This is a genomic window from Enterobacter wuhouensis (assembly GCF_004331265.1).
Lineage (GTDB): Bacteria > Pseudomonadota > Gammaproteobacteria > Enterobacterales > Enterobacteriaceae > Enterobacter > Enterobacter wuhouensis.
Genome location: NZ_SJOO01000007.1, coordinates 114110 through 170927 on the forward strand (window position 1 = coordinate 114110; position 56818 = coordinate 170927).

General features: G+C 57.1%; 56 protein-coding genes (1 of these 56 only partly in view). 45 read left to right on the top strand and 11 right to left on the bottom strand.

Annotated features, from left to right (window positions below; all coding sequences use genetic code 11):
• Positions 1-133: 133 nt before the first annotated feature.
• The 11 genes from accD to hisP all read left to right on the top strand — a co-directional run bounded on the left by accD (position 134) and on the right by hisP (position 10349).
• Positions 134-1039, top strand: a complete 906-nt coding sequence (gene accD, locus E0L20_RS16225; protein WP_023336427.1) for an acetyl-CoA carboxylase, carboxyltransferase subunit beta — start codon at positions 134-136, stop codon at positions 1037-1039.
• Positions 1040-1109: 70 nt separating this feature from the next.
• Positions 1110-2378, top strand: a complete 1269-nt coding sequence (gene folC / locus E0L20_RS16230) for a bifunctional tetrahydrofolate synthase/dihydrofolate synthase (protein WP_131634842.1) — start codon at positions 1110-1112, stop codon at positions 2376-2378.
• Entirely contained in the window at positions 2368-3051 is a 684-nt protein-coding gene (gene dedD / locus E0L20_RS16235) for a cell division protein DedD (RefSeq protein ID WP_131634843.1), read from the top strand. The genes folC and dedD overlap by 11 nt, the downstream gene beginning before the upstream one ends.
• A gap of 251 nt (positions 3052-3302) precedes the next feature.
• Positions 3303-3791, top strand: a complete 489-nt coding sequence (cvpA, locus tag E0L20_RS16240) for a colicin V production protein (protein WP_000262116.1) — start codon at positions 3303-3305, stop codon at positions 3789-3791.
• A gap of 33 nt (positions 3792-3824) precedes the next feature.
• Positions 3825-5342 carry an amidophosphoribosyltransferase gene (gene purF, locus E0L20_RS16245; protein WP_119937116.1) on the top strand — a complete coding sequence of 506 codons (1518 nt, stop codon included), beginning with the start codon at positions 3825-3827 and terminating at the stop codon, positions 5340-5342.
• An 89-nt stretch (positions 5343-5431) separates the two neighbouring features.
• The gene (locus E0L20_RS16250; protein ID WP_131634845.1) at positions 5432-6001 is read left to right on the top strand and encodes a UbiX family flavin prenyltransferase; all 570 of its coding nucleotides are present in this window, start codon (positions 5432-5434) and stop codon (positions 5999-6001) included.
• Between the two features lie 290 nt (positions 6002-6291).
• A complete protein-coding gene (argT, locus tag E0L20_RS16255) occupies positions 6292-7074 on the top strand; it encodes a lysine/arginine/ornithine ABC transporter substrate-binding protein ArgT (RefSeq protein WP_131634846.1) in 783 nt (260 codons plus the stop codon).
• Positions 7075-7299: 225 nt separating this feature from the next.
• A complete protein-coding gene (gene hisJ / locus E0L20_RS16260) occupies positions 7300-8082 on the top strand; it encodes a histidine ABC transporter substrate-binding protein HisJ (protein WP_131634848.1) in 783 nt (260 codons plus the stop codon).
• Positions 8083-8170: 88 nt separating this feature from the next.
• The gene (locus E0L20_RS16265; RefSeq protein WP_131634849.1) at positions 8171-8857 is read left to right on the top strand and encodes a histidine ABC transporter permease HisQ; all 687 of its coding nucleotides are present in this window, start codon (positions 8171-8173) and stop codon (positions 8855-8857) included.
• The gene (locus tag E0L20_RS16270; RefSeq protein WP_131634850.1) at positions 8854-9567 is read left to right on the top strand and encodes an ABC transporter permease; all 714 of its coding nucleotides are present in this window, start codon (positions 8854-8856) and stop codon (positions 9565-9567) included. Before E0L20_RS16265 ends, E0L20_RS16270 begins: the two co-directional genes overlap by 4 nt.
• Before the next feature lie 8 nt (positions 9568-9575).
• Positions 9576-10349: a histidine ABC transporter ATP-binding protein HisP gene (gene hisP, locus E0L20_RS16275; RefSeq protein ID WP_045354320.1), complete on the top strand. Its 774-nt coding sequence runs from the start codon at positions 9576-9578 to the stop codon at positions 10347-10349.
• 260 nt (positions 10350-10609) lie between these two features.
• Here hisP and E0L20_RS16280 read toward each other — a convergent pair whose 3' ends face one another.
• From E0L20_RS16280 to yfcG, 4 genes are all read right to left on the bottom strand, one after another.
• Complete coding sequence (locus tag E0L20_RS16280; RefSeq protein ID WP_131634852.1) at positions 10610-11119, bottom strand: GNAT family N-acetyltransferase; 510 nt, start codon at positions 11117-11119, stop codon at positions 10610-10612.
• Between the two features lie 44 nt (positions 11120-11163).
• Entirely contained in the window at positions 11164-12057 is an 894-nt protein-coding gene (locus E0L20_RS16285) for a TIGR01777 family oxidoreductase (protein WP_131634854.1), read from the bottom strand.
• Between the two features lie 13 nt (positions 12058-12070).
• Positions 12071-12439, bottom strand: coding sequence for a dihydroneopterin triphosphate 2'-epimerase (gene folX / locus E0L20_RS16290; protein ID WP_131634856.1), 369 nt, complete (start codon positions 12437-12439; stop codon positions 12071-12073).
• 75 nt (positions 12440-12514) lie between these two features.
• Positions 12515-13144, bottom strand: coding sequence for a GSH-dependent disulfide bond oxidoreductase (gene yfcG / locus E0L20_RS16295; protein ID WP_131634858.1), 630 nt, complete (start codon positions 13142-13144; stop codon positions 12515-12517).
• 140 nt (positions 13145-13284) lie between these two features.
• Between yfcG and yfcF the strand changes: the two genes are divergently transcribed.
• From yfcF to yfcD, 3 genes are read left to right on the top strand one after another with little or no spacing between them, the layout of a single operon-like run.
• Positions 13285-13929, top strand: a complete 645-nt coding sequence (yfcF, locus tag E0L20_RS16300; protein ID WP_131634860.1) for a glutathione transferase — start codon at positions 13285-13287, stop codon at positions 13927-13929.
• A 56-nt stretch (positions 13930-13985) separates the two neighbouring features.
• On the top strand, positions 13986-14537 hold the full coding sequence (gene yfcE, locus E0L20_RS16305) for a phosphodiesterase (protein WP_131634862.1): 552 nt from the start codon (positions 13986-13988) through the stop codon (positions 14535-14537).
• Positions 14538-14592: 55 nt separating this feature from the next.
• Positions 14593-15159, top strand: coding sequence for an NUDIX hydrolase YfcD (gene yfcD, locus E0L20_RS16310; RefSeq protein ID WP_131634864.1), 567 nt, complete (start codon positions 14593-14595; stop codon positions 15157-15159).
• Positions 15160-15162: 3 nt separating this feature from the next.
• Here yfcD and E0L20_RS16315 read toward each other — a convergent pair whose 3' ends face one another.
• A complete protein-coding gene (locus E0L20_RS16315) occupies positions 15163-16182 on the bottom strand; it encodes a LacI family DNA-binding transcriptional regulator (protein ID WP_131634866.1) in 1020 nt (339 codons plus the stop codon).
• 235 nt (positions 16183-16417) lie between these two features.
• Between E0L20_RS16315 and E0L20_RS16325 the strand changes: the two genes are divergently transcribed.
• From E0L20_RS16325 to E0L20_RS16345, 5 genes are all read left to right on the top strand, one after another.
• Positions 16418-16861, top strand: a complete 444-nt coding sequence (locus tag E0L20_RS16325; protein WP_131634868.1) for a PTS sugar transporter subunit IIA — start codon at positions 16418-16420, stop codon at positions 16859-16861.
• A gap of 80 nt (positions 16862-16941) precedes the next feature.
• Positions 16942-17214 (top strand): PTS sugar transporter subunit IIB, encoded by a 273-nt coding sequence (locus tag E0L20_RS16330; protein ID WP_131634870.1) that lies wholly within the window; start codon positions 16942-16944, stop codon positions 17212-17214.
• A 21-nt stretch (positions 17215-17235) separates the two neighbouring features.
• A complete protein-coding gene (locus E0L20_RS16335) occupies positions 17236-18627 on the top strand; it encodes a PTS ascorbate transporter subunit IIC (protein ID WP_131634872.1) in 1392 nt (463 codons plus the stop codon).
• Positions 18624-19454 (top strand): transketolase, encoded by an 831-nt coding sequence (locus tag E0L20_RS16340; RefSeq protein ID WP_131634873.1) that lies wholly within the window; start codon positions 18624-18626, stop codon positions 19452-19454. The genes E0L20_RS16335 and E0L20_RS16340 overlap by 4 nt, the downstream gene beginning before the upstream one ends.
• Positions 19447-20400 carry a transketolase family protein gene (locus E0L20_RS16345; protein ID WP_058654840.1) on the top strand — a complete coding sequence of 318 codons (954 nt, stop codon included), beginning with the start codon at positions 19447-19449 and terminating at the stop codon, positions 20398-20400. Before E0L20_RS16340 ends, E0L20_RS16345 begins: the two co-directional genes overlap by 8 nt.
• Before the next feature lie 111 nt (positions 20401-20511).
• Here E0L20_RS16345 and pta read toward each other — a convergent pair whose 3' ends face one another.
• Both pta and ackA read right to left on the bottom strand, forming a co-directional pair.
• Positions 20512-22656 carry a phosphate acetyltransferase gene (gene pta, locus E0L20_RS16350; RefSeq protein ID WP_131634874.1) on the bottom strand — a complete coding sequence of 715 codons (2145 nt, stop codon included), beginning with the start codon at positions 22654-22656 and terminating at the stop codon, positions 20512-20514.
• Between the two features lie 75 nt (positions 22657-22731).
• Positions 22732-23934 carry an acetate kinase gene (ackA, locus tag E0L20_RS16355; RefSeq protein WP_131634875.1) on the bottom strand — a complete coding sequence of 401 codons (1203 nt, stop codon included), beginning with the start codon at positions 23932-23934 and terminating at the stop codon, positions 22732-22734.
• Positions 23935-24271: 337 nt separating this feature from the next.
• Here ackA and yfbV point away from each other — a divergent pair, with 337 nt between their 5' ends.
• The 4 genes from yfbV (at position 24272) to E0L20_RS16375 (ending at position 27893) form a co-directional block, all read left to right on the top strand.
• The gene (yfbV, locus tag E0L20_RS16360; protein WP_119937097.1) at positions 24272-24727 is read left to right on the top strand and encodes a terminus macrodomain insulation protein YfbV; all 456 of its coding nucleotides are present in this window, start codon (positions 24272-24274) and stop codon (positions 24725-24727) included.
• A gap of 92 nt (positions 24728-24819) precedes the next feature.
• Positions 24820-25314 carry a YfbU family protein gene (locus tag E0L20_RS16365; RefSeq protein ID WP_131634876.1) on the top strand — a complete coding sequence of 165 codons (495 nt, stop codon included), beginning with the start codon at positions 24820-24822 and terminating at the stop codon, positions 25312-25314.
• Positions 25315-25325: 11 nt separating this feature from the next.
• Entirely contained in the window at positions 25326-25985 is a 660-nt protein-coding gene (locus E0L20_RS16370) for a sugar phosphatase (protein WP_131634877.1), read from the top strand.
• Positions 25986-26060: 75 nt separating this feature from the next.
• The gene (locus E0L20_RS16375; protein WP_131634878.1) at positions 26061-27893 is read left to right on the top strand and encodes an SLC13 family permease; all 1833 of its coding nucleotides are present in this window, start codon (positions 26061-26063) and stop codon (positions 27891-27893) included.
• Positions 27894-27946: 53 nt separating this feature from the next.
• On the opposite strand, the gene yfbR is transcribed toward E0L20_RS16375, so the two are convergent.
• Positions 27947-28546: a 5'-deoxynucleotidase gene (gene yfbR / locus E0L20_RS16380; protein ID WP_131634879.1), complete on the bottom strand. Its 600-nt coding sequence runs from the start codon at positions 28544-28546 to the stop codon at positions 27947-27949.
• 118 nt (positions 28547-28664) lie between these two features.
• Positions 28665-29879 (bottom strand): alanine transaminase AlaA, encoded by a 1215-nt coding sequence (gene alaA, locus E0L20_RS16385; protein ID WP_008500204.1) that lies wholly within the window; start codon positions 29877-29879, stop codon positions 28665-28667.
• Between the two features lie 937 nt (positions 29880-30816).
• Here alaA and lrhA point away from each other — a divergent pair.
• The 14 genes from lrhA to nuoN all read left to right on the top strand — a co-directional run bounded on the left by lrhA (position 30817) and on the right by nuoN (position 47386).
• Entirely contained in the window at positions 30817-31755 is a 939-nt protein-coding gene (gene lrhA, locus E0L20_RS16390) for a transcriptional regulator LrhA (RefSeq protein ID WP_131634880.1), read from the top strand.
• 630 nt (positions 31756-32385) lie between these two features.
• The gene (gene nuoA / locus E0L20_RS16395; protein ID WP_010433335.1) at positions 32386-32826 is read left to right on the top strand and encodes an NADH-quinone oxidoreductase subunit NuoA; all 441 of its coding nucleotides are present in this window, start codon (positions 32386-32388) and stop codon (positions 32824-32826) included.
• A gap of 15 nt (positions 32827-32841) precedes the next feature.
• Positions 32842-33516: an NADH-quinone oxidoreductase subunit NuoB gene (nuoB, locus tag E0L20_RS16400; RefSeq protein WP_003861482.1), complete on the top strand. Its 675-nt coding sequence runs from the start codon at positions 32842-32844 to the stop codon at positions 33514-33516.
• Between the two features lie 89 nt (positions 33517-33605).
• Positions 33606-35408 carry an NADH-quinone oxidoreductase subunit C/D gene (gene nuoC / locus E0L20_RS16405; protein WP_131634881.1) on the top strand — a complete coding sequence of 601 codons (1803 nt, stop codon included), beginning with the start codon at positions 33606-33608 and terminating at the stop codon, positions 35406-35408.
• Positions 35409-35410: 2 nt separating this feature from the next.
• Positions 35411-35911 carry an NADH-quinone oxidoreductase subunit NuoE gene (gene nuoE / locus E0L20_RS16410; RefSeq protein WP_006176513.1) on the top strand — a complete coding sequence of 167 codons (501 nt, stop codon included), beginning with the start codon at positions 35411-35413 and terminating at the stop codon, positions 35909-35911.
• Positions 35908-37245, top strand: a complete 1338-nt coding sequence (nuoF, locus tag E0L20_RS16415; protein ID WP_014071106.1) for an NADH-quinone oxidoreductase subunit NuoF — start codon at positions 35908-35910, stop codon at positions 37243-37245. Before nuoE ends, nuoF begins: the two co-directional genes overlap by 4 nt.
• Before the next feature lie 114 nt (positions 37246-37359).
• Positions 37360-40083, top strand: coding sequence for an NADH-quinone oxidoreductase subunit NuoG (nuoG, locus tag E0L20_RS16420; RefSeq protein WP_131634882.1), 2724 nt, complete (start codon positions 37360-37362; stop codon positions 40081-40083).
• On the top strand, positions 40080-41057 hold the full coding sequence (gene nuoH / locus E0L20_RS16425) for an NADH-quinone oxidoreductase subunit NuoH (protein WP_006176509.1): 978 nt from the start codon (positions 40080-40082) through the stop codon (positions 41055-41057). The genes nuoG and nuoH overlap by 4 nt, the downstream gene beginning before the upstream one ends.
• 14 nt (positions 41058-41071) lie before the next feature.
• Positions 41072-41614 (top strand): NADH-quinone oxidoreductase subunit NuoI, encoded by a 543-nt coding sequence (gene nuoI, locus E0L20_RS16430; protein WP_010433353.1) that lies wholly within the window; start codon positions 41072-41074, stop codon positions 41612-41614.
• Positions 41615-41624: 10 nt separating this feature from the next.
• Positions 41625-42179 (top strand): NADH-quinone oxidoreductase subunit J, encoded by a 555-nt coding sequence (gene nuoJ / locus E0L20_RS16435; protein ID WP_131634883.1) that lies wholly within the window; start codon positions 41625-41627, stop codon positions 42177-42179.
• Positions 42176-42478, top strand: coding sequence for an NADH-quinone oxidoreductase subunit NuoK (gene nuoK, locus E0L20_RS16440; protein WP_131634884.1), 303 nt, complete (start codon positions 42176-42178; stop codon positions 42476-42478). The genes nuoJ and nuoK overlap by 4 nt, the downstream gene beginning before the upstream one ends.
• The gene (nuoL, locus tag E0L20_RS16445) at positions 42475-44316 is read left to right on the top strand and encodes an NADH-quinone oxidoreductase subunit L (protein WP_119937085.1); all 1842 of its coding nucleotides are present in this window, start codon (positions 42475-42477) and stop codon (positions 44314-44316) included. Before nuoK ends, nuoL begins: the two co-directional genes overlap by 4 nt.
• A gap of 76 nt (positions 44317-44392) precedes the next feature.
• Positions 44393-45922 carry an NADH-quinone oxidoreductase subunit M gene (gene nuoM, locus E0L20_RS16450; protein ID WP_131634885.1) on the top strand — a complete coding sequence of 510 codons (1530 nt, stop codon included), beginning with the start codon at positions 44393-44395 and terminating at the stop codon, positions 45920-45922.
• A 6-nt stretch (positions 45923-45928) separates the two neighbouring features.
• Positions 45929-47386, top strand: coding sequence for an NADH-quinone oxidoreductase subunit NuoN (gene nuoN / locus E0L20_RS16455; protein ID WP_131634886.1), 1458 nt, complete (start codon positions 45929-45931; stop codon positions 47384-47386).
• A 99-nt stretch (positions 47387-47485) separates the two neighbouring features.
• Here the strand turns inward: nuoN and E0L20_RS16460 are convergent, their stop codons facing one another.
• On the bottom strand, positions 47486-48490 hold the full coding sequence (locus E0L20_RS16460; protein ID WP_131634887.1) for a chemotaxis protein: 1005 nt from the start codon (positions 48488-48490) through the stop codon (positions 47486-47488).
• A gap of 64 nt (positions 48491-48554) precedes the next feature.
• Positions 48555-49472: a ribonuclease BN gene (gene rbn, locus E0L20_RS16465; protein ID WP_131634888.1), complete on the bottom strand. Its 918-nt coding sequence runs from the start codon at positions 49470-49472 to the stop codon at positions 48555-48557.
• Between the two features lie 71 nt (positions 49473-49543).
• Here rbn and E0L20_RS16470 point away from each other — a divergent pair, with 71 nt between their 5' ends.
• The 8 genes from E0L20_RS16470 to menE all read left to right on the top strand — a co-directional run.
• Positions 49544-50005, top strand: a complete 462-nt coding sequence (locus E0L20_RS16470) for a GNAT family N-acetyltransferase (RefSeq protein ID WP_131634889.1) — start codon at positions 49544-49546, stop codon at positions 50003-50005.
• Between the two features lie 53 nt (positions 50006-50058).
• On the top strand, positions 50059-50364 hold the full coding sequence (gene elaB / locus E0L20_RS16475) for a stress response protein ElaB (RefSeq protein WP_131634890.1): 306 nt from the start codon (positions 50059-50061) through the stop codon (positions 50362-50364).
• Positions 50365-50460: 96 nt separating this feature from the next.
• Positions 50461-51756, top strand: coding sequence for an isochorismate synthase MenF (gene menF / locus E0L20_RS16480; RefSeq protein ID WP_131634891.1), 1296 nt, complete (start codon positions 50461-50463; stop codon positions 51754-51756).
• An 88-nt stretch (positions 51757-51844) separates the two neighbouring features.
• On the top strand, positions 51845-53515 hold the full coding sequence (gene menD, locus E0L20_RS16485) for a 2-succinyl-5-enolpyruvyl-6-hydroxy-3-cyclohexene-1-carboxylic-acid synthase (protein WP_131634892.1): 1671 nt from the start codon (positions 51845-51847) through the stop codon (positions 53513-53515).
• Positions 53512-54288, top strand: a complete 777-nt coding sequence (gene menH, locus E0L20_RS16490) for a 2-succinyl-6-hydroxy-2,4-cyclohexadiene-1-carboxylate synthase (RefSeq protein ID WP_131634893.1) — start codon at positions 53512-53514, stop codon at positions 54286-54288. The genes menD and menH overlap by 4 nt, the downstream gene beginning before the upstream one ends.
• The gene (gene menB / locus E0L20_RS16495) at positions 54285-55142 is read left to right on the top strand and encodes a 1,4-dihydroxy-2-naphthoyl-CoA synthase (RefSeq protein WP_080328564.1); all 858 of its coding nucleotides are present in this window, start codon (positions 54285-54287) and stop codon (positions 55140-55142) included. Before menH ends, menB begins: the two co-directional genes overlap by 4 nt.
• Complete coding sequence (gene menC, locus E0L20_RS16500) at positions 55142-56107, top strand: o-succinylbenzoate synthase (protein WP_131634894.1); 966 nt, start codon at positions 55142-55144, stop codon at positions 56105-56107. Before menB ends, menC begins: the two co-directional genes overlap by 1 nt.
• Positions 56104-56818, top strand: the 5' portion of a protein-coding gene (gene menE / locus E0L20_RS16505) for an o-succinylbenzoate--CoA ligase (RefSeq protein WP_131634895.1). Its footprint extends 647 nt past the window's final position; only the first 715 of its 1362 coding nucleotides appear in the window; it begins with the start codon at positions 56104-56106; the stop codon falls past the right edge of the window. The genes menC and menE overlap by 4 nt, the downstream gene beginning before the upstream one ends.

Here is a 56818-nt window from a genome sequence, read left to right on the forward strand (position 1 = left end):
ACTTTTTTATCCAAAGTTTCGGGCTGTTATGTTTTAATGTGCAACATTCATGGTCTGTTGGAGGCAAAAATGGCATTATTCGCCTCTTACAGCAAAACTGGCATACGACCAGGTTCAGGCAGAAAGGTTATCAATGAGCTGGATTGAACGAATTAAAAGCAACATTACCCCGACTCGTAAAGCGAGCATTCCTGAAGGGGTATGGACGAAGTGTGATAGCTGCGGCCAGGTTCTGTATCGTGCAGAGCTGGAGCGCAATCTTGAGGTGTGTCCAAAATGCGACCACCACATGCGTATGTCGGCGCGCAACCGCCTGCATAGCCTGCTGGACGAAGGTTCTCTGGTAGAGCTGGGCAGCGAACTTGAGCCAAAAGACGTGCTGAAGTTCCGCGATTCCAAAAAATACAAAGATCGCCTGGCCTCTGCACAGAAAGAGACCGGCGAGAAAGACGCGCTGATCGTCATGAAGGGCACCCTTCACGAGATGCCAGTTGTCGCTGCAGCCTTCGAGTTCGCTTTCATGGGCGGCTCAATGGGCTCTGTGGTTGGCGCGCGCTTCGTGCGTGCCGTTGAGCAGGCGCTGGAAGACAACTGTCCGCTGATCTGCTTCTCCGCCTCCGGCGGCGCGCGTATGCAGGAAGCGCTGATGTCTCTGATGCAGATGGCGAAAACCTCTGCTGCGCTGGCGAAAATGCAGGAACGCGGTCTGCCGTACATTTCCGTGCTGACCGACCCAACCATGGGCGGCGTTTCCGCGAGCTTCGCGATGTTGGGCGATCTGAACATCGCCGAGCCGAAAGCGCTGATTGGCTTTGCCGGCCCGCGCGTTATCGAACAAACCGTACGTGAAAAACTGCCGCCGGGCTTCCAGCGCAGTGAGTTCCTCATCGAGAAAGGCGCTATCGACATGATCGTTCGCCGCCCGGAAATGCGCCTGAAACTGGCAAGCATCCTGGCGAAGCTGATGAATCTGCCGGCGCCGAACCCGGATGAGCCGCGCGAAGGCGTGGTCGTACCGGATCAGGAACCCGAGGCCTGATAACTGAAAAGGGCAGGGCCGGTTGGCGCTGCCCTTTTGCTTTCTAAATCGTTAATGACAACCGGGCATCATGGAAAATAAAAGCATTCCTCAAGCCACGTCGCCCCTGGCCGCGTGGCTTTCTTATCTGGAAAACCTGCACAGTAAAACCATCGATATGGGGCTTGAGCGCGTAAGCCAGGTTGCCGCGCGTCTCGACGTTTTGAAGCCCGCACCCTTTGTGTTTACCGTCGCCGGAACCAACGGTAAAGGCACCACCTGCCGCACGCTGGAATCGGTCCTGATGGCCGCAGGCTACAAGGTTGGCGTATACAGCTCGCCGCATCTGGTGCGCTACACCGAGCGCGTACGCGTTCAGAATGCCGAGCTGGCGGAGTCTGCCCACACGGCGTCGTTTGCCGCTATTGAGGCCGCGCGCGGTGAAACCTCATTAACCTATTTTGAATACGGCACCCTGTCGGCGCTGTGGCTGTTTAAACAGGCGCAGCTGGACGTGGTGATCCTGGAGGTCGGCCTGGGCGGGCGTCTTGATGCCACCAACATGGTGGACGCCGATGTCGCCGTCGTCACCAGCATCGCGCTGGATCATACCGACTGGCTGGGGCCGGATCGCGAAAGCATTGGCCGCGAGAAGGCCGGTATTTTCCGGGGGAATAGGCCAGCCGTGGTCGGCGAGCCGGATATGCCGCACACCATTGCGGACGTGGCGAAAGAGAAGGGCGCGCTGCTGCTGCGTCGCGGCGCGGACTGGCAGTATGAGGTTCAGGGCAACGCCTGGCGTTTCAGCGATGCTCACGGCGTGCTGGACAACCTGCCGCTGCCGCAGGTGCCACAGCCTAACGCGGCGACAGCGCTGGCGGCACTGCGCGCCAGCGGATTAACGGTAAGCGAGCAGGCGATCCGCGACGGTATTCAGAACGCGATCCTGCCGGGGCGTTTTCAGATTGTCAGCGAGTCACCGCGCCTGATTCTGGACGTGGCGCACAACCCGCACGCGGCGGCGTATCTCGCAGGACGTCTCAAATCGTTACCAAAAACCGGGCGCGTTCTGGCGGTTATCGGTATGCTTCACGATAAAGATATTGGCGGCACGCTGGCCTGCATGGAGAGTGTGGTCGATAGCTGGTATTGTGCTCCTCTGGAAGGGCCGCGCGGCGCCACTGCTGAACAGCTGATGGAACATCTTGGCAAGGGCAAAATTTACGATAGCGTGGTTCAGGCCTGGCACGCCGCGATGGCGGATGCTAAACCAGAAGATACCGTGCTGGTGTGTGGGTCATTCCACACGGTGGCACATGTCATGGAAGTGATGGACGCGGGGAGAACCGGTGGCGAGTAAGTTTCAGAACCGTTTAACAGGAACCATTGTGCTGGTCGCGCTGGGGGTGATTATTCTCCCGGGTCTGCTCGACGGGCAGAAGAAGCATTACCAGGATGAGTTTGCCGCGATTCCGCTGGTACCGAAACCGGGCGATCGCGACGAGCCGGATATGCTGCCCGCTGCGACGCAGGCGCTTCCTGCACAGCCGCCAGAAGGTGCGGCGGAAGAGGTGCGTGCGGGTGATGCCGCTGCGCCGTCGCTCGATCCGTCGCGTCTTGCGGCGAATAACAATATCGAGATCGATCCGATACCGGTAGAACAGCCGAAGTCTGTTGAAAAACCGAAGCCTGTAGAGAAGCCGCAGCCTAAACCGCAGCGGGATAAAGCGGCCGAACAGCTTGCTGCCGCCTCAGAAGCGCCGCCGACGAAACAAGACGCGGCACCGACCGGAAAAGCCTACGTTGTACAGCTTGGCGCGCTGAAAAATGCCGATAAAGTTAACGAGGTGGTGAGTAAACTGCGCGGCGCGGGATATCGTGTCTACACTTCACCTTCCACGCCAGTGCAGGGTAAAATTACCCGCATCCTCGTGGGCCCTGACGCCTCGAAAGACAAGCTGAAGGGATCGCTTGGCGAGCTGAAGCAGATCTCCGGGCTGAGCGGTGTGGTGATGAACTACAGCGCGAACTGATAAGATCTACCCCTCACCCTAACCCTCTCCCCAAAGGGGCGAGGGGATGGTTTGCTCCCTCTCCCTTGAGGGAGAGGGCCGGGGTGAGGGGGAGCAGACGTTCAAAGAGACGTCAAAAGGACGGGGCGTTGAGCATTTTTTCAGCGCCTTTTTTATTTACGCGCGGGAAGGAAATCCCTACGCAAACGTTTTCTTTTTCTGTTAGAATTCGCCCCGAACTGGATGACAGGGCGTTTAATCGTGGGACACATATGGTCTGGATTGATTACGCCATCATTGCGGTGATTGGTTTTTCCTGTCTGGTTAGCCTGATCCGTGGCTTTGTTCGTGAAGCGTTATCGCTGGTAACCTGGGGTTGTGCTTTCTTTGTTGCCAGTCATTACTACACTTACCTGTCTGTCTGGTTCACGGGCTTTGAAGATGAACTGGTCCGAAACGGAATCGCCATCGCGGTGCTGTTTATCGCGACGCTGATAGTCGGCGCTATCGTGAATTACGTGATAGGTCAGCTGGTCGAGAAAACCGGTCTGTCAGGGACGGACAGGGTGCTCGGGATCTGTTTCGGCGCGCTGCGAGGCGTGCTGATTGTGGCCGCGATACTGTTCTTCCTGGATACCTTTACCGGGTTCTCAAAAAGCGAAGACTGGCAGAAATCGCAGCTCATTCCAGAGTTCAGCTTCATCATCAGATGGTTCTTTGACTATCTGCAAAGCTCGTCGAGTTTCTTGCCCAGGGCATAAACCCTGAGATGTGGCTTAACGAGGAAAAGACGAATGTGCGGTATTGTCGGTATCGCCGGTTTCATGCCGGTTAACCAGTCTATTTATGACGCATTATCGGTGCTTCAGCACCGTGGACAGGACGCTGCGGGCATCATCACCATTGATGCACACAACTGCTTCCGTTTACGTAAAGCAAACGGCCTGGTAAACGATGTGTTTGAAGCCCGCCATATGCAGCGCCTGCAGGGTAATATGGGGATTGGTCACGTTCGTTATCCTACTGCTGGCAGCTCCAGCGCCTCTGAGGCTCAGCCTTTCTACGTCAACTCTCCTTACGGCATCACGCTTGCCCACAATGGCAACCTGACTAACGCCCACGAGCTGCGTAAAAAGCTGTTTGAAGAGAAACGTCGCCACATAAACACCACCTCTGATTCAGAAATCCTGCTCAATATTTTTGCCAGCGAGCTGGATAACTTCCGTCACTACCCGCTGGAAGCTGATAACATTTTTGCTGCCGTTGCCGCGACCAACCGCCTGATCCGCGGCGCGTACGCCTGCGTGGCAATGATTATCGGCCACGGCATGGTCGCCTTCCGCGATCCGAACGGCATCCGTCCCCTGGTGCTCGGCAAGCGTGACCTGGGCGATGGCCGTACCGAGTACATGGTCGCCTCCGAAAGCGTGGCGCTGGATACCCTGGGCTTTGAGTTCCTGCGCGACGTCGCGCCGGGCGAAGCGGTCTACATCACCGAGAAGGGTCAGCTGTTCACCCGCCAGTGTGCAGACAACCCGGTCAGCAACCCGTGCCTGTTCGAATACGTTTATTTTGCCCGTCCGGACTCCTTCATCGACAAGATTTCCGTGTACAGCGCGCGCGTGAACATGGGCACGAAGCTGGGCGAGAAGATTGCCCGCGAGTGGGACGATCTGGATATCGACGTTGTCATCCCGATCCCGGAAACGTCCTGCGATATCGCGCTGGAAATCGCCCGTATTCTGGATAAGCCATACCGTCAGGGCTTCGTGAAGAACCGCTACGTTGGCCGCACCTTTATCATGCCGGGCCAGCAGCTGCGCCGTAAGTCCGTCCGCCGCAAGCTGAACGCCAACCGCGCGGAGTTCCGCGATAAGAACGTCCTGCTGGTGGATGACTCCATCGTGCGCGGTACCACCTCTGAGCAAATTATCGAGATGGCGCGCGAAGCCGGTGCGAAGAAAGTGTACCTGGCCTCAGCGGCACCTGAAATCCGCTTCCCTAACGTGTACGGCATCGACATGCCAACCGCGACGGAGCTGATTGCTCACGGGCGTGAAGTGGACGAAATTCGCCAGATCATCGGCGCTGACGGCCTGATTTTCCAGGATCTGAACGATCTGATCGACGCGGTACGCGCCGAGAACCCGGACATTCAGCAGTTCGAATGCTCGGTGTTTAACGGCGTGTATGTGACGAAAGACGTTGACCAGCAGTATCTCGACTACCTTGATTCGCTGCGCAACGACGATGCGAAAGCCGTCCAGCTGCAGAACGATCTGGAAAGCTTAGAGATGCATAACGAAGGTTGATGCTCCTGCAGGTGAGGGCAGCCGCCCTCACTTGCAACTCCGCACAAAATCCTGCACAGTCAGCCCTGAAATCAGCCAGGGCGAATATCATGAAACGACTTATTGTTGGGCTTAGCGGTGCCAGCGGCGCCATTTACGGCGTACGCCTGTTGCAGGTGCTGCGTGACGTATCGGAAGTAGAAACCCATCTGGTGATGAGCCAGGCAGCGCGTCAGACTCTCTCGCTTGAAACCGATTTCTCCCTGCGTGACGTTCAGTCCCTGGCGGATGTGGTGCACGATGCCCGTGATATCGCGGCCAGCATCTCCTCGGGCTCGTTCAAAACGGCCGGCATGGCGATCCTGCCCTGCTCAATCAAAACCCTCTCCGGCATTGTGAACAGCTATACCGACACGCTGGTGACGCGTGCGGCAGACGTGGTGCTGAAGGAGCGCCGTCCGCTGGTACTGTGCGTGCGGGAAACGCCGCTGCACCTGGGTCATTTACGTCTGATGGCGCAGGCCGCCGAGCTGGGCGCCGTGATAATGCCGCCTGTTCCGGCGTTTTACCATCGCCCGCAGACGCTGGATGATTTGATTAATCAGACGGTTAACCGCGTGCTGGATCAGTTTGATATTGACCTGCCTGAAGATCTCTTTACCCGCTGGCAGGGAGCATGAGGTTTTGCACTTCCTGAGTGCATGAAAAGGCAGCTTGCCCTGTTTCAGGGCAAAACTGCAACCGCGATCATATCCTCGACATTTAATTCGTTTTTTCCGTTTTTCTCTCTCCGGTTCGTTCGGCAGACCTGCTATCTTTCCTCATTAAGGCAATATCGCAACGTTTTATTAACATATTTAACGTCGAATTTTTGACCAGACGGCAATGTGGCATAAGACCTGCAAGAGAAGCCTGCAACACAACACACAACGCAAACCATAATAAAATCACGGTACTTGAGGGTAAATGTATGAAGAAGACGGTTCTGGCTCTGTCTTTACTCGTGGGGTTAAGCGCAGCCGCAGGCAGCTACGCGGCGCTGCCGCAGACGGTACGCATCGGTACTGACGCAACCTATGCGCCATTCTCTTCGAAGGATGCGAAAGGCGATTTCGTTGGGTTTGATATCGATTTGGGGAATGAGATGTGCAAGCGCATGGAGGTGAAATGCACATGGGTGGGCAGCGACTTCGACGCGCTGATCCCGTCGCTGAAGGCCAAGAAAATCGACGCCATTATCTCCTCGCTTTCCATTACTGAAAAACGCCAGCAGGAGATCGCCTTCTCTGAAAAGCTTTACGCAGCGGATTCCCGTCTGATTGCCGCCAAAGGCTCTCCGATTCAGCCGACCATCGACTCGCTGAAAGGCAAGCATGTGGGCGTGCTGCAGGGGTCTACTCAGGAAGGCTTTGCAAACGCCAACTGGCGTGAGAAGGGCGTGGACGTTGTGGCTTACCAGAACCAGGATCTGATTTACTCCGATCTGGCTGCGGGCCGTCTGGATGCCGCATTCCAGGATGAAGTCGCCGCGAGCGAAGGCTTTCTGAAACAGCCCGCGGGTAAAGAGTACGCCTTTGCTGGCCCGTCCGTGAAGGATAAAAAATACTTCGGGGATGGCACCGGCATCGGCCTGCGTAAGGACGATACCGAGCTGAAAGCCGCCTTCGATAAAGCTTTCACCGAGCTGCGTAAAGACGGTACCTACGACAAACTGGCGAAGAAATACTTCGACTTCAACGTCTACGGTGATTGAGGTATAGCGGCGATGCACTTAATCGGTGCGTCAGTGGCGTGAATGACCCAATATGGTGCAGATTATGCACCGTATTGGGACGCCGTGTGCATACTTAAGCATTTATAATGCAAAAATTCCCGTCCGAAAGGCATTATTCTTTGCCTGACAATGGGGATTAATGGCACATTAGCAGCACCCCGTCGTCGTAAAAACCTGAATCAAGACAGTTTGTTGAGGACAGATATGAAAAAACTAGCATTGTCACTTTCTCTGGTACTGGCACTTTCCAGCGCCACCGCGGCGTTCGCAGCTATTCCGCAAAAAATTCGTATTGGTACCGATCCTACCTATGCCCCGTTCGAATCGAAGAATGCGAAGGGTGAACTGGTTGGTTTTGACATCGATCTGGCTAACGAGCTATGCAAACGCATCAAAGCGCAATGTACCTATGTTGAGAACCCGCTGGATGCGCTGATCCCGTCTCTGAAAGCGAAAAAAATCGACGTGATCATGTCCTCTCTCTCCATCACTGAAAAACGCCAGCAGGAGATTGCCTTCACCGACAAACTGTACGCGGCAGATTCCCGTCTGGTGGTGGCTAATTCCTCTGACATTCAGCCGACCCTTGAATCCCTGAAGGGCAAACGCGTGGGCGTGCTGCAGGGCACCACTCAGGAAACCTACGGTAACGAGCACTGGGCACCGAAGGGGATTGAAATCGTCTCCTATCAGGGCCAGGAAAACATCTACGCTGACCTGACGGCGGGCCGTATTGATGCCGCTTTCCAGGATGAGGTCGCGGCGAGCGAAGGCTTCCTCAAACAGCCAGTAGGTAAAGACTATAAGTTCGGCGGCCCGTCCATTAAGGACGAGAAGCTCTTTGGCGTCGGGACCGGTATGGGCCTGCGCAAAGAAGACAACGAACTGCGCGAAGCGCTGAACAAAGCCTTCGCCGAAATGCGTGCAGACGGCACCTACGACAAGCTGGCGAAAAAATACTTCGATTTTAATGTTTACGGCGGCTAATCGCCCCGGCAAATAACGTGCGGCCCCTCCCCCGGCGGGAGGGGAATAGACACGGTTTCACCACTCACGACACGACAGGGCACGCGGTATGCTGTACGGATTTTCGGGCGTTATTTTACAAGGCGCGCTTGTCACCCTTGAGTTGGCTATCAGCTCCGTTGTACTGGCGGTGCTGATCGGTCTGGCGGGCGCAGGCGCGAAGCTGTCGGCAAACAAGCCGCTGGCGCTGATTTTTGAAGGTTACACTACGCTTATCCGCGGTGTTCCTGACCTGGTGCTGATGCTGCTGATTTTTTACGGCCTGCAGATTGCGCTCAACAGCGTGACGGATGCCGTCGGTATGGATCAAATTGATATCGATCCGATGGTGGCCGGTATTATTACCCTCGGTTTTATCTACGGTGCGTACTTCACTGAAACCTTCCGCGGCGCCTATATGGCGGTGCCGAGAGGGCATATTGAAGCGGCAACCGCGTTCGGTTTTACCTCCTCACAAACGTTTCGCCGGATCATGTTCCCGGCCATGATGCGCTATGCGCTTCCGGGCATCGGCAACAACTGGCAGGTTATCCTCAAGGCAACGGCGCTGGTCTCTTTGCTCGGTCTGGAAGACGTCGTGAAGGCGACGCAGCTGGCGGGGAAAAGTACCTGGGAACCGTTCTATTTTGCGGTAGTCTGCGGCGTGATTTATCTGGTCTTTACGACCGTCTCCAATGGCGTGCTGCTTCTTCTCGAACGTCGCTACTCCGTGGGTGTGAAGAGGGCTGACCTGTGATTGAGATTATTCAGGAATACTGGAAATCGCTGCTGTGGACCGACGGCTACCGCTTCACCGGCGTGGCCATTACGCTGTGGCTGCTGATTTCTTCCGTGGTGATGGGCGGCATTCTGGCTGTGTTTCTCGCCATCGGCCGCGTGTCAAACAACAAGTTTATCCAGTTCCCGATCTGGCTGTTCACCTACGTGTTCCGCGGTACGCCGCTGTATGTGCAGCTGCTGGTATTTTATTCGGGGATGTACACGCTGGAGATCGTGAAAGGCACCGAGATGCTGAACGCCTTCTTCCGCAGCGGCCTGAACTGTACGGTGCTAGCGTTGACGCTCAACACCTGCGCCTACACCACCGAGATTTTTGCAGGCGCTATCCGCTCCGTGCCTTACGGTGAGATCGAGGCCGCGCGCGCGTACGGTTTTTCATCGGTGAAGCTTTATCGCTGCATTATCCTGCCGTCGGCGCTGCGCATCGCGCTGCCTGCGTACAGTAACGAAGTGATTCTGATGCTGCACTCCACCGCGCTGGCCTTTACGGCGACGGTGCCGGACCTGCTCAAAATCGCGCGCGATATCAACTCCGCGACCTACCAGCCGTTCACCGCGTTTGGCATTGCGGCGGTGCTCTATTTGATTATTTCCTACGTCCTGATTAGCCTGTTCCGCAGGGCTGAAAAACGCTGGTTGCAGCATATAAAACCTTCGACGCACTGAGAAAGATGATGGCTGAGAACAAATTAAACGTTATTGATCTGCACAAACGCTACGGCGAACATGAAGTGCTGAAAGGGGTGTCGCTGCAGGCGAATGCGGGCGACGTAATCAGTATTATCGGCTCATCCGGCTCGGGTAAAAGTACCTTCCTGCGCTGCATTAACTTCCTTGAAAAACCGAGCGAAGGCTCGATTGTGGTGAGCGGGCAGAACATCAACCTGGTCCGTGACAAAGACGGCCAGCTGAAGGTGGCGGATAAAAATCAGCTGCGCCTGCTGCGCACGCGCCTGACGATGGTCTTCCAGCACTTTAACCTCTGGAGCCACATGACGGTGCTGGAGAACGTGATGGAAGCGCCGATTCAGGTGCTGGGCCTGAGCAAGCAGGAAGCCCGCGAGCGCGCGGTGAAATACCTTGCGAAAGTGGGTATCGACGAGCGCCAGCAGATGAAGTACCCGGTGCATCTTTCAGGCGGGCAGCAGCAGCGTGTTTCTATCGCCCGCGCGCTGGCTATGGAGCCGGAAGTGCTGCTGTTCGACGAACCGACGTCTGCGCTCGACCCGGAACTCGTGGGCGAAGTGCTGCGCATCATGCAGAAGCTGGCCGAAGAGGGCAAAACGATGGTGGTGGTGACGCACGAGATGGGCTTCGCCCGTAACGTCTCGAATCACGTTATCTTCCTGCATCAGGGGAAAATTGAAGAGCAGGGGCATCCTGACGAGGTGCTGGCGAACCCGCAAAGCCCGCGCCTGCAGCAGTTCCTGAAGGGATCGTTGAAGTAGGTTTTGCCTTTCGCCCTCTCCCTGTGGCGCTGCGCTTACCGGGCCTACGGGCTGGGTGTTCTCCCTCTCCCTGTGGGAGAGGGTTGGGGTGAGGGCATCAGGACGCAGTGTCGCCCAATCGCCCGGTGGCGCTGCGCTTAGAGGGCCTACGGGCTGGGTGTTCTCCCTCTCCCTGTGGGAGAGGGCTGGGGTGAGGGCATCAGGCCGCAGTGGAGCCCAATCTCCCTGTGGCGCTGCGCTTACCGGGCCTACAAACTCCGTTACCGTCCGGCACATTCCAGCCGATACGCCCAGTCGTCATAGCGCATGCCGTCAATTTCATACGCCTTTTCCAGCACCTGCGTACGCACAAACCCCGCTTTCTCCAGCACGCGCACCGACCCGCCGTTGTCCGCTAGCACGTATGCGTTAATCGCCTTTACGCCCGTCTGGCTGAACGCATATTCACATACCGCCTGCAGCGCCTCGCTGGCGATGCCTTTACCCTGCGCGGCGGGCACGACCGTATAGCCGATATCGGCCTCTTCACGATTCTCGGGGCTGATTTGCAGGCCAATATCGCCCAGCGGGGTTTCGTCGTCCTGAAAGCGGATCACGAATACATGCTCCGCCATCAGGCGTGCGGCAAAGACGCGTCGGGTCTCTTTTTCCGGGGCGATGGCGGCCATATAGCGCATGACGTCGCGATCTTCACGCAGTGAGCGAAAGAACGCCCAGTCAGAGGGTTCGAAAGGGGTGAGGTGAAGCCGGGAGGTTGTGATAGTTGCCATGGTTACGCCATATCATCAAAACATGGCGTAAGACTGTAACATATTCACCGCACCACATCCCCCAGCGCCTCTTCAAGATCGTACCAGCGGAACGCAAAACCGGATGCTTCTAACCTTTTCGGCAGCGCGCGCTGTCCGCCCAGCACCAGGACCGACGATTCCCCCATCAACAGCCGGATCGCCGTGGCAGGCACGCGCAGAACCGCCGGACGATGGAGGGCATGTCCCAGCGCATGGGCGAACTGCTCGTTACGCACCGGGTACGGCGACACCATATTAAACGGCCCGCGTAGATCGTTATCCAGCAGCCAGAGAATACCGTTCACCATATCGTCGATGTGGATCCACGCCAGGTACTGACGCCCGTTGCCGATAGGCCCGCCGAGCCCCAGCCTGAAGGGCGGGAGCATTTTGCCGAGAATGCCGCCTTTTGGCGCAAGCACCACGCCGGTACGCAGCAGGCAGACGCGGGTATTATCGCTCTGCGCGGCGCTGGCGATACGCTCCCACTGGGCGCAAAGCTTATGGGTAAATTCGTTATGCGGCGGCTCCTCTTCGGTCACCACCACTTCACCGAGATCGCCGTAGTAGCCCGTCGCTGAGCCAGAAATCAGCACCGACGGCGGCGTCTGGCTGTTGCGAATCAGCTCGACCAGCTTCTCGGTGATGTTCCAGCGGCTGCTGCACAGCCGCTGCTTTTGCTCTTCGGTCCAGCGCTTGTCGGCGATGGGTTCACCCGCGAGGTTAATCACGGCGTCGAAGCCGTCCAGATTCTGTTTTTCCGCCAGCCCTTTCCAGATGTCGATACCCGCTCCCAGCACCTGACGCGCTTTCTCAGGACTGCGGGTGACGACGGTGACGTCATGATGCAGCGCCTCCAGGCGGGGAACGAGGTGGCGACCAATCAGGCCCGTACCGCCGGTCAACAGAATCTTCATACAACCTCCAGGTTTATGCCTGGCGCTGCCAGCTTAGCGTCATGGAGACGGAGTCGGCGTAGCGCAGGGCGTGAAGTTTATCGATCTCTACTTCAGCATAAGTGACCCAGTGATGTTCGCGTGCGATATCGAGCACATCCTGAGTTAATTTTTCCAGCAGGAAGAAACGGTTGTTTTCAACGTACTGGATGATGCTTTTGGTAATGGTGCGGTAATTCAGCGCGTCATTGATGTCTTCACTGGCGCGCGCCTTGTCTGCCGGGTAGTGAATCACCACGTTCACAACGATATCCTGACGGTTGGCGATCTCTTCTTCTTTGATACCAATGAACGTGCGTAAGCGTAAATTTTTTATACGAATAATAGCGTCGTGCTGCGACATTGCAGGTCTTCTCCGTGTCAGTATTACCTCCTCATCATACATGAGAGCACGACCTGCGCCCAATCGGGCGCGGGCTCAAATCTGCTGGATTTTTTGCAGGGCGCGCTCGGTGGCTGGCCGGGTGCGAATCCGCTCAAACCAGTTATTTACGGCAGGGTAAGAGGCCAAATCAATACGGTGACGCTCATGGGTATTCACCCACGGCCAGCAGGCGATATCGGCAATGCTGTAGTGATCGCCCCCGAGCCAGGGCGTTTTTTCCAGTCGACGGTTTAACACGCCGTATAACCGCTGGGTTTCAACCTGATAGCGCTCGATAGCGTAAGGGATCGGCTGCGGCGCATAGGCGGTGAAGTGGTGGTTTTGTCCGAGCATTGGCCCAAGCCCGCTCGACTGCCAGAACAACCACTGCAGCGTGTGATGGCGTTCGCGAAGTTCTCCGCTCAGCAGCTTGCCGGTTTTCTCCGCCAGGTAGAGCAAAATTTCGCCGGATTCAAACAGGCTTAACGGCTTGCCGCCGTCGGCAGGCAGGTTATCGATAATGGCAGGAATTTTATTGTTGGGCGATATCGCCAGAAACACGGGCCGGAACTGATCGCCTTTGCTGATATCGACGCGAATAATGCGATAATCCAGCTCGGCTTCTTCCAGAAAGAGGGTGATCTTATGGCCGTTTGGGGTAGGGGCATAGTAAAGGTCGATCATGCTCAACTCCTGTCAGTGCAAATAGTGACGCCATGACCAATGAGTATAGGTGCTTGTTGTAAATCCTGAGTTTTCATCAAGTGACAGCGGCGCAAAGAGATTATATGTTGAGTGAAAACCGATCAGCCTATGAGGATGTTATGAACCAGCCTGCGATTACCCTGTGGTCCGACTCCAGTTATTTTTCACCTTATGTCCTGAGCGCCTACGTTGCGCTGGCGGAAAAAGGGCTCTCTTTTAGCCTGAAGAGCGTCGATCTCGACGGCGGCGAGCACCTGAAGCCGCAGTGGCAGGGATACGCGCTGACCCGACGCGTGCCGATGCTGGAAATCGACGGCTTTCAGCTGAGCGAATCCTCGGCGATCGATGAATATCTTGAAGACCGTTTTGCTCCGCCGGAGTGGGAACGCATCTATCCTCACGATCTGCAAAAGCGCGCCCGCGCGCGTCAAATTCAGGCGTGGCTGCGCAGCGATCTGGTGCCGATCCGCGTTGAACGTTCTACCGATGTGGTGTTTGCCGGAGTGAAAAAGCCCGCCCTGAGTGCAGAAGGGCGTGAGAGTGCGCAAAAGCTGATTGAGACCGCCACCTCGCTGCTGGCGCACGGTAACCCAAATCTTTTTGGCGAGTGGTGTATTGCCGATACCGATCTGGCGCTGATGCTGAACCGCCTGATCCTGAACGGCGACGAGGTGCCGCAGCTGCTGGTGGATTATGCTTCATTCCAGTGGCAGCGCGCCTCCGTGCAGCGCTATGTGGCACTCTCCGCTAAGCGCGCAGGCTGATAAGCCTTCACGCTTCAGGTATGATAGGGGCAGTTTGTTTTCCCGAGGAGTGACGGATGAAGCTGATGTTTGCGTCGGATATCCATGGATCGCTGCCCGCTACCGAGCGTGTTCTTTCTCTGTTTGCCGAAAGTGGCGCGCAGTGGCTGGTGATTCTGGGCGATGTGCTAAATCATGGCCCGCGAAATGCCCTGCCGGAAGGCTATGCCCCCGCGCAGGTGGCTGAAAAGCTCAATCAGTATGCCTCGCGCATCATCGCCGTTCGCGGCAACTGCGACAGCGAAGTGGACCAGATGCTGCTCCAGTTCCCCATCACCGCGCCGTGGCAGCAGGTACTACTGGAAAGAAACCGTCTTTTTTTGACCCACGGTCATCTTTTTAGCCCGGATAATCTCCCGGCGTTAGCGGCTGGCGATGTCCTGGTTTACGGTCATACTCATATTCCGGTGGCGGAAAAACGCGGGGAGATTTATCACTTTAACCCCGGTTCGGTCAGTATTCCGAAGGGCGGGCACGCGGCGAGCTACGGCATGCTTGATGAGAATACATTAAGCGTTATCGCACTTAATGATCAGCAAGTTATTGCGCAGGTAGCGATTAATCCGTAAGTTACACCTCAACTGCAAACGCGCCGTAAGAGCGCTTAGACGAGAAGGTTTCCCGATGGTGGAGCAGAGTCATTTGGCAAGTACTGAGTGGGTTGACATTGTCAGCGAAGAAAATGAAGTGATCGCGCAGGCCAGCCGCGAACAGATGCGCGCAGAGCGTCTGCGCCACCGCGCAACGTACATCGTTGTGCATGACGGTATGGGCAAAATTCTGGTCCAGCGCCGTACGGATACCAAAGATTTTCTCCCCGGGATGCTGGACGCCACGGCGGGCGGCGTCGTGCAGGCAGATGAAGTGCTGCTGGACTCCGCGCGTCGCGAGGCAGAAGAAGAGCTGGGTATCGCCGGCGTGCCGTTTGCCGAGCACGGTCAGTTCTATTTCGAAGACGAAAACTGTCGCGTCTGGGGCGGGCTGTTCAGCTGCGTCTCACACGGACCTTTCGCGCTGCAGGAAGAAGAAGTGAGCGAAGTGAGCTGGATGACGCCGGAAGAGATCACCGCACGCTGTGACGAATTCACGCCGGATTCATTGAAGGCGCTGGCGCTGTGGATGACCCGCAACGCCAAAAACGAATCCGCGAAACCGGAAAATAAACCGGAAAAAGAGGAAGAGGCCGAGTAAGCCTCAGCAACTCTCCCGCAGGCACAGGCTGGACGCGATAGGTTTATGGTCGCGCCAGTCTCCGTCATTCAGACGTTCCAGAAGCGCTTTTCCTGCTTCTATCCCTATCTTGCGATGCGGCACCGCCATGGTCGTCAGCGGCGGCTGACACACGCGGCTCACATCGCTGTCGCCAAAGCCCACCACGGCCAGATCGTCCGGCACTTTAATGCGTCTGCGGTGGCATTCATACAGCGCCCCGCAGGCCAGTTCGTCCGAGACGCACACCAGCGCGTCCAGCTCTGGCCACGCCAGCAGAAATTCCGGCAGCTGCGCCGCGCCGGTGGAAAAGCTCGGCGGCATGGCGGCATTAATAACCCGGTTTAGCGACATATGGTGGCGAAGCATCGCTTTATACCAGCCCTGCAAATGCTGCTGGAAGATCCACTGCTCCTGATTGGCGCACAGCAGGCCGATATTCTGGTAGCCGCGCTGGATCACCATCTCCGTCAGCTCATACATGGCGGCAACGTTATCGATTCCGATATTCATATCAATCGGATCGGCGCGCATTGCGCCCATCTCCATGACCGGAATGGAGGCATTTTTCAGCCAGTGGCGGACCGTATCGGTATGCTCAACGCTGAGCAATATGGCGGCGGCGATGTTCGAGGCCAGCAGCGTTTCTAGCAGCTTCTCTTCCTGCTCCAGCCGGTGCTGGGACTCCGCCAGCATGATCTGGTATCCGGCAGGCTGCAGCACCTGCTGAAGCCCGGCGAACATCTCCGAGCAGCCGGATTCGGAAAGATTGGGGACCACCATCGCGATCGTCCATGACGACGCAGAGGCCAGCGCGCTGGCGGCAAGGTTGGGCATATACCCTAGCTCCTGCACCGCAGCTTCAATTTTTTCCCGCAGTTTATCCGATACCTGTTCTGGCGTGCGGAGCGCACGGGACACGGTCATCGTGCCTACACCGGCAAGCTGAGCGACATCGGCCAGCGTGACTTTACCGGTACTGCGTCGTTTTCGGGTTAAAGACATACACCTTCCTGCTAACAGGACGCGCCAAATTCCATCCTTCTCTTCACGTGACAGGCAGTATACGCCTTAAATCCCTTTTTTTGCTGTGATTTCATACCGGGATGATAATTTGATAGCGCTATCACATTTCTGAAGGTTGCTCTTTGGTAGCGCTATCTTTGTGATCCCGATCGCAGTCAATGAGTGATGTGTTGAATAAAGTTTGCTCATCTTTTGCGTTGTGGCCGGAGGGAAAGTGCTCAAAAAGTGGATATATGATACAACCATCACGCTGCAGGATAGCGTAGAGGACTGGCCGCAGGCGCTGGCGCTGTGCGCGAAGCCGCTGCTGGATTTGCAGGTGATTACGCCGGAGTACATCGCGGCCATCATCGAGCAGCATCATACTTTAGGTCCGTATTACGTGCTGGCACCAGGGCTGGCGATGCCGCATGCGCGGCCGGAAGAAGGGGCAAAAGGACTCGGCCTCTCATTATTAAAACTGAAACAGGGCGTCTCATTTGGTGCCGGTGAGTTTGATCCCGTCGACGTTATTGTGATGCTGGCGGCACCGGACAAACATAGCCATATCGAAACGATCTCGGCATTAGCAGAATTATTTTCCAGCGACGAGGATATGGCTGAATTACATCAGGCGAACACGCTGGAGGAAATTAAAAAAATTATCGACCGCTTCTGATTTAAATATTTACTTCGACTCGTCTCAACATTACGCGCCAGCGTGATGGGGCGTACTCTACACCAAAAAAGGGGATAACAATGAAAATCATGGCTATTTGCGGGTCCGGCCTGGGCAGCAGTTTTATGGTCGAAATGAATATTAAAAAGGTGCTTAAAAAGCTGGAGATTGAGGCCGAGGTTGAACATTCCGATCTCTCCTCCGCCACCCCGGGCGCAGCCGATCTGTTCGTGATGGCAAAAGACATCGCGGCCAGCGCCAGCGTGCCGGAGAGCCAGCTGGTAGTGATTACCAACATCATCGACATCAACGAACTCGAAGCGCAGCTGCGCGCCTGGTTCGACAGACAATAACCCTGATAAGGCGAGGTGGATATGTTTATCCTTGAAACGCTGAATTTCGTTGTTGATATTTTAAAAGTCCCTTCCGTGCTGGTCGGCTTAATTGCATTAATTGGGCTTGTTGCGCAGAAGAAAGCCTTTTCGGACGTGGTGAAAGGGACCATTAAAACCATTCTTGGCTTTATCGTTCTGGGCGGCGGTGCAACGGTGCTGGTCGGTTCGTTAAATCCGCTAGGCGGCATGTTTGAACATGCTTTTACTATCCAGGGCATTATTCCCAACAATGAAGCCATTGTGTCGATTGCGCTGGAAAAATACGGTGCGGCAACCGCGCTTATTATGGCCTTTGGGATGGTGGCGAATATTATCGTCGCACGCTTTACCCGCCTGAAGTACATCTTCCTGACAGGTCACCACACCTTCTACATGGCGTGCATGATTGGCGTGATCCTGACGGTGGCGGGCTTTGAAGGCGTCGGTCTGGTCTTTACCGGCTCGCTGATCCTCGGCCTGATCATGGCCTTCTTCCCGGCGATTGCGCAGCGCTACATGAAGCGTATTACCGGCAACGACGAGATTGCCTTCGGCCACTTCGGCACGCTGGGCTACGTGCTGTCCGGCTGGATTGGCAGCAAGGTCGGCAAAGGCTCACGCTCGACCGAAGAGATGAACCTGCCGAAGAACCTGAGCTTCCTGCGCGACAGCTCGATCTCCATCTCCCTGACCATGATGATTATCTACCTGATCATGGCGGTGAGCGCCGGGCGCGAGTACGTAGAGGCGACCTTCAGCGGCGGCCAGAACTACCTGGTGTATGCCATCATCATGGCCATTACCTTTGCGGCGGGGGTGTTCATCATCCTGCAGGGCGTACGCCTGATTCTGGCAGAGATTGTCCCGGCATTTACCGGCTTCTCGGAAAAACTGGTGCCAAACGCGCGCCCCGCGCTGGACTGCCCCGTGGTCTACCCGTATGCCCCCAACGCGGTGCTGATTGGCTTCCTGTTTAGCTTCCTCGGCGGGATTGTGGGGTTAGTCATCTGCGGCCAGTTCAACTGGGTGCTGATCCTCCCGGGCGTGGTGCCGCACTTCTTTACCGGCGCAACGGCGGGCGTGTTCGGCAACGCCACCGGCGGACGTCGCGGAGCAATGATTGGCGCATTTGCCAACGGCCTGCTGATTACCTTCCTGCCGGTTCTGCTGCTGCCGGTACTCGGCGCGATTGGCTTTGCCAACACCACCTTCTCGGACGCTGACTTCGGCGCGGTCGGGATTGTGCTGGGCAACCTTGCGCGCTTCCTGTCGCCGCTTGCCATCACCGGACTCGTCGTTGCGTTGTTCGCGCTGCTGGTGGCGTACAACGTGTTCGCGAAAAACAAACCTGCTGGCGGTAATGCGCAGGAAAACACCGGAGCCAAATCATGAATGAGAATGAGATAACCCATCTGGCGCGTCAGATCCGTCTCGAGACGCTGAAATCCCTGACGCAGCTGGGCTTTGGCCACTACGGCGGCAGCATGTCGGTGGTTGAAACCCTTGCCGTGCTGTACGGCGCGGTGATGAAAATCGACCCGGCGGATCCGGACTGGCCGGAGCGAGACTATTTTGTCCTGTCAAAAGGCCATGCGGGCCCCGCGCTCTACAGCACCCTGGCGATTAAGGGCTACTTCCCGGTGGAAGAACTGAGCACCCTGAACCAGAACGGCACCCGCTTGCCAAGCCATCCGGACCGTCTGAAAACGCGCGGCGTGGATGCTACCACCGGCTCGCTGGGGCAGGGGATCTCCATTGCGGGCGGCATGGCGCTGTCGCACAGGCTGGCCGGGCGGCCAAACCGTGTCTTCTGCATCGTCGGTGACGGCGAGCTGAACGAAGGCCAGTGCTGGGAAGCGTTCCAGTTTATTGCCCACCATCGCCTGAACAACCTGACGGTGTTTGTGGACTGGAACAAACAGCAGCTCGACGGCGAGCTGGACGAAATCATCAGCGCGTTCGACCTGGAGGGGAAATTCCGCGCCTTCGGTTATGACGTGGTGACGGTCAAAGGGGATGACATTCCGGCGCTGCTGGAGGTGACGTCCCTGGTGCCCGAGGCCGATGCGCGCCCGCTGGTGGTGATCCTCGACAGCATTAAAGGGCAGGGGGTGCCGTACCTGGAACAGCTCGGCAATTCGCATCACCTGCGTCTCACCGAGGAGAGCAAGGCCGCGCTTAACGAGACGATTCGCCAACTGGAGGCTTCACATGATTAAGGTTGCACCTGCAGGACAGAAAGACGCCGTTGAGATGCGTAAGGTCTACGCGGGCTTCGTGGCAAAGCAGATTGAGGCCGGAAGCGACATCATTGCGCTCGAAGCGGATCTCATGAGCTCAATGGCAATGGACGGCGTGGCGCGTGATTACCCGCAGCACGTGATCAACTGCGGCATTATGGAGGCCAACGTCATCGGCACGGCGGCCGGACTGTCGCTCACCGGGCGCAAGCCGTTCGTCCATACCTTTACCGCCTTTGCCAGCCGCCGCTGCTTCGACCAGCTGTTTATGTCCCTGGACTACCAGCGCAACAACGTGAAGGTGATAGCGTCGGACGCGGGCGTGACGGCCTGCCACAACGGCGGCACGCATATGTCGTTTGAGGATATGGGCATCGTGCGCGGCCTGGCGCACTCGGTGGTCCTGGAAGTGACCGACGCGGTGATGTTCGAAGACGTGCTGCGCCAGCTTATCGACCTCGAAGGCTTCTACTGGGTGCGCACTATTCGTAAGCAGGCCCCGAGCGTGTATGCGCCGGGCTCCACCTTCACCATTGGTAAAGGCAACGTGCTGCGTGAAGGAAGCGATATTACCCTGATTGCCAACGGCATCATGGTCGCGGAAGCGCTGGAAGCGGCGCGCCAGCTCGAGCAGGAGGGGGTAAGCGCGGCGGTCATCGACATGTTTACCCTGAAGCCCATCGACCGGATGCTGGTGAAAAACTACGCCGAGAAAACCGGACGCATCGTGACCTGTGAAAACCACAGCATTCACAACGGCCTCGGGTCGGCGGTGGCGGAAGTGCTGGTGGAAACCTGCCCGGTGCCGATGCGGCGGGTAGGGGTGAAGGAGCGCTACGGCCAGGTGGGAACGCAGGACTTCCTGCAGAAGGAGTATGGCCTGACGGCGCATGACATTGTGTCGGCGGCGAGAGAGCTGCTGTAAATAAAAAAGGCGACCGGTTAAGTGGTCGCCTTTCTTGCCGGATGGCGCTTCGCTTATCCGGCCTACAAAACCGTAGGCCCGGTAAGCGCTAGCGCCACCGGGCTTTTTAGCTTACTGCTGCTGCTGCGAAGACTGAATCGCGGTCAGTGCGATGGTGTAGACGATATCGTCAACCAGCGCGCCACGAGACAGGTCGTTCACAGGTTTGCGCATGCCCTGCAGCATTGGCCCGATGGAGATCAGGTCTGCAGAACGCTGTACCGCTTTGTAGGTGGTGTTACCGGTGTTCAGATCCGGGAAGATGAACACGGTAGCGCGACCTGCAACCGGCGAGTTCGGCGCTTTGGATTTCGCAACGTCAGCCATTACCGCAGCATCGTACTGCAGAGGGCCGTCGATCATCAGGTCAGGACGTTTTTCCTGCGCCAGACGGGTCGCTTCACGCACTTTCTCTACGTCGCTACCTGCACCTGAGGTGCCGGTGGAGTAGGAGAGCATCGCAACGCGCGGTTCGATACCGAAGGCAATCGCGGAGTCCGCGGACTGGATAGCGATTTCCGCCAGCTGTTCTGCGGTTGGGTCCGGGTTGATCGCACAGTCGCCGTAAACGTAAACCTGTTCAGGCAGCAGCATGAAGAACACGGAGGAAACCAGAGAGCTGCCCGGTGCCGTTTTGATCAGCTGCAGCGGTGGACGGATGGTGTTCGCGGTGGTGTGAACCGCACCGGAAACCAGGCCGTCAACTTCGTCCTGCTCCAGCATCAGCGTGCCGAGCACTACGTTGTCTTCCAGCTGCTCGCGCGCAACGGCTTCGGTCATGCCCTTGCTCTTACGCAGCTCAACCAGACGGGCAACGTAGCTTTCGCGAACCACTTCCGGATCGACGATTTCGATGCCAGCGCCCAGCTCAACGCCCTGAGACGCCGCAACGCGGTTGATCTCGTCCGGGTTACCCAGCAGCACGCAGGTCGCGATGCCGCGCTCTGCACAGATGGCTGCCGCTTTAACGGTACGCGGCTCGTCGCCTTCTGGCAGAACAACGCGTTTGCCCGCTTTGCGCGCCAGCTCGGTCAGCTGGTAACGGAAGGCCGGAGGAGACAGACGGCGGCTGCGCTCGGAGGTCGCGGTCAGGGATTCAATCCAGTCTGCGTTGATGTAGCCCGCAACGTATTCCTGAACCTTCTCGATACGCTCGTGGTCATCAACCGGCACTTCCAGGTTGAAGCTCTGCAGGCTGAGGGAGGTCTGCCAGGTGTTGGTGTTCACCATGAAGACCGGCAGGCCGGTGGCGAACGCGCGTTCGCACAGCTTGCTGACGCGTGGGTCCATTTCGTAGGCACCGGTCAGCAGGATCGCACCGATTTCCACGCCGTTCATTGCCGCCAGGCAGGCTGCAACCAGCACGTCAGGACGGTCTGCGGAGGTCACCAGCAGGGAGCCTGCGCGGAAGTGTTCCAGCATGTGCGGAATGCTGCGCGCACAGAAGGTCACGGACTTCACGCGGCGGGTGTTGATGTCGCCTTCGTTAACCACGGTGGCGTTCAGGTGGCGCGCCATATCGATTGCACGGGTGGCAATCAGATCGAAGCTCCACGGCACCGCGCCCAGGACTGGCAGCGGGCTGGCGTCCTGCAGTTTAGCCGGATCAACTTTAACAACCTTCGCTTTGGAAGAGTCGTCGAAGATTTCGGACAGGTCAGGGCGAGTACGACCCTGCTCATCAACCGGTGCGTTCAGTTTGTTAACAATAACGCCGGTAATGTTGGTATTTTTCGCGCCACCGAAGCTGCTGCGGGTCAGTTCGATACGCTCTTTCAGCTGTTCCTGGGTGTCGGTACCCTGGGACATCACGAAGACGATTTCCGCGTTCAGCGTTTTCGCGATCTCGAAGTTCAGAGACTGAGCGAACTGGTGTTTGCGGGTTGGGACCAGGCCTTCAACCAGCACCACTTCTGCGTCTTGCGCATTCGCGTGGTAGTTAGCGATGATCTCTTCCATCAGCACGTCTTTCTGGTTGCTGGAGAGCAGAGACTCAACGTGGCTCATCTTCAGCGGTTCAGCCGCTGGCAGATTGGAGTTCTTGCGAACGATGGTGGTGGTCTGGTCTGGCGCATCGCCACCGGCACGTGGCTGGGCGATAGGCTTAAAGACGCTCAGACGAACGCCTTTGCGTTCCATAGCACGGATCACGCCAAGGCTGACGCTGGTCAGGCCGACGCTGGTTCCGGTAGGGATCAGCATAATAGTACGGGACACGGTTTATCCTCTTTCGTTACCGCCGAATTCAGCGGGTTACAAAATAGCACCGCCAGCTAAGCTGGCGGTGTGGAATCAGGCAGTCAGACGGCTCGCGTCTTGCGCGATGACCAGCTCTTCGTTAGTTGGAATAACGATAGCAGGGCGGGTACCTTCTTTGTTGATGAAGCCAGACTTGCCGAAGCGGGCAGCCAGGTTACGCTCGTGATCAACTTCGAAGCCCAGAACGCCCAGTTTGCCCAGGGACAGTTCACGAACCATTGCCGCGTTCTCACCGATACCACCGGTGAAGATAACCGCGTCCAGACGACCTTCCATCAGTGCAGTGTAAGAACCGATGTACTTCGCCAGACGGTGGCAGTAAACGTCCATTGCACGTTTAGCGTCAGCTTTTTCTGCGTAGTTGTCTTCAACGTAACGGCAGTCGCTGGTGACTTCGGTCAGACCCAGCAGGCCAGACTCTTTGGTCAGCATTTTGTTGATGTCGTCAACGCTCATGCCCAGGGTGTCGTGCAGGTGGAAGATGATCGCGGGGTCGATGTCACCGGAACGCGTACCCATCACCAGACCTTCCAGCGGGGTCAGACCCATAGAAGTATCAACACATTTACCGTTGCGGATCGCAGAAACAGAACCACCGTTGCCCAGATGGCAGGTGATGATGTTCACTTCTTCAACCGGCTTGTTCAGAACTTTTGCGGCTTCCTGAGTCACATAGAAGTGGCTGGTGCCGTGCGCGCCGTAGCGACGTACGCCGTGCTCTTTATACAGGCTGTACGGCAGGGCATACAGGTAAGACTCTTCCGGCATGGTCTGATGGAACGCGGTGTCGAACACGGCCACGTTTTTGTCTTTCAGATTCGGGAAGGATTTCAGTGCTTCAGCGATACCGATCAGGTGAGCCGGGTTATGCAGCGGTGCGAAGGATGCAGAGTCTTTGATGCCCTGAATCACAGATTCGTCAATGATGACGGAGCTGGTGTATTTTTCGCCGCCGTGGACGATGCGGTGACCAATCGCGGTCAGCTGAGCAGACAGTTCTGGTTTTTGTGCCAGAATAGTGTTAACGATAAAGTTCAGCGCTTCACTGTGAGCGGCGCCTGCACCTAAAGCCGCTTCTTGTTTGCTGCCGTCCATTTTCCACTTGATACGTGCTTCAGGCAGATGGAAACATTCGGCCAAACCAGAGAGGTACTCGTCACCGTTGAGCGCATCGATGATGGCGAATTTCAGTGAGGAGCTACCGCAGTTCAGAACCAGTACTAACTTACTCGACATGGAAGTACCTATTATTGATACGTGGCTAAAAAAACGTCAGTGAGTCTAAAAGCGTAACGCATGCTGACCCAGACATTTATGATTAACATCATGCCAAACGAACATTGTGGCATGATGAAAGGAATACTTATGATTTTATGCCATTTTGAACATTTTTCAGACAATGGCATAATAGGTAATAATTTGACGAGTTAACGATTCTCGTCTACAGCCCAATCAGGCTGGCACAGGATACCCGATACGGGGTAGCGATGACAAAATATTTTGAACGTTGTCATAGCCTGTTGTGGTTTTGCACAAAAATTTTAATTTTTATATGTGAAGTTGAGGTACAGCCATGTCGACACCCGAAATCCCATCCGTGAACTTTTTCAGTCTGTTTCGCCGGGGGCAGCACTACGCAAAGACGTGGCCGATGGAAAAGCGCCTTGCGCCGATGTTTATTGAGAATCGCGTCATTCGCGCCACGCGCTATGCGATTCGCTTTATGCCACCTGTCGCTATTTTTACGCTGTGCTGGCAAATTGCCCTTGGTGGGCAGCTTGGTCCGGCCGTCGCCACGGCGCTCTTTGCGCTGAGCCTGCCGATGCAGGGGCTGTGGTGGCTGGGTAAGCGTTCAATTACGCCATTACCGCCTACAATTTTACACTGGTTTTATGAAGTTCGCGGGAAACTTGAGGAAGCCGGACAGGCGCTGGCCCCGGTTGAAGGCAAGCCGGATTACCAGGCGCTGGCCGACACGCTCAAGCGCGCTTTTAAGCAACTTGATAAAACATTCCTTGATGACTTGTGATTGATCATCGAAACGACTAATAAAAGAAGGCACAGTAACAAACAGTTACCGTGTCTTTTTTTTAAAGTGCAATGCGCTACAGGAGTCGAAAGATGGAAATGACCCACGCTCAACGTCTGATTTTGTCTAACCAGTACAAGATGATGACCATGCTTGATCCCGATAACGCTGCGCGCTACAGCCGCCTGCAGACCATCGTCGAACGCGGGTTCGGCCTGCAGATGCGCGAACTGGATCGCGAATTTGGCGAGCTGAAGGAAGAAACCTGTCGCATCGTTATCGACATCATGGAGATGTACCACGCGCTGCATGTGTCCTGGACCAATCTTAAAGATCGGCAGTCTATTGACGAGCGCCGCGTAACATTCTTAGGCTTTGATGCGGCGACGGAAGCGCGCTATCTGAGCTATGTGCGCTTTATGGTGAACACCGAAGGGCGCTATACCCACTTTGATGCGGGTACCCACGGCTTCAACGCGCAGACCCCTATGTGGGAAAAATATCAGCGCATGCTGGGCGTATGGCACGCCTGCCCGCGCCAGTACCATTTAAGCAGCAACGAAATTCAACAAATCATTAATGCCTGACGGAGGTGCGTGTGCAGTGTAAAGGTTTTCTGTTTGATCTGGACGGTACGCTGGTGGATTCGCTGCCGGTTGTGGAGCGTTCGTGGTGCCATTGGGCCGACAGGCACGGCATCGACCATCAGGACGTACTGAATTTCATCCATGGCAAACAGGCCATTACCTCATTGCGGCACTTCTTAGCGGGGCGTTCTGAGGAGGAGATTCAGGCGGAGTTCAAATACCTTGAGCAGATTGAAGCCACCGATACCGACGGCATCACCGCGCTACCCGGCGCGCGCGAACTGCTTGAGCACCTGAACGAAGCGCAGATCCCGTGGGCGATCGTTACCTCCGGCTCGATTCCCGTCGCCCATGCCCGCCATAAGGCAGCCGGTTTACCGAAGCCTGAGGTGTTCATTACGGCAGAGCGCGTGAAGCGCGGCAAGCCAGAGCCGGATGCGTTTCTGCTCGGCGCCGAGCTGCTGGGGCTTGCACCCGCGGACTGCGTGGTGGTGGAAGATGCCGCTGCGGGCGTGCTGGCCGGGCTGAACGCCGGCAGCCACGTCATCGCTGTGAACGTGCCGGCGGATTCTCCCCGGCTGGACGAGGCCGATTTTGTACTGACCACGCTGACCGCGATTAACGTCTCGAAGGCACCCGACGGAGATGTAACCGTCTCGCTAAAAATGTAATCCCATGATTTAGCCCCACATTGCTGGGGCTTTTTTATGGCAAAATTCCGTCTCTTCCACTGACAAGGATACGTTGTGAACGGTGAACTGATTTGGGTCCTGAGCCTGCTGTTAATCGCCATCATTCTCTTTGCTACCGGCAAGGTGCGCATGGATGCCGTCGCCTTGTTTGTCATTGTCGCGTTTGTGCTGAGCGGCACGCTCACGCTGCCGGAGGCGTTCTCCGGTTTCAGCGATCCCAACGTTATTCTGATCGCCGCCCTGTTTATCATTGGCGATGGCCTGGTGCGCACCGGCGTGGCGACCATAATGGGATCGTGGCTGGTGAAGGTGGCGGGCAGCAGCGAAACCAAAATGCTGATCTACCTGATGGTGACGGTTGCCGGGCTGGGGGCGTTTATGAGCTCGACGGGGGTCGTCGCGATCTTTATTCCGGTGGTGCTGAGCGTCTCCATGCGAATGCAGATTTCGCCGTCGCGCCTGATGATGCCCCTGAGCTTTGCCGGGCTGATCAGCGGGATGATGACGCTGGTGGCCACGCCGCCAAACCTCGTCGTCAACAGTGAACTGATCCGCGAAGGTCTGGAAGGGTTTAGCTTTTTTAGCGTGACCCCGCTGGGGCTGGTGATTCTGGTGATGGGCGTAGTCTATATGCTGCTGACCCGCTTTGCGCTGAAGGGCGAGAATCAGGATAAAAGCAAAGACGGCTGGAAAAGACGCACCTTCCGGGATCTGATTAAAGAGTACCGCCTTACCGGTCGCGCGCGCCGTCTCGCCATCCGCCCCGGTTCACCGATGATTGGCCAGCGGCTGGACGATCTCAAGCTGCGCGAACGTTACGGTGCAAACGTGATTGGCGTGGAGCGCTGGCGGCGCTTTCGGCGGGTGATCGTGAACGTAAACGGCGTGTCCGAGTTTCGGGCGCGTGACGTGCTGCTGATTGATATGTCCACCGCAGAGGTAGACCTTCGCGAGTTTTGCACGGAACAGCTGCTGGAGCCGATGGTGCTTCGCGGCGAATATTTCTCCGATCAGGCGTTAGACGTGGGCATGGCAGAAGTATCGCTCATACCGGAATCAGAACTGCTGGGTAAAACCGTTCGGGAAATGGGGTTCCGTACCCGCTATGGCCTGAACGTCGTGGGGCTGAAGCGCGACGGCGTGGCGATGGAAGGAGCTGTGGTGGATGAGCCGATCCTGCTGGGCGATATCTTCCTCGTTGTGGGAAACTGGAAGCTCATCAGCCAGCTTGGCCAGAAAGGCCGTGATTTCGTGGTGCTGAATATGCCCGTCGAAGAGAGCGACGCGTCACCTGCGCACAGCCAGGCGCCGCACGCCATTTTTTGCCTGGTGCTAATGGTGGCGCTGATGCTCACCGATGAAATCCCCAACCCGATTGCGGCAATTATCGCCTGCCTGCTGATGGGGAAATTCCGCTGTATTGACGCCGAAAGCGCGTATAAAGCCATTCACTGGCCAAGCATTATCCTTATCGTCGGGATGATGCCCTTTGCCCTGGCGCTGCAGAAAACCGGCGGGGTGGATCTGATCGTGAAAGGGCTGATGGACGTCGGCGGTGGCTATGGCCCGTATATGATGATGGTCTGTCTGTTTGTCATGTGCGCCTCGATCGGGCTGTTTATCTCTAATACCGCGACGGCGGTGCTGATGGCGCCGATTGCGCTGGCGATGGCGAAATCGATGGGCGTGTCGCCGTATCCTTTTGCGATGATGGTCGCCATGGCGGCCTCTGCGGCATTTATGACGCCGGTCTCTTCACCGGTGAATACGCTGGTGCTGGGGCCGGGGAACTATAAATTCAGCGACTTCGTTAAGATTGGCGTGCCGTTCACCGTGCTGGTGATGGTGGTGTGCGTGGTGTTGATACCGGTTTTATTCCCGTTTTAGCGTGAGCGCAGAAACGTAGGCCGGGTAAGGCGAAGCCGCCACCCGGCTAAAAATTACAACGGTGAATCCTGGCTAATCTCATCCAGCGACAGATGGAAGCTCGGCACAAACACCTGCATAAAGTAATCCATCTCTTCGCTGCGGCGCGATTCCAGCGTTTTTTCCAGACGCGTTTTCGCCAGTAAAAACTCGTTGTTCCCCGCAGACAGCTCTTCCAGACACTTCAGGTAGGCGCAGAGCGCGTCGGCCTGCTTCACCAGCAGCTTCTCATCTTCAGTGTACTGATGCTCGTCGATCAACGGCTCAAAGATATCGCGCAGCTCCTCCGGCACCATTTCGATCAGCTTTTGCTGGGCAATTTTCTCGATGGCCTTATATTCCTGCGCAATCTGCGAATTGAAATATTTCACCGGCGTAGGCAGATCCCCGGTCAACACTTCTGACGCATCGTGATACATCGCCAGCAGCGCAATGCGTTCAGCGTTCACCTGACCGTTGAATTTGCGGTTTTTAATGGCGGCCAGGGCGTGAGCGACCATGGCGACCTGAAGGCTGTGCTCGGACACATTTTCGGTGCGCACGTTGCGCATCAGCGGCCAGCGGTTGATGAGCTTTAGGCGGGAGAGGTGGGCAAAGAAATGACTCTGACTCATAGGTTACCTTTTGTCTTTACTGCGACAGGCGTTCATTGTGCGGGGAGGGGAGGCAAGATGCAAATTTGCGGATTTTGTAGGCCGGGCAAGCGCAGCGCCACCCGGCTGAAAGTGAACGTTACTGATGGTAGCCAGAGAGGAAGCGCCCGAAGCGGCTGATGGCCATTTCGAGATCGTCTTCGCGCGGCAGGGTCACAATACGCACGTGATCCGGCCACGGCCAGTTAAACGCCGTACCCTGAACCAGCAGCACTTTTTCCTGCAGCAGGAAATCGAGCACCATCTTCTGGTCGTCGTGAATGTTAAAGCGCTTCGCGTCAATTTTCGGGAACATATATAGCGCGCCGTTCGGCTTCACGCAGGAGACGCCCGGGATATCGTTGATCAGCTCCCACGCGCGGTTGCGCTGTTCGTACAGGCGGCCCCCGGGGACGATGAACTCGCTGATGCTCTGATAGCCGCCCAGCGCGGTCTGTATCGCGTGCTGCGCCGGCACGTTGGCACAAAGACGCATTGACGCCAGCATTTCCAGGCCTTCAATATAGCCTTTTGCGTGCTTTTTCGGGCCGTTCAGCACCATCCAGCCCTGGCGGAATCCCGCCACGCGGTAGGTTTTAGACAGGCCGTTGAAGGTAACGGTCAGCAGGTCCGGCGCCAGCGCGGCGATTGAGTGGTGCTGCGCCGCGTCGTACAGGATCTTGTCGTAAATTTCGTCCGCGAAGATGATCAGATTGTGCTGGCGGGCGAGCTCTACGATCTCCATCAGCAGCTCTTTTGAATACACCGCGCCCGTCGGATTGTTCGGGTTGATGATCACGATCCCGCGCGTGCGCGGCGTGATTTTGGCGCGGATATCATCCAGGTCCGGGAACCAGTCAGAGGATTCGTCGCACAGATAGTGCACGGCTTTCCCGCTGGAAAGGGACACTGCCGCCGTCCACAGCGGGTAGTCCGGCGCGGGGACCAGCATTTCGTCACCGCTGTTCAGCAGCGCCTGCATGGCCTGCACGATCAGTTCGGAGACGCCGTTGCCGATATAAATATCCTCAACGGTAACATCACGCATGCCGCGTGCCTGATAGTGCTGCATGATGGCTTTACGTGCGGAGTAGAGTCCTTTTGAATCGCAGTAGCCTTGTGCAGTGGGCAGGTTGCGGATCACATCAACCAGGATTTCATCCGGCGCTTCAAAACCAAACGGCGCGGGGTTACCAATGTTGAGCTTCAGAACCTTGTTGCCCTCTTCTTCAAGGCGCTTGGCCTCTTTCAGTACCGGGCCGCGAATGTCATAACAGACGTTATCTAATTTGCTGGATTTTTCGATAGGGGACATGAACCTTTAACCTTTTCGCTATTATTGCCACTCCCTGCCGTGGAAGTCAGCATGGAACAATGTACTCCCCCCTCGTCTGGTTTTGAAGGGTATACAGAAGAAGATTTCGTGCAATCGGTCAAAAGCTTTGTAATCTATATTACTGGCTGGTCGCCTTTTTAACATGCAAAAATCACGCTTTTAACATGTGTTATGGGTTAATATTCCATATGTTTGCGTTATATCTCTATTTTGTGTTGTGGAAAATAAAGCGTCAGGCGGAAAGCCACCATCAGTTTACCTGAGTGACATTTCGTAAAACCTGAACACTCCATTACAGCTTGATCTAATAGGACGTTCAGGCTAAAAGTTACTCATGTGAAATTAATGTTAAGTGTTATTAATGAATGACCTTAATCTAAATTAAACTTTATTTATTATTAACGATGAAAATGCAACTTTCGTTAATTTTAATAAAATTAGTTTTTCTGGCTGGCGACGGCCTTAAATCCTGAATAGTGCATTAAGACTTATAAATAAAGTGGATTTGGGTTAAGATGTCTTTCAGGGAAGCAGCGCTAAGAAACGTTTTTTTCGTATTTCTGAACCTGCATCTCTGAATTAATCGATTGTTATTGTTATAGTTATCTCTGGCCGGACGGTGTGAAACACATCCAGCTACGTTGACAGCGCTGCGATAAAGATGGCAGAAAACGTATCGACCTTTAATGGAATTTACATAAACCTGCAAACATCTAAATATTCTGAACCTTTTAGAGAATAAAAATAACGTCATGAAACGTGATTTCTGACTGTTGATATAAGGCAGCACAATAACTATCTGTCAGGCAGTCTGCCGGGCCGGGACGCGAGGGAAACCTTCAGAGGGAATTGCTTAACTGTTACACACAGCTTCAACCCGGGCAGCTCCGCACGAGCAACCTGAAAGTGAATTGATATGATAAATGCAAATCGTCCGATAATGAATCTCGACCTCGATCTGCTGAGAACGTTTGTTGCGGTCGCCGATCTCAACACTTTTGCAGCTGCTGCTGCCGCAGTTTGCCGAACCCAGTCTGCCGTTAGCCAACAAATGCAGAGGCTGGAGCAGCTGGTCGGTAAAGAGCTTTTTGCCCGTCATGGGCGTAATAAGCTTTTAACTGAACATGGTATTCAGCTACTGGGTTATGCCAGGAAAATACTTCGCTTTAATGATGAAGCATGTATGTCTTTAATGTTTAGCAACCTTCAGGGGGTGTTAACCTTAGGGGCGTCTGATGAGTCTGCGGATACGATATTACCGTTCCTTCTTAATCGAATTAGTTCGGTTTATCCGAAGCTTGCGCTGGATGTGAGCGTCAAGCGTAATGCTTTTATGATTGAGATGCTGAAAGAGAACGAAGTTGACCTCGTGGTCACGACGCATCGCCCGGGGCAATTTGATTGCCTGACGCTGCGAACCTCTCCGACGCATTGGTATTGCGCCGCGGAATATGTTTTGCAAAAAGGGGAGCCTATACCGTTGGTTCTGCTTGATGAGCCGAGCCCGTTCCGCGATATGGTGCTCTCGGCGCTGAACGAAGCCAGCATTCCGTGGCGTCTGGCCTATGTTGCCTCTACGCTACCTGCGGTACGTGCTGCCGTTAAGGCTGGCCTTGGCGTTACGGCGCGTCCGGTGGAGATGATGAGCCCCGATTTGCGCGTGCTGGGTAAAAGCGATGGTCTTCCTGCTCTACCCGATACGGAATACCTGCTGTGCCATAACTCGTCGAGCGGCAATGAACTGGCGAAGCTGGTCTTTGACGCGATGGAAAACTACCATAATCCATGGCAGTACGAGCATGTTACTCCTGAAGGGGGGGACAACTCCCTCATTGTGGAAGGGGACTTTGAGTGATCAATCACTCAAAATTCTGGTAACAAAATGTAAGTGTAAAAAAGAGCCACTCGCGCGAATTTCGCGTGAAGTGGTTTTTTTTTGACAAAAATAACCCTGAGATAAGCGCGGATTTTTTAAATTAGTCATATTTATCAATGCAGTAAATGTATTTGCATGAAAAATGCTCACTTTCTGTTCCAACTTCCATCACATCCCTTGCATGTTAAAAAAACAGGAAATATGTTGCTGTTTTTTTGATTGAATTAACAAAAGCGTGTCTCAGATCAAGAAAATACTCCTATTTGGGGGGAGGAATCGTTCGCAAATCCTGTCAAAATAGGAGGGTTATTTTTTTTACTTCCAAAACGGACACGATTCAACAACATGCATTTGACGTAAAGTCATGTACCCACCAGGGTTAAAGGGCATGAAATGTTAATGAGAATCGCTCGATGTCATTTAATGTGAAGAAACCTTTGTTAAAGTTGACAAAAGGTTATAGAAAGGAGTAAAAAACCCCATCATTTTGCTGTCTATGTCTCATTTCTGACAGTTAGTGTAAGGTTATTTGTTCCTCCCCATGAATCGATGTGATGCCTATCTGCCAGCAAGAGCAGTGTTGTCGGTATCACTTTTGATGAGTAAGCAATGAGTATGTCAACATCCACAGAAGTCATCGCTCATCACTGGGCATTCGCAATCTTTCTTATTGTAGCCATTGGCCTGTGCTGCCTGATGTTAGTCGGCGGCTGGTTCCTGGGCGGTCGCGCCCGCGCAAGGCACAAAAACACACCTTTCGAATCAGGTATCGATTCCGTAGGTACCGCTCGCTTACGCCTGTCTGCCAAGTTCTACCTGGTAGCCATGTTCTTCGTCATCTTTGACGTGGAAGCGCTCTACCTTTTCGCATGGTCAACGTCCATTCGCGAAAGTGGTTGGGTGGGCTTTGTCGAGGCCGCAATTTTCATTTTAGTGTTACTGGCCGGCCTGGTTTATTTGGTGCGTATTGGCGCGCTGGACTGGACGCCTGCGCGTTCACGTCGCGAACAGATCAACCCGGAAAACAGTATCTCTAATCGTCAGCAGTAACAGCGAGGCAATAAGATGGATTATACGCTCACCCGCATAGATCCTAACGGTGAGAATGACCGTTACCCCCTGCAAAAACAGGAGATCGTAACCGACCCCCTGGAGCAAGAAGTCAACAAAAGCGTGTACATGGGCAAGCTCGAACATGCCATGCACGACATGGTCAACTGGGGTCGTAAGAACTCCATCTGGCCGTACAACTTTGGCCTTTCTTGCTGCTACGTTGAAATGGTGACGTCATTCACTGCGGTGCATGACGTTGCGCGTTTTGGGGCAGAAGTACTCCGTGCTTCCCCACGTCAGGCTGACCTGATGGTGGTGGCCGGTACGTGCTTTACCAAGATGGCGCCGGTCATTCAGCGTCTTTATGACCAGATGCTGGAGCCAAAGTGGGTTATCTCCATGGGCGCATGTGCAAACTCTGGCGGTATGTACGACATTTACTCTGTCGTGCAGGGCGTTGATAAGTTCATCCCGGTGGATGTCTACATCCCAGGCTGCCCGCCGCGCCCGGAAGCCTACATGCAGGCGCTGATGCTGCTGCAGGAGTCTATCGGTAAAGAACGCCGCCCGCTTTCATGGGTTGTTGGCGATCAGGGTGTGTATCGCGCGAACATGCAGTCTGAGCGCGAGCGTAAACGCGGTGAACGTATTGCCGTCACCAACCTGCGTACGCCTGACGAAATTTAATTTGCGCCTGTGGGCCTGGAGACTACCTTCGCATATCACTACTCAAATAGCGCGAAGCCAGGCTTAACAGTCACCACGGACCATTTGCAATGGTGAACAATATGACCGACTTAACCGCGCAAGAAGCCGCCTGGCAGACACGGGATCATCTGGATGACCCAGTCGTTGGCGAACTGCGCAACCGTTTTGGGCCGGATGCCTTTACTGTTCAGGCCACCCGTACCGGGGTACCCGTTGTTTGGGTGAAGCGTGAACAATTGCTGGAAGTGGTCGATTTCCTCAAGAAATTGCCGAAACCTTACGTCATGCTGTTTGACTTACACGGCATGGACGAACGTCTGCGTACGCACCGCCAGGGTCTCCCTGCTGCGGATTTTTCCGTTTTCTACCACCTGATCTCAATAGACCGCAACACGGATATCATGCTCAAGGTGGCATTGTCTGAAAACGACATGCATCTGCCGACGATCACCAAAATTTTCCCGAACGCGAACTGGTACGAGCGTGAAACCTGGGAAATGTTCGGCATGACCTTCGACGGCCACCCGCACCTGACGCGCATCATGATGCCGCAGACCTGGACCGGCCACCCGCTGCGTAAAGACTACCCGGCACGTGCAACCGAATTCGATCCGTTTGAGCTGACCAAAGCCAAGCAGGATCTGGAGATGGAAGCGCTGACCTTCAAGCCGGAAGACTGGGGCATGAAGCGCGGTACCGAAAACGAGGACTTCATGTTCCTCAACCTCGGTCCGAACCACCCGTCTGCGCACGGTGCATTCCGTATTATTCTTCAGCTTGACGGCGAAGAGATTGTCGACTGCGTGCCTGACATCGGCTACCACCACCGTGGTGCTGAGAAGATGGGCGAGCGTCAGTCCTGGCACAGCTACATTCCGTATACCGACCGTATCGAGTACCTCGGCGGCTGCGTAAACGAAATGCCATACGTGCTGGCCGTTGAGAAACTGGCGGGTATCACCACGCCGGATCGCGTTAACGTGATTCGCGTCATGCTGTCAGAGCTGTTCCGTATCAACAGCCACCTGCTGTACATCTCCACGTTCATTCAGGACGTCGGCGCGATGACCCCGGTCTTCTTTGCCTTTACCGACCGTCAGAAAATCTACGATCTGGTGGAAGCGATTACCGGTTTCCGTATGCACCCGGCCTGGTTCCGTATCGGCGGCGTGGCACACGATCTGCCGCGCGGCTGGGACCGCCTGCTGCGTGAATTCCTCGACTGGATGCCGAAACGTCTGGCGTCTTACGAGAAAGCCGCGCTGCGTAACACCATCCTGAAAGGCCGTTCACAGGGCGTTGCGGCCTACGGCGCGAAAGAAGCGCTGGAGTGGGGCACAACGGGCGCTGGCCTGCGTGCAACCGGTATTGATTTCGACGTGCGTAAAGCCCGTCCTTACTCTGGCTACGAGAACTTCGACTTTGAAGTCCCGGTTGGCGGCGGCGTTTCCGACTGCTACACCCGCGTGATGCTGAAAGTGGAAGAGCTGCGCCAGAGTCTGCGCATCCTTGAGCAGTGCCTCAACAACATGCCGGAAGGCCCGTTCAAGGCGGATCACCCGCTGACGACGCCGCCGCCGAAAGAGCGCACGCTGCAACATATCGAAACCCTGATCACCCACTTCCTGCAGGTTTCCTGGGGTCCGGTCATGCCGGCGCAAGAATCCTTCCAGATGGTGGAAGCGACCAAGGGTATCAACAGTTACTACCTGACCAGCGACGGCAGCACCATGAGCTACCGTACCCGCGTGCGTACGCCAAGCTTCGCGCACCTGCAGCAGATCCCGGCCGCCATTCGCGGCAGTCTGGTCTCCGACCTGATTGTGTATCTGGGTAGTATCGATTTTGTTATGTCAGATGTGGACCGCTAATTATGCACGAGAATCAACAACCACAGACCGAGGCTTTTGAGCTGAGTGAAGCAGAACGTGCCGCTATTGAGCACGAGATGCACCACTACGAAGACCCGCGTGCGGCGTCCATTGAAGCGCTGAAAATCGTTCAGAAACAGCGTGGCTGGGTGCCGGACGGGGCGATCTACGAGATCGCAAAAGTGCTGGGTATTCCGGCAAGTGACGTAGAAGGCGTAGCCACGTTCTACAGCCAGATCTTCCGTCAGCCGGTGGGCCGCCATGTGATCCGCTACTGTGACAGCGTTGTCTGCCACATCACCGGTTATCAGGGCATTCAGGCTGCGATTGAGAAGAAGCTCAATATCAAGCCGGGCCAGACCACGTTCGATGGACGCTTTACCCTGCTGCCAACCTGCTGCCTGGGTAACTGCGACAAGGGGCCGACCATGATGATTGATGAGGACACTCACAGCCATCTAACGCCGGAAGCGATTCCTGACCTGCTGGAGCAGTACAAATGAAAACGGTAATTCGTACTGCTGAGACGCATCCGCTGACCTGGCGTCTGCGCGATGATAAACAGCCGGTATGGCTTGAAGAATACGAAAGCAAAAACGGCTATGCCGGTGCGCGTAAAGCCCTTGGCGGCATGGCGCCGGATGAGATCGTTAACGCGGTGAAAGACGCTGGCCTGAAAGGGCGCGGCGGCGCGGGCTTCTCCACCGGTCTGAAGTGGAGCCTGATGCCGAAAGATGAATCCATGAACATCCGTTACCTGCTGTGTAACGCCGATGAAATGGAGCCGGGCACCTATAAAGACCGCCTGCTGATGGAGCAGCTGCCGCACCTGCTGGTGGAAGGCATGCTGATCTCCGCGTTTGCGCTGAAAGCCTACCGTGGCTACATCTTCCTGCGCGGCGAGTACATCGAAGCGGCGGAAAACCTGCGTCGCGCGATTGCCGAAGCCACCGAAGCGGGACTGCTGGGCAAAAACATCCTCGGCACCGGGTTTGACTTCGAACTGTTCGTGCACACCGGTGCAGGGCGTTACATCTGCGGCGAAGAAACCGCGCTGATTAACTCCCTGGAAGGCCGCCGTGCAAACCCGCGCTCCAAGCCACCGTTCCCGGCAAGCTCCGGCGTATGGGGTAAACCGACCTGCGTAAACAACGTCGAAACCCTGTGTAACGTTCCGGCTATCCTCGCGAACGGCGTGGAGTGGTATCAGGGCATCTCCTCAAGCAAAGATGCCGGTACCAAGCTGATGGGCTTCTCCGGTCGCGTTAAAAACCCTGGCGTCTGGGAACTGCCGTTCGGTACCACCGCACGTGAAATTCTTGAAGACTACGCGGGCGGCATGCGCGATGGCCTGAAATTCAAAGCCTGGCAGCCGGGTGGGGCAGGGACTGACTTCCTGACCGAAGCCCACCTTGACCTGCCGATGGAATTCGAAAGCATTGGTAAAGCAGGCAGCCGTCTGGGTACGGCGCTGGCGATGGCCGTCGACCACGAGATCGGCATGGTCTCGCTGGTGCGTAACCTGGAAGAGTTCTTCGCCCGCGAGTCCTGCGGCTGGTGTACGCCGTGCCGTGACGGTCTGCCGTGGAGCGTGAAGATCCTGCGCGCAATCGAACGTGGCGAAGGCCAGCCTGGTGATATCGAGACGCTTGAGCAACTGTGTCGATTCTTAGGGCCGGGTAAAACCTTCTGCGCACACGCGCCGGGTGCCGTCGAGCCGCTGCAGAGCGCGATTAAATATTTCCGCGACGAATTCGAAGCAGGCATCAAGCAGCCGTTCAGCAATACCCATTCAATCAATGGTATTCAGCCGAACCTGCTGAAAGCGCGCTGGTAGCTCCCCCTCACCCCGGCCCTCTCCCTCAAGGGAGAGGGAGAAAAACGGGCTGAGGGTGATAAAAAGAATTTTGATTAACGCTCGAAGCAATTCGAGCCAACTGGAAGCATGCTAATGGCTACGATTCATGTAGACGGCAAAGAATACGAAGTCAACGGGGCGGACAACCTGCTAGAAGCTTGTCTGTCTCTTGGCCTCGATATTCCGTACTTTTGCTGGCATCCGGCGCTGGGCAGCGTCGGTGCTTGCCGCCAGTGTGCGGTGAAGCAATATCAAAACGCGGAAGACACGCGTGGTCGCCTGGTAATGTCCTGTATGACGCCAGCCACCGAAGGCACCTTTATTTCGATTGATGACGAAGAAGCCAAACAGTTCCGCGAAAGCGTGGTGGAATGGTTGATGACCAACCACCCGCACGACTGTCCGGTTTGTGAAGAGGGCGGTAACTGCCACCTTCAGGATATGACCGTCATGACCGGTCACAGCTTCCGTCGCTATCGCTTTACCAAGCGTACCCACCGTAACCAGGACCTGGGGCCGTTCATCTCTCACGAAATGAACCGCTGCATCGCCTGCTACCGCTGCGTGCGTTACTACAAAGACTACGCGGACGGTCAGGATCTGGGCGTCTATGGCGCGCACGATAACGTCTACTTCGGTCGTCCGGAAGACGGTACGCTTGAGAGCGAATTCTCCGGTAACCTGGTAGAAATCTGCCCGACCGGCGTATTCACGGATAAAACCCACTCCGAGCGCTACAACCGTAAATGGGATATGCAGTTTGCGCCAAGCATCTGCCAGCAGTGTTCCCTCGGCTGTAACACCAGCCCGGGTGAGCGTTACGGCGAACTGCGCCGTATCGAAAACCGTTACAACGGTACCGTTAACCACTACTTCCTCTGCGATCGCGGTCGTTTCGGCTATGGCTATGTGAACCTGAAAGACCGTCCGCGTCAGCCGGTTCAGCGCCGTGGCGACGACTTCATTACCCTGAACGCCGAGCAGGCGATGCAGGGCGCGGCGGATATTCTGCGCCAGTCGAAGAAAGCGATCGGTATCGGCTCTCCGCGCGCCAGCATCGAAAGCAACTTCGCGCTGCGCGAGCTGGTTGGGGCGGAAAACTTCTATACCGGCATCGCTCAGGGCGAGCAGGAACGTCTGCAGCTGGTACTGAAAGTGCTGCGTGAAGGCGGTGTCCACACCCCTGCGCTGCGCGAAATTGAATCTTACGATGCGGTCCTGGTGCTGGGTGAAGACCTGACGCAGACCGGCGCACGCGCGGCTCTGGCGGTTCGCCAGGCGGTGAAGGGTAAAGCACGTGAAATGGCAGCGGCGCAGAAAGTGGCCGACTGGCAGATTGCGGCGATCCTCAACATCGGCCAGCGCGCCAAGCATCCTCTGTTTGTGACCAACGTCGACAACACCCGTCTGGACGACATCGCCGCGTGGACCTACTGCGCGCCGGTTGAAGATCAGGCGCGTCTTGGCTTTGCGATTGCCCACGCGCTGGACAACAGCTCCCCGGCCGTTGAGCTGGATCGCGACCTGCAGAACAAGGTCGACGTGATTGTTCAGGCCCTGGCGGGTGCGAAGAAACCGCTGATTATTTCCGGTACCAACGCCGGCAGCGCCGAGATTATCCAGGCGGCCGCCAACGTTGCCAAAGCCCTGAAAGGCCGCGGTGCGGACGTCGGTGTGACCATGATTGCCCGTGCGGTGAACAGCATCGGTTTGGGCATGATCGGCGGCGGCTCGCTGGAAGAAGCGTTAAGCGAACTGGAATCCGGTTCTGCCGACGCCGTTGTGGTGCTGGAAAACGACCTGCATCGCCACGCTTCTGCGGCACGCGTTGATGCCGCGCTCTCCAAAGCGCCGCTGGTGATGGTTATCGACCATCAACGCACCGCGATCATGGACAAAGCGCACCTGGTGCTCTCTGCGGCAAGCTTCGCAGAAAGCGACGGTACGGTGATCAACAACGAAGGCCGCGCGCAGCGCTTCTTCCAGGTTTACGACCCGGCCTACTACGACAGCAACACCGTGATGCTGGAAAGCTGGCGCTGGCTGCACTCCCTGCACAGCACCGTGCAGAGCCGTGAAGTGGACTGGACGCAGCTCGACCACGTTATCGACGCGGTGGTGGAAAAACTGCCTCAGCTGGCCGGCATCAAAGATGCGGCACCTGACGCAAGCTTCCGCATTCGCGGCCAGAAACTGGCGCGTGAGCCGCACCGCTACAGCGGTCGTACCGCCATGCGCGCCAACATCAGCGTGCACGAACCGCGTCAGCCGCAGGACAAAGACACCATGTTCGCCTTCTCCATGGAAGGGAACAACCAGCCGTCTGCGCCGCGCTCTCAGGTTCCGTTCGCATGGGCACCAGGCTGGAACTCCCCGCAGGCATGGAACAAGTTCCAGGCTGAAGTGGGCGGCTCCCTGCGCCACGGCGATCCGGGCGTGCGCCTGATTGAAGCCTCCGAAACCGGTCTGGACTTCTTCACCACCGTTCCGGCGAGCTTCGAGGCGCAGGACGGTAACTGGCGTATCGCGCCGTACTACCATCTGTTCGGTAGCGACGAAATGTCCCAACGTTCTCCGGTCTTCCAGACCCGCATGCCGCAGCCGTACATCAAGCTCAATCCGGCGGACGCCGCGAAGCTTGGCGTTAACGCGGGTGCGAACATTGCCTTCAGCTATGACGGCCAGACAATCAGCCTGCCGCTGATTATCTCCGAAGGTCTGACGGCGGGGCAGGTTGGTCTGCCAATGGGTATGCCTGGCATCGCGCCGGTACTGGCGGGTGCGCGTCTTGATAACCTGCAGGAGGCAAAAGCATGAGTTGGTTAACGCCGGATCTTATCGACATCCTGCTGAGCATTCTGAAAGCAGTCGTTATCCTGCTGGTGGTGGTCACCTGCGGCGCGTTCATGAGCTTTGGTGAACGTCGTCTGCTCGGTCTGTTCCAGAACCGTTACGGACCGAACCGCGTGGGCTGGGGTGGTTCACTCCAGCTGGTCGCGGACATGATCAAGATGTTCTTTAAAGAGGACTGGATCCCGCGCTTCTCGGACCGCGTGATCTTTACTCTGGCACCGATGATCGCCTTCACCTCGCTGCTGCTGGCGTTTGCGATTGTTCCGGTCAGCCCGACCTGGGTTGTGGCTGACCTGAACATCGGCATTCTGTTCTTCCTGATGATGGCAGGCCTCGCGGTTTACGCGGTCCTGTTTGCAGGCTGGTCCAGTAACAACAAATACTCGCTGCTGGGTGCGATGCGTGCTTCCGCGCAGACGCTGAGCTACGAAGTGTTCCTGGGGCTATCCCTGATGGGCGTGGTGGCGCAGGCCGGTTCATTTAACATGACCGACATCGTCAACAACCAGGCCGACATCTGGAACGTTATCCCGCAGTTCTTTGGTTTTGTTACCTTTGCTATCGCGGGCGTGGCGGTGTGTCACCGTCACCCGTTTGACCAGCCAGAAGCCGAACAGGAACTGGCCGACGGTTACCACATTGAATATTCCGGCATGAAGTTCGGCCTGTTCTTCGTGGGCGAGTACATCGGTATCGTCACCATTTCCGCGTTGATGGTAACGCTGTTCTTTGGTGGCTGGCATGGCCCGTTCTTACCGCCGTTCATCTGGTTCGCGCTGAAAACCGCGTTCTTCATGATGATGTTCATTTTGATTCGTGCGTCCTTACCGCGTCCGCGTTATGACCAGGTAATGTCCTTCGGCTGGAAAGTGTGCCTGCCGCTGACGCTCGTCAACTTGTTGGTAACGGCGGCTGTCATTCTCTGGCAGCAGCCATAAGGGGCTTTGAGATCATGACCTTAAAAGAATTATTGGTAGGTTTCGGCACCCAGGTACGCAGTATCTGGATGATCGGCCTGCACGCGTTTGCCAAACGCGAAACCCAGATGTACCCGGAAGAGCCGGTATATCTGCCGCCGCGCTACCGCGGCCGTATAGTGCTGACGCGCGATCCGGACGGCTCCGAGCGCTGCGTTGCCTGTAACCTGTGTGCGGTAGCGTGTCCGGTAGGCTGTATCTCTCTGCAGAAAGCAGAGACGGTAGACGGCCGCTGGTATCCTGAGTTCTTCCGCATCAACTTCTCACGCTGCATCTTCTGCGGTCTGTGTGAAGAAGCGTGCCCAACCACGGCGATTCAGCTGACTCCAGACTTCGAGCTGGGTGAGTACAAACGTCAGGACCTGGTGTACGAGAAAGAGGATCTGCTGATTTCCGGTCCGGGCAAATACCCGGAATATAACTTCTACCGGATGGCGGGTATGGCAATCGACGGCAAAGATAAGGGCGAAGCAGAGAACGAAGCTAAGCCTATCGACGTCAAGAGCCTGTTACCGTAAGGAGAGGGCAATGGAATTCGCTTTTTATATCTGTGGCCTTATCGCCATCCTGGCTACGCTGCGAGTGATCACGCACACCAATCCGGTGCATGCGCTGCTGTACTTAATCATTTCGCTGCTGGCCATTTCCGGGGTGTTCTTTGCGCTGGGCGCGCACTTTGCCGGTGCGCTGGAAATCATCGTCTACGCCGGGGCCATTATGGTGCTGTTCGTGTTCGTGGTGATGATGCTGAACCTGGGCGGCTCTGAAATTGAGCAGGAACGTCAGTGGCTTAAACCGCAGGTGTGGATTGGTCCGGCAATTTTGTCGGCCATCATGCTGGTGGTGATTGTTTACGCCATCTTGGGCGTGAACGATCAGGGCATCGACGGCACGCCAATCAGCGCTAAGGCTGTGGGCATCGCCCTGTTTGGCCCGTACGTACTGGCGGTTGAACTGGCGTCAATGCTGCTGCTGGCGGGCCTGGTTGTTGCCTTCCACGTCGGTCGTGAAGAGCGCATTGGTGAGGTGCTGAGCAACCGCACCGATGACCGCGCGAAGAGAAAAACGGAGGAGCGCGCATGATCCGCTTAACACATGGACTGATCCTCGCTGCGATTTTGTTCGTTCTGGGCTTAACCGGTCTGGTTATCCGCCGCAATCTGCTGTTTATGCTGATCGGTCTGGAAATCATGATTAACGCCTCCGCGCTGGCCTTCGTGGTCGCCGGGAGCTACTGGGGCCAGGCCGACGGTCAGGTGATGTACATTCTCGCCATCAGCCTTGCGGCTGCCGAAGCGAGTATTGGCCTGGCGCTGTTGCTGCAGCTCCATCGTCGCCGCCAGAACCTGAACATCGATTCAGTAAGTGAGTTGCGTGGATGAACATGCTTGCCTTAACCATTATTTTTCCGCTAATTGGCTTCGTGCTGCTGGCGTTTTCTCGCGGCCGCTGGTCTGAGAATCTGTCTGCGACCGTGGGCATCGGCTCCATCGGTCTGGCTGCGCTGGTCACGGCGTATGCGGGTATCGACTTCTTAAATAGCGGACGTCAGCCTTTCAGCGTGCCGCTGTGGACCTGGATGTCGGTCGGTGATTTCAACATCGGTTTCAACCTGGTGCTGGATGGTCTGTCTCTGACCATGCTCTCTGTGGTCACCGGCGTGGGCTTCCTGATCCACATGTTCGCCTCCTGGTATATGCGCGGTGAAGAGGGTTACTCCCGCTTCTTCGCCTACACCAACCTGTTTATCGCCAGCATGGTTGTTCTGGTGTTGGCCGATAACCTGCTGCTGATGTACCTGGGCTGGGAAGGCGTGGGTCTGTGTTCATACCTGCTGATCGGCTTCTACTACACCGATCCGAAGAATGGCGCAGCGGCCATGAAGGCGTTCGTCGTGACCCGCGTGGGTGACGTGTTCCTCGCTTTCGCGCTGTTCATTCTTTACAACGAACTGGGCACGCTGAACTTCCGCGAAATGGTGGAACTGGCACCGGCGCACTTCGAAGCAGGCAACAACATGCTGTGGTGGGCAACGCTGATGCTGCTGGGTGGTGCCGTGGGTAAATCCGCGCAGCTGCCGCTGCAGACGTGGCTGGCAGATGCGATGGCGGGTCCAACCCCGGTCTCCGCCCTGATCCACGCCGCGACCATGGTGACCGCAGGTGTCTACCTGATAGCGCGTACCCATGGCCTGTTCCTGATGACCCCGGAAATTCTGCATCTGGTGGGTATCGTCGGTGCGGTCACGCTGGTGCTGGCAGGCTTTGCCGCGCTGGTGCAGACCGACATCAAGCGCGTTCTCGCGTACTCCACCATGAGCCAGATTGGCTACATGTTCCTGGCGCTCGGCGTCCAGGCATGGGACGCGGCGATTTTCCACCTGATGACGCACGCGTTCTTTAAAGCGCTGCTGTTCCTCTCGTCCGGTTCCGTGATCCTGGCCTGCCACCACGAGCAGAACATCTTCAAGATGGGCGGACTGCGTAAGTCCATCCCGCTGGTGTATGTCTGCTTCCTGGTGGGCGGCGCGGCGCTGTCGGCGCTGCCGCTGATTACAGCAGGCTTCTTCAGTAAGGACGAAATCCTTGCGGGTGCCATGGCGAATGGTCATATCAATCTGATGGTAGCGGGTCTGGTCGGTGCGTTCATGACCTCCCTGTATACCTTCCGTATGATTTTCATCGTATTCCACGGTAAAGAACAAATTCACGCTCACGCAGGGAAGGGGATTACCCACCACCTGCCCCTGATTGTGCTGCTGGTACTCTCCACCTTCGTTGGCGCCATGATTGTGCCACCGCTGCAGGGCGTACTCCCGGCAACAACCGAGCTTGAGCACGGTCGCGTTCTGACGCTTGAAATCACCTCCGGCGTGGTCGCTATCGCGGGCATCCTCATCGCTGCATGGCTGTGGCTGGGTAAACGTACGCTGGTGACTGCCGTTGCCAACAGTGCGCCAGGCCGTCTGCTGGGCACCTGGTGGTACAACGCGTGGGGCTTCGACTGGCTGTACGACATGATCTTCGTTAAGCCGTTCCTGGGCATCGCGTGGCTGCTGAAGCGCGATCCGCTGAACAGCCTGATGAACATCCCGGCGATCCTGTCCCGCTTTGCAGGTAAAGGCCTGCTTTACAGCGAGAACGGTTACCTGCGCTGGTATGTGGCGTCCATGAGCATCGGTGCGGTTGTCGTGCTGGCGCTGCTGATGGTATTGCGTTGATCGTTAAGTGAATTTTATTCGAATTCGTTGAAAATCAGGCCCCTGCTGGGGGCCTTAAAAAGGAATGTAAATCGCCATGTTACTACCCTGGCTAATATTAATTCCCTTCATCGGCGGCTTCCTGTGCTGGCAGACTGAACGCTTTGGCGTGAAGATGCCGCGCTGGATCGCGCTGATCACCATGGGATTGACGCTCGCGCTTGGCCTGCAACTGTGGTTGCAGGGCGGTTACTCACTGACCCAGTCTGCGGGTATTCCGCAGTGGCAGTCTGAGTTTATCCTGCCGTGGATCCCACGTTTCGGCATTACGATCCACCTGGCAATCGACGGCCTGTCGCTGCTGATGGTGGTGCTGACCGGCCTGCTCGGCGTTCTGGCGGTACTCTGCTCCTGGCGAGAAATCGAAAAATACCAGGGCTTCTTCCACCTGAACCTGATGTGGATCCTGGGCGGCGTGATCGGCGTGTTCCTTGCCATCGACATGTTCCTGTTCTTCTTCTTCTGGGAGATGATGCTGGTGCCGATGTACTTCCTGATCGCGCTGTGGGGCCACAAGGCGTCCGACGGTAAAACGCGCATCACGGCGGCAACCAAGTTCTTCATCTACACCCAGGCGAGCGGTCTGGTCATGCTGATTGCCATCCTGGCGCTGGTGTTCGTGCACTACAACGCGACCGGCGTCTGGACCTTCAACTACGAAGAGCTGCTGAAGACCCCGATGTCTCACGGCGTGGAATACCTGCTGATGCTGGGCTTCTTCATCGCCTTCGCGGTGAAAATGCCGGTGGTTCCGCTGCACGGCTGGCTGCCAGACGCGCACTCTCAGGCGCCAACGGCGGGTTCCGTTGACCTGGCGGGCATTTTGCTGAAAACCGCGGCCTACGGTCTGCTGCGTTTCGCACTGCCGCTGTTCCCGAACGCCTCCGCAGAGTTCGCGCCAATCGCCATGTGGCTCGGCGTGATCGGTATCTTCTACGGCGCGTGGATGGCCTTCACGCAGTACGACATCAAGCGTCTGATTGCCTACACCTCCGTTTCCCACATGGGCTTCGTGCTGATTGCCATCTACACCGGCAGCCAGCTGGCGTACCAGGGCGCGGTCATTCAGATGATTGCGCACGGTCTCTCCGCAGCCGGTCTGTTCATTCTGTGCGGTCAGCTGTACGAACGTCTGCACACCCGCGACATGCGTATGATGGGCGGCCTGTGGGGCAAAATGAAATGGCTGCCTGCGCTCTCCATGTTCTTCGCGGTGGCGACGCTGGGGATGCCGGGCACCGGTAACTTCGTCGGCGAATTTATGATTCTGTTCGGCAGCTTCAAGGTGGTTCCGATGATTACCGTCATCTCCACCTTTGGCCTGGTGTTTGCTTCCGTTTACTCGCTGGCGATGCTGCATCGCGCCTACTTCGGTAAAGCGAAGAGCGAAATTGTTGCAAAAGAACTGCCGGGGATGTCGCTGCGCGAGCTGTTCATCATCCTGCTGCTGGTCGTACTGCTGGTGCTGCTGGGCTTCTATCCGCAGCCGATTCTGGATACCTCGCATTCCGCGATGGGTAACATCCAGCAGTGGTTTGTTAATTCTGCTTCTACTACAAGGCCGTAATTCGCCATGACAATAACTCCACAACAACTGATCGCGCTGCTACCGCTGCTGATCGTCGGATTGACGGTGGTGGTTGTGATGCTCTCCATTGCGTGGCGACGCAATCACTTCCTGAATGCGACCCTGTCCGTTTTGGGTCTGAACGCTGCGTTAGTCTCCCTCTGGTTTGTTGGCCAGGCGGGTGCGATGGACGTCACGCCGCTGATGCGCGTTGACGGTTACGCCATGCTGTACACCGGTCTGGTGCTGCTGGCGAGCCTGGCAACCTGCACCTTCGCGTACCCGTGGCTTGAAGGCTACAACGACAATAAAGAAGAGTTTTACCTGCTGGTACTGATTGCCGCACTGGGCGGCATTCTGCTGGCGAACGCGAACCACCTGGCCGCGCTGTTCCTCGGTATTGAGCTTATCTCACTGCCGCTGTTCGGCCTGATTGGTTACGCCTTCCGCCAGAAGCGCTCTCTGGAAGCGGCGATCAAGTACACCATCTTGTCCGCTGCCGCGTCGTCGTTCCTGCTGTTCGGTATCGCGCTGCTGTACGCACAGACGGGGAATCTCTCCTTCCTGGCCATCGGCAAGAGCCTCGGCGACGGCATGCTGCACGAGCCGCTGCTGCTGGCGGGTCTGGGCATGATGATCGTGGGTCTCGGCTTCAAGCTCTCTCTGGTGCCGTTCCACCTGTGGACGCCAGACGTATACCAGGGCGCTCCGGCACCGGTGTCGACCTTCCTGGCGACAGCGAGCAAAATCGCTATCTTCGGTGTGGTGATGCGTCTGTTCCTGTACGCGCCGGTAGGTGACAGTGAAGCGGTCCGCGTGGTGCTGGGCATTATCGCGTTCGTCTCCATCATCTTCGGTAACCTGATGGCGCTGAGCCAGACCAACATCAAGCGTCTGCTGGGCTACTCGTCTATCTCCCACCTGGGCTACCTGCTGGTGGCGCTGATTGCGCTGCAAAGCGGCGAGATGTCGATGGAAGCCGTGGGCGTGTATCTGGCGGGTTACCTGTTCAGCAGCCTCGGCGCGTTCGGCGTGGTGAGCCTGATGTCCAGCCCGTACCGTGGCCCGGATGCAGATTCACTGTTCTCCTACCGCGGTCTGTTCTGGCATCGTCCGATTCTTTCCGCGGTGATGACGGTAATGATGCTCTCGCTGGCCGGTATCCCGATGACGCTGGGCTTTATCGGTAAGTTCTACGTGCTGGCCGTCGGTGTTAATGCGGGTCTGTGGTGGCTGACGGCGGGTGTTGTTATCGGCTCCGCGATTGGTCTCTACTACTACCTGCGCGTTGCCGTGAGCCTGTACCTGAGCGCGCCTCAGCAGCTCAACCGCGATGCGCCGACCAACTGGCAGTACAGCGCCGGTGGTATCGTGGTGCTCATCTCCGCGCTGCTGGTGCTGATCTTCGGTATCTATCCGCAGCCGCTGATTGATATCGTGCAGCGAGCGATGCCATTAATGTAAAAACAAAAAACCCGCCTCGGCGGGTTTTTTATTGCCCAGCGGCGCTACGCTTGCAGGGCCTACGGGTTTTGTAGGTCGGGTAAGCGAAGCGCCACCCGACTAAGCCAGCTGCTTCCGGCTAATCAACGGCCCGTCTATCTTCTTCATCGAGCGGTCCAGCACTTCCTCAATCACCGACGACAGTTCGTTCAGCTCAAACTTCGCCACGTAGCCGTCGGCCTTCACCTTGCGAATATGGTCCTCGTTGGCGTTGCCGGACAGGGACGAGTGGATCACTACCGGAATATCCTTCAGGAACGGATCGGTCTTGATTTTGCGCGTCAGCGTAAAGCCGTCCATCTCCGGCATTTCCAGGTCGGTCAGCACCAGCGCGATTTTATCGGTGATCGGCACGCCCTCGGCCTGAGCCTGCGCGGCCAGCACGCCAATTTTCTCCCACGCGTCCTTCCCGGTGATGTGCAGCTGGGCCGGGATTTCCATCGCCTGCAGGCCTTTCTCCAGCATCGAGCGCGCCACTTTGGAGTCTTCCGCCACAATGGCGACCGAGCCAGGCTTGATGTTGAATTTGGTGGTTTTCAGGTTGGTGGCGTGCAGGTCGTGGTTCGCCGGGGTGATGTCATACAGGATCTGCTCAACGTCCAGCACCATCGCCAGATCGTTGGTATCGGTCTTCTCGTCGAGGCAGGCGATGCTGGTGATGTAGCGCCCGCTGACGGCGGTTTCGGCGGCGTGAACCTGCTTCCAGTCGAGACGCATGATGTTCTCAACGGACTCCACGGCAAACGCCTGCACGCTGCGGGCGTATTCGGTGATCAGCAAAATGTTCAGTCCGGTCGTCGGTTTGCACCCGGCGACGGCAGCGAGGTCAATGACCGGGATCACCTGGTCGCGAATGTTCACCATCCCCATCAGCGGCGACTTCATGCCGGCGGGTTTGGTGAACTCCGGCATCGGCACGATTTCGCGCAGCTTGAACACGTTAATGCCAAACAGCTCGGATTTGTTTTCGTTCAGAGAGGTGCCAAGACGGAACAGCAACAGTTCAAAACGGTTGGACAGGGTGAGATTCGCCCTGTCATCAATATCTTTCTGGAAATTATCCATTCTACCCTCAAGAGAAATGCTGACCTTTTAATCGTTATCGGCATCCTGAGGGAAAAATGAAGGACTAAACGCTGACCTGAGTAAAATCTTCCGCCAGCTCGCACTCAGAGAACACCTCGCGGCACTCTGCCAGCAGGCGTTCACATCCCTGCGCGTCGTAGCGTGAGCTTACGTGAGTGACGATCAGCTTCCCGACGCCCGCCTCACGCGCCAGCCGTGCGGCCTGGCGCGTCGAGCTATGGCCGCGACCGTTGGCTTTCTCTTCCATCGCCGCTTCCAGCGTGGCTTCGTGCACCATGACGTCCACGCCCTGAGCCAGCGAAAGCGCAGCGGCGCAAGGTGCAGTATCACCAAAAATCGCCAGCTTTTTCCCCGGCTGTGGCGCAGAAAGATAGTCCTGCCCGTTCACCGCGCGCCCGTCTTCCAGCGTGACGGTTTCGCCCTGCTTCAGGCGCTGGAAGAGCGGGCCCGGCTTTACGCCGTCGGCGATTAACGCAGCGGCGTTTAGCGCGCCGGGTTTATCCTGCTCCTCTATGCGGTAGCCGTAGCACTCAACCGGATGATTCAGCGGATAGGCGGTCACCCTGTAATCGCCGTCATCGAACGCCAGACCTTCTGCAATCTCGACAACCTCCAGGGGATAATCCGTCCACGAGCCGCTCAGGCGCAGCGTGGTTTCAACAAACTCGGCAATACCTTTCGGACCGTAGATCGTGAGCGGATGCGCAATGCCCGCCATCGAGCGGCTGCACAGCAGGCCGGGCAGGCCAAAAAGATGATCGCCGTGCAGGTGGGTGATAAAAATCTTGTCCAGCTTGCCCGGATGGTACGCGGTGCGCAGCAGCTGGTGCTGCGTCCCTTCACCGCAGTCAAACAGCCACAGCCCGCCGCGGGTGGGATGCTGCAAATCCAGCAGGATTGCCGTCACATTTCGCGACCGGGTCGGCACGCCAGCGGACGTACCCAGAAAAATCAGTTCCATAACGCAATCAGCCCTTTGCCGAATGGGAAGGGGTTTAGTATAACGTGATGAACCCCAGGAAGGAGACAGACATGATTCAGTGGCAAGATTTACACCATAGCGAGCTTACCGTTCAGTCACTTTACGCGCTGTTAAAACTGCGCTGCGAAGTGTTTGTTGTAGAACAAACCTGCCCGTATCTGGATATCGACGGTGATGACCTGGTCGGAGAAAACCGCCATGTACTCGGCTGGCGCGATAACGAGCTGGTGGCGTATGCGAGGATTCTGAAAAGCGCCGATGATTTTGAGCCGGTGGTCATTGGCCGGGTCATCATTAGCGGCAACGCGCGCGGCGAAAAGCTGGGCTATCAGCTGATGGAAAAAACGCTCTCATCCTGCGAAAAACAGTGGCCGGACAGGGCGTTATACCTGGGCGCGCAGGCACACCTTCAGCCATTCTATGCGCACTTTGGCTTTGCCCCGGTGACCGACGTTTACGACGAGGATGGCATACCGCACGTTGGCATGGCGCGGGAAGCGAAGCAGGCGTAATCGCACGTCGTTGGCTATAGTTAGCGGACTGGTGTAACAACATGGAGAAAAATATGTCATTTCAATCCTGGGATACCCGTATCGACGACGACCTGGCCTTGCTGAGCGAAACGCTGGAAGAGGTGCTGCGTTCGTCGGGCGACCCTGCCGATCAGAAGTATATTGAGCTAAAGGCGCGTGCCGAACAGGCGCTGCATGAAGTGAAAAATCGCGTCAGCCATGCGTCTGACAATTACTACTACCGGGCCAAAAAAGCGGTATATCGTGCCGATGATTACGTGCATGAGAAACCGTGGCAAGGCATCGGCGCAGGTGCCGCCGTGGGGCTGGTGCTGGGGCTACTGTTAGCCCGCCGTTAACGGCGCTTAAAAACCTTAACCACTCCCTATACGTGGGTACTGCTATTTTCGGTCAGTACCCCGTATAATGCGAGGTTTCAATAGGGAGAGGTTCGCGTGCATTCGATTTTCCTCGCGCTGGAACGTCTGCGCAGCCAGCTTGCGCAAGCGCTACCCGCTACACCCGGTATGCGTCATTTCGACGTCTCTTTCCCATTAAACGATGCTTTCGATCCCCTGGCCTGGCTGGGTGCTCAGCAAATCTATCCTCAATTCTACTGGCAGCAGCGCAACGGTGATGAAGAACTCGCCGCGCTCGGTGCCGTTGCCCACTTTGACGCACTCTCGTCGGCCTCGCAGTTTTTGCAGCAGCAGAACGCGGCGCCCGATACGCGCATCTGCGGCCTTAACGCCTTTAATCCTGAGCAGGGGAACCTGTTTTTACCGCGCCTGCTCTGGCGACGTCAGGGCGGGGCTGCCACGTTGCGCCTGCAGCTGTGGAGCGACAGCTCGCTTGCGGACGATGCGATCGTCGCGCAGGCATTTTTACTCCAGCTCCGGGACGCTAGCCCCATCCGCCCGCTGTCGGTGCAGGTTATACAGGAGAGGCATCAGCCGCAAAAATCCGTGTGGCTGCGTCTTATCCACCAGGCAACGGACGCTATCGCGCGCGGTGATTTTGAAAAGGTGGTGCTCGCCAGGGCCACCGATCTGCAGCTCAATCAATCCCTTAACGCCGTTGCGTTGATGGCCGCCAGCCGCGCGCTCAATTTAAACTGCTATCATTTTTGCATGGTATTTGATGCCCGCAGCGCGTTTCTCGGCTCCACGCCGGAGCGCCTGTGGCGGCGTCGCGGCACCCTGCTGCGCACCGAGGCGCTGGCGGGAACGGTTGCCGGCCACAGCGACGATAGCCAGGCGCAAAAGCTGGGCGACTGGCTGATGAAAGATGATAAAAATCAGCGTGAAAATATGCTGGTGGTGGAGGATATCTGCGAGCGATTGCAGCATCATACCCGCACCCTTGAGGTGCTGCCCGCCCAGGTTGTACGCCTGCGTAAGGTCCAGCACCTGCGCCGCTGTATCTGGACCGCGCTAAAACAGGCCGACGATGCGCTGTGCCTGCACGTGCTACAGCCGACGGCGGCCGTCGCCGGGCTACCGCGTCAGGCGGCGCGCGAATTTATTGATGATGTCGAACCCTTCGATCGCGAGTGGTATGCCGGATCGGCCGGGTATCTGTCGCCCGAGCAAAGCGAGTTCTGCGTGGCGCTACGCTCCGCGCGCGTTCAGGATGCTCAGCTTCGGCTCTACGCCGGGGCAGGGATTGTCAGCGGCTCAGACCCGGAACAGGAGTGGCAGGAAATAGAAAACAAAGCCGCCGGGCTGCGTTCTCTGCTCCTTAGGGATTAATACTGATTCGCGCATTACCGATTCATATCAAAATTCCAAATTTTTCTATTATTTATACTGTGTCGCATTATTGATACCGGACAAACTCATGTCAGTAAGTTCTTTTAACCGGCGCTGGGCGACGGTGATCCTCGAAGCCCTGACCCGCCATGGCGTCAGGCACGTGTGCATTGCACCGGGTTCGCGCTCCACGCCGCTGACGCTGGCGGCGGCCGAAAATCGGGCATTTATTCATCACACCCATTTTGACGAGCGCGGTCTCGGCCATCTGGCGCTGGGGCTGGCAAAAGTCAGTAAAGCGCCGGTGGCGGTGATCGTTACGTCCGGTACGGCGGTGGCAAACCTCTATCCGGCCATTATCGAGGCCGGGTTAACCGGTGAGAAACTGATCCTGCTCACGGCGGATCGCCCGCCTGAGCTTATCGACTGCGGCGCCAATCAGGCAATCCGCCAGCCGGGGATATTTTCCTCTCACCCCGCGCAGGCGGTTGCGTTACCGCGTCCTACCCAGGACATTCCCGCAAGCTGGCTGGTTTCAACGCTCGATCACGCGTTGGGATCGCTGCGCAGCGGCGCGTTGCATATCAACTGTCCGTTTGCCGAGCCGCTGTACGGCGAAATGGACGACACCGGCCTCGCCTGGCAGCAGCAGCTCGGCGACTGGTGGGAGAGCGAAAAGCCCTGGCTGCGCGAGCAGGCGCATCTTGAAAGCGCAAAACAACGCGACTGGTTCTTCTGGCGACAAAAACTCGGCGTGGTGGTTGCCGGGCGCATGAGCGCCGCCGAAGGGAAGCTGGTCGCCGAATGGGCGCAAACCCTCGGCTGGCCGCTGATTGGCGATGTGCTCTCCCAGACCGGGCAGCCGCTGCCCTGCGCCGATCTCTGGCTGGGCAACGCAAAGGCCGTCACCGAGCTTTCGCAGGCGCAAATTGTGGTGCAGATTGGCTCCAGCCTCACCGGCAAACGCCTGCTGCAGTGGCAGGCGACTTGCACGCCGGAAGAGTACTGGCTGGTGGACCCGCTGGAAGGGCGGCTCGACCCCGCTCACCATCGCGGGCGTCGCCTGGTGAGCGACATTGACGCCTGGCTGGACCTCCATCCGGCAGAAAAGCGCAAGCCCTGGGCCGTTGAGATCCCTGAACTGTCGCGTCAGGCGTGGGAACTCACCCAAGCGCAGTGCGACGATTTTAGCGAAGCCGGGCTGGCGCACCGTATACGTCAGTATCTGCCCGAGCAGGGTCAGCTGTTTGTCGGCAATAGCCTGGTGGTGCGCCTGATTGACGCGCTCTCTAAGCTGCCCGCGGGCTACCCCGTTTACAGCAACCGCGGTGCCAGCGGCATCGACGGGCTGATCTCAACGGCGGCGGGCGTGCAGCGCGCCAGCGCAAAATCGACGCTGGCGATCGTGGGCGATCTTTCCGCGCTCTACGATCTGAACGCGCTGGCGCTGCTGCGTCAGGCATCCGCGCCCGTTGTGCTGATTGTGGTCAATAACAACGGCGGGCAAATTTTTTCCCTGCTGCCGACGCCGCAAAGCGAGCGCGAACGCTTTTATCTGATGCCGCAAAACGTGCAGTTTGAGCACGCGGCGGCGATGTTTAGCCTGAAATATCATCGCCCGGAAAGCTGGGAACAGCTGGAGGCGGCGTTAAGCGCGGCGTGGAAACAGCCCGGCGCAACGCTGGTTGAGCTGGTGGTGAATGATTCTGACGGGGCGCAAAAGCTGCAGCACCTGCTTGCCCAGGTGAGCCACCTGTGATCCTGGCTGGCGCGCAGCGGGCCGGAAAACCAGGCTACCCCTGGCTGGTCTTTTTGCACGGTTTCTCCGGCGACTGCCGCGAGTGGCAAACGGTTGGGGAGTCGTTAACAGCCTATCCCCGGCTGTATCTTGATCTGCCAGGGCACGGTGGTTCTGCTGGAATTTCCGTTTCTGGATTCTCCGACGTGAGCGATTTACTCGCCAGCACGCTTATTAGTTACAACATACTTAACTACTGGCTGGTGGGGTACTCCCTCGGCGGCCGCATTGCGATGTTCCATGCCTGCCAGCAGCCAGCGGGGCTGAGCGGGATTGTCGTTGAAGGCGGTCATCCTGGGCTACAGAATGCAGATGCGCGCGAGGCGCGGTTAGCATCCGATCGCCGTTGGGCAACGCGTTTTCGCACTGAACCGCTCGCAGAGGTCTTTGCCGACTGGTATCAACAGCCGGTGTTTGCCTCGCTTACGAACGCCCAGCGCGGCGAGCTGATCGCGCTGCGTAGCCGTAACGACGGCGCGAATCTGGCGGCAATGCTTGAGGCCACCTCCCTGGCCGTGCAGCCCGACCTGCGTTCTGCGCTGAGCGCGTACAACGCCCCTTTTTATTATCTCTATGGCGAACGTGACGAGAAGTTCACGGCCATCGCCGCCGAACTGAACGCCGAACGCCACGTTATTCCTCACGCCGGGCACAACGCCCATCGGGAAAATCCCGGTGCGGTTGCCGCGAGCCTGGCACAGATACTGCGTCTTCGAATAAAGGACACTCTATGATCTATCCTGATGAACACATGCTTTACGCGCCGGTTGAATGGCAGGACTGCTCCGAAGGTTACACCGACATTCGTTACCACAAGTCCGCCGACGGCATCGCCAAAATCACCATCAACCGTCCGCAGGTGCGCAACGCGTTTCGTCCGCTGACCGTCAAAGAGATGATTCAGGCGCTGGCCGATGCGCGCTATGACGACAACATCGGCGTGATTGTGCTGACCGGCGAAGGTGACAAAGCGTTCTGCTCCGGCGGCGATCAGAAAGTGCGCGGTGACTACGGCGGATACCAGGACGATGCGGGTACGCACCACCTGAACGTGCTCGACTTCCAGCGCCAGATCCGCACCTGTCCAAAACCGGTTGTCGCGATGGTGGCCGGTTACTCCATCGGCGGCGGCCACGTGCTGCACATGATGTGCGACCTGACCATTGCTGCGGAAAACGCCATCTTCGGCCAGACCGGCCCGAAAGTCGGTTCCTTCGACGGCGGCTGGGGCGCATCCTACATGGCGCGCATCGTTGGGCAGAAAAAAGCGCGCGAAATCTGGTTCCTGTGCCGTCAGTACAACGCTCAGGAAGCGCTGGATATGGGCCTGGTCAACACCGTGGTGCCGATTGCCGATCTCGAAAAAGAGACCGTGCGCTGGTGCCGCGAGATGCTGCAAAACAGCCCGATGGCGCTGCGCTGCCTGAAGGCCGCACTGAACGCCGACTGCGACGGTCAGGCGGGCCTGCAGGAGCTGGCGGGTAACGCCACCATGCTGTTCTACATGACCGAAGAGGGTCAGGAAGGACGCAACGCGTTTAACGAAAAACGCCAGCCGGACTTCAGCAAATACAAACGGAACCCGTAATGCGTCGCGCGCAGGTTTACCGCTGGCAGATACCGATGGACGCGGGCGTGGTGCTGCGCGAGCGGCGGTTAAAAACCCGTGACGGACTCTTCGTGCATCTTCGTCAGGGCGAGCGGGAAGGCTGGGGTGAAGTTTCACCTCTGCCGGGCTTTAGCCTCGAGTCGCTGGATGACGCGCAGGCGGCGCTGCTGGCCTGGGTGCGCGAGTGGCGGGAAGGCGGTAATCCGGCGCTGCCGGACCTGCCTTCCGCCGCCTTCGGCATCAGCTGCGCGCTGGCGGAGCTGGACGACAGTTTGCCCCTTGAGGCAAATTATCGCGCCGCGCCGCTCTGCACCGGCGATCCGGACGACCTGTTCGCGCAGCTCTCCGCCATGCCCGGCGAGAAAGTGGCGAAAATCAAAGTTGGCCTGTACGAAGCGGTGCGCGACGGGATGGTGGCGAATCTGCTGCTGGAAGCGATCCCCGATCTGCGCCTGCGTCTGGACGCCAACCGCGCCTGGACGCCGCTCAAGGCCCAGCAGTTCGCGAAGTACGTCAACCCGGCCTACCGCAACCGCATCGCGTTTCTGGAAGAACCGTGCAAAACGCGGGACGACTCCCGCGCCTTTGCCCGTGAAACGGGCATTGCGATAGCCTGGGATGAAAGCCTGCGCGAACCTGATTTTGCGTTTGTCGCCGAGCCGGGCGTCAGCGCGGTGGTGATCAAGCCGACGCTCACCGGCAGCCTGCAAAAAGTACGCGAGCAGGTTGAGGCTGCGCACGCCCTGGGCCAGACGGCGGTGATCAGTTCGTCCATTGAGTCCAGCCTCGGGCTGACGCAGCTGGCGCGCATCGCGGCATGGTTAACGCCGGACACTATCCCCGGCCTCGACACGTTGAGCCTGATGCAGTCCCAGCTTATTCGTCAGTGGCCGGACAGCGCGCTGCCGTGCCTCGGCGCTGGAGCGCTGGAGCCGCTGCTATGAGGTTTACCGACTGGCCGTGGCGGCACTGGCGCGCGCAGTGGCCCGACAGGCCCGCTCTGCGGCTGAACGATGAGGTTCTCACCTGGCAACAGCTGTGCGCGCGCGTTGATAGCCTTGCCGCCGGGTTCCATCGTCAGGGCGTGGAGGAAGGCGAGGGGGTAATGCTGCTCGCCCATAACCATCCGCAGACCCTGCTGGCGTGGCTCGCGCTGCTCCAGTGCGGCGCGCGTATTCTTCCGGTGAACCCTCAGCTGCCGGGACCGCTGCTGGACGTGCTGATCCCGCCAATGACGCTGCGCCATGCGCTGGTGCTGGACGGCGCGTTTGACGGCTTGCCTTTACTGAGCATGAGCGAGTGTTCAGGCGATCGTGCAGCCTCGTGGCAGCCGCAGCGCCTGGCCTCTATGACGTTAACCTCAGGCTCGACGGGCCTGCCGAAAGCGGCCGTTCACACCTGCGCGGCGCATCTTGCCAGCGCGCAGGGCGTGCTGGCGCTGATGCCCTACGGTGATGACGATGACTGGCTGCTGTCGCTGCCGCTGTTCCACGTCTCTGGCCAGGGCATTTTGTGGCGCTGGCTGCTGGCGGGCGCGCGGTTAACCGTGCGTGAGAAACAGCCGCTGGAGCAGGCGCTGCAGGGCTGCACCCATGCGTCTCTGGTGCCGACGCAGCTCTGGCGTTTGCTTCATGCACAGCAGCGTGTTGCGCTGA

What these genes read in the sequence shown, in the direction of transcription:
- accD (WP_023336427.1), top strand. Translation starts at nt 134, where the DNA reads ATGAGCTGGATTGAACGAATTAAAAGCAACATTACCCCGACTCGTAAA.
- elaB (WP_131634890.1), top strand. Translation starts at nt 50,059, where the DNA reads ATGTCATTTCAATCCTGGGATACCCGTATCGACGACGACCTGGCCTTG.
- alaA (WP_008500204.1), bottom strand. Translation starts at nt 29,879, where the DNA reads ATGTCCCCTATCGAAAAATCCAGCAAATTAGATAACGTCTGTTATGAC.
- purF (WP_119937116.1), top strand. Translation starts at nt 3,825, where the DNA reads ATGTGCGGTATTGTCGGTATCGCCGGTTTCATGCCGGTTAACCAGTCT.
- nuoG (WP_131634882.1), top strand. Translation starts at nt 37,360, where the DNA reads ATGGCTACGATTCATGTAGACGGCAAAGAATACGAAGTCAACGGGGCG.
- yfbV (WP_119937097.1), top strand. Translation starts at nt 24,272, where the DNA reads ATGTCGACACCCGAAATCCCATCCGTGAACTTTTTCAGTCTGTTTCGC.
- cvpA (WP_000262116.1), top strand. Translation starts at nt 3,303, where the DNA reads ATGGTCTGGATTGATTACGCCATCATTGCGGTGATTGGTTTTTCCTGT.
- E0L20_RS16330 (WP_131634870.1), top strand. Translation starts at nt 16,942, where the DNA reads ATGAAAATCATGGCTATTTGCGGGTCCGGCCTGGGCAGCAGTTTTATG.
- nuoC (WP_131634881.1), top strand. Translation starts at nt 33,606, where the DNA reads ATGGTGAACAATATGACCGACTTAACCGCGCAAGAAGCCGCCTGGCAG.
- nuoJ (WP_131634883.1), top strand. Translation starts at nt 41,625, where the DNA reads ATGGAATTCGCTTTTTATATCTGTGGCCTTATCGCCATCCTGGCTACG.
- E0L20_RS16280 (WP_131634852.1), bottom strand. Translation starts at nt 11,119, where the DNA reads ATGGCAACTATCACAACCTCCCGGCTTCACCTCACCCCTTTCGAACCC.
- folC (WP_131634842.1), top strand. Translation starts at nt 1,110, where the DNA reads ATGGAAAATAAAAGCATTCCTCAAGCCACGTCGCCCCTGGCCGCGTGG.
- folX (WP_131634856.1), bottom strand. Translation starts at nt 12,439, where the DNA reads ATGTCGCAGCACGACGCTATTATTCGTATAAAAAATTTACGCTTACGC.
- E0L20_RS16470 (WP_131634889.1), top strand. Translation starts at nt 49,544, where the DNA reads ATGATTCAGTGGCAAGATTTACACCATAGCGAGCTTACCGTTCAGTCA.
- argT (WP_131634846.1), top strand. Translation starts at nt 6,292, where the DNA reads ATGAAGAAGACGGTTCTGGCTCTGTCTTTACTCGTGGGGTTAAGCGCA.
- yfcE (WP_131634862.1), top strand. Translation starts at nt 13,986, where the DNA reads ATGAAGCTGATGTTTGCGTCGGATATCCATGGATCGCTGCCCGCTACC.
- nuoM (WP_131634885.1), top strand. Translation starts at nt 44,393, where the DNA reads ATGTTACTACCCTGGCTAATATTAATTCCCTTCATCGGCGGCTTCCTG.
- E0L20_RS16335 (WP_131634872.1), top strand. Translation starts at nt 17,236, where the DNA reads ATGTTTATCCTTGAAACGCTGAATTTCGTTGTTGATATTTTAAAAGTC.
- E0L20_RS16315 (WP_131634866.1), bottom strand. Translation starts at nt 16,182, where the DNA reads ATGTCTTTAACCCGAAAACGACGCAGTACCGGTAAAGTCACGCTGGCC.
- yfcD (WP_131634864.1), top strand. Translation starts at nt 14,593, where the DNA reads ATGGTGGAGCAGAGTCATTTGGCAAGTACTGAGTGGGTTGACATTGTC.
- E0L20_RS16250 (WP_131634845.1), top strand. Translation starts at nt 5,432, where the DNA reads ATGAAACGACTTATTGTTGGGCTTAGCGGTGCCAGCGGCGCCATTTAC.
- E0L20_RS16265 (WP_131634849.1), top strand. Translation starts at nt 8,171, where the DNA reads ATGCTGTACGGATTTTCGGGCGTTATTTTACAAGGCGCGCTTGTCACC.
- lrhA (WP_131634880.1), top strand. Translation starts at nt 30,817, where the DNA reads ATGATAAATGCAAATCGTCCGATAATGAATCTCGACCTCGATCTGCTG.
- hisJ (WP_131634848.1), top strand. Translation starts at nt 7,300, where the DNA reads ATGAAAAAACTAGCATTGTCACTTTCTCTGGTACTGGCACTTTCCAGC.
- nuoI (WP_010433353.1), top strand. Translation starts at nt 41,072, where the DNA reads ATGACCTTAAAAGAATTATTGGTAGGTTTCGGCACCCAGGTACGCAGT.
- menC (WP_131634894.1), top strand. Translation starts at nt 55,142, where the DNA reads ATGCGTCGCGCGCAGGTTTACCGCTGGCAGATACCGATGGACGCGGGC.
- menB (WP_080328564.1), top strand. Translation starts at nt 54,285, where the DNA reads ATGATCTATCCTGATGAACACATGCTTTACGCGCCGGTTGAATGGCAG.
- nuoN (WP_131634886.1), top strand. Translation starts at nt 45,929, where the DNA reads ATGACAATAACTCCACAACAACTGATCGCGCTGCTACCGCTGCTGATC.
- nuoL (WP_119937085.1), top strand. Translation starts at nt 42,475, where the DNA reads ATGAACATGCTTGCCTTAACCATTATTTTTCCGCTAATTGGCTTCGTG.
- E0L20_RS16345 (WP_058654840.1), top strand. Translation starts at nt 19,447, where the DNA reads ATGATTAAGGTTGCACCTGCAGGACAGAAAGACGCCGTTGAGATGCGT.
- E0L20_RS16285 (WP_131634854.1), bottom strand. Translation starts at nt 12,057, where the DNA reads ATGAAGATTCTGTTGACCGGCGGTACGGGCCTGATTGGTCGCCACCTC.
- rbn (WP_131634888.1), bottom strand. Translation starts at nt 49,472, where the DNA reads ATGGAACTGATTTTTCTGGGTACGTCCGCTGGCGTGCCGACCCGGTCG.
- hisP (WP_045354320.1), top strand. Translation starts at nt 9,576, where the DNA reads ATGGCTGAGAACAAATTAAACGTTATTGATCTGCACAAACGCTACGGC.
- nuoA (WP_010433335.1), top strand. Translation starts at nt 32,386, where the DNA reads ATGAGTATGTCAACATCCACAGAAGTCATCGCTCATCACTGGGCATTC.
- nuoF (WP_014071106.1), top strand. Translation starts at nt 35,908, where the DNA reads ATGAAAACGGTAATTCGTACTGCTGAGACGCATCCGCTGACCTGGCGT.
- E0L20_RS16460 (WP_131634887.1), bottom strand. Translation starts at nt 48,490, where the DNA reads ATGGATAATTTCCAGAAAGATATTGATGACAGGGCGAATCTCACCCTG.
- yfcG (WP_131634858.1), bottom strand. Translation starts at nt 13,144, where the DNA reads ATGATCGACCTTTACTATGCCCCTACCCCAAACGGCCATAAGATCACC.
- E0L20_RS16365 (WP_131634876.1), top strand. Translation starts at nt 24,820, where the DNA reads ATGGAAATGACCCACGCTCAACGTCTGATTTTGTCTAACCAGTACAAG.
- nuoE (WP_006176513.1), top strand. Translation starts at nt 35,411, where the DNA reads ATGCACGAGAATCAACAACCACAGACCGAGGCTTTTGAGCTGAGTGAA.
- yfbR (WP_131634879.1), bottom strand. Translation starts at nt 28,546, where the DNA reads ATGAGTCAGAGTCATTTCTTTGCCCACCTCTCCCGCCTAAAGCTCATC.
- ackA (WP_131634875.1), bottom strand. Translation starts at nt 23,934, where the DNA reads ATGTCGAGTAAGTTAGTACTGGTTCTGAACTGCGGTAGCTCCTCACTG.
- nuoB (WP_003861482.1), top strand. Translation starts at nt 32,842, where the DNA reads ATGGATTATACGCTCACCCGCATAGATCCTAACGGTGAGAATGACCGT.
- menD (WP_131634892.1), top strand. Translation starts at nt 51,845, where the DNA reads ATGTCAGTAAGTTCTTTTAACCGGCGCTGGGCGACGGTGATCCTCGAA.
- yfcF (WP_131634860.1), top strand. Translation starts at nt 13,285, where the DNA reads ATGAACCAGCCTGCGATTACCCTGTGGTCCGACTCCAGTTATTTTTCA.
- E0L20_RS16340 (WP_131634873.1), top strand. Translation starts at nt 18,624, where the DNA reads ATGAATGAGAATGAGATAACCCATCTGGCGCGTCAGATCCGTCTCGAG.
- nuoK (WP_131634884.1), top strand. Translation starts at nt 42,176, where the DNA reads ATGATCCGCTTAACACATGGACTGATCCTCGCTGCGATTTTGTTCGTT.
- nuoH (WP_006176509.1), top strand. Translation starts at nt 40,080, where the DNA reads ATGAGTTGGTTAACGCCGGATCTTATCGACATCCTGCTGAGCATTCTG.